Here is a 57,671-nt window from a genome sequence, read left to right on the forward strand (position 1 = left end):
TCAACTTTCACAATGGATAGCGGCCTTGCCCAATTACATCAAGCTTTATTTGCCTATATCTATCTGCGAAAGTTGAGTTTTTAACAACTACAGTTTAAATTGACGAATTGCATTTTTAACTTCATCGGCCAGGTCTAACAAACTTTGATTAAGTGCGGCAATTTCCTCGACAGAGGCTGACTGCTCCTCAATTGCGGCTGATACGGTTTCTGTCTGCTCGACCGACGCTTTTCCAATGCTTTCGATTTCCCGCACCGACAATAATGTTTGCTGGCTGGTAGCGGTTACATGCTGGATAAAGGATGAACCATTGGCAACCTCTGCGGCTGCTTGCTCAATAAGCCTGGCAATTTCATTAAATTTAATCCCTGCGTTATTGACGACATCCAGCCCGGTTTGGACTTCCAGCGCACCGGTATTCATGCTGTCTACAGCATGACGGGTTTCATTTTGGATTTTGCTAATTAAAAAAGCAATCTGCTTGGCTGAAATTTGGGATTGCTCGGCAAGGGCGTGGACCTCTGCCGCCACCACGGCAAAACCGCGGCCTTGTTCTCCGGCCCTGGCTGCTTCAATCGCGGCATTGAGAGCTAACAGGTTCGTTTGCTTGGCAAGACCGGAAATGACAGTAACAATCTGGCCGATTTCTTGGGAATGCTCGTCCAAATCATCAACTAGCTGCACAGAATTAGCTACCACTTGTTCAATTTTGTTCATTTGATTTATAGCTACAGCAACGGCCTCAGAACCGTCATTGGCAGAAAAGACTGCCTTTTGCGAAATATCTGTTGCCATATTCATATTCCGGCTCATTTGTTCAACAGTTGCCGCAACCTCCTCAATATTTAGGCGTGTTGACTGAACGGCTTGAAGCTGCTGATCAGAGCCGCGGGCTACGTTGGTAATAGCGGAGGCAATTTGGTTGGCTGCCTGAGCAGCCGCATCTGACGTAACCGAAGTCTGGTAAGTCCCTCTTGCCAATCCGTCGGCAAAAGTAGACACCCGTTCAATCAGTATCCGCAAATCTTCCGTCATTTTGTTAAACGCGCCAAAGATGTCGCTAATCTCACTTGTATCATTTAAGCTTAACCGGGCCGTCAAATCACCCGCGGCAACGCTCTGTACATGGTTCACAAGCAATTGCAAAGGTTTTACAATACGGGCGGCAAAGACAAAACTTAACAAAATGGCCGCCAGCAGGGCAATGACTGTCCCGCTCACAATCTTTTGTCTTGTCTCCTGCATTTTTGCATAAATATCCGCCGCGTCATATTCTGCCCCAAGTGCCCCAATCATAGTTCCGTCTTTATCCCTAATGGGAACATAAGCCGCTATCGATGCCCCCCATCGCTCATGCACAATCAGGTCGCTGGTTATTGTTTTTTGCACTTGATAAACCGCTGTCGCTTCGCGGTCAATCTCCTCAATATCTCCCGGAAGAGAAAAATCCTCGCTTTGGATATTTTCACTGTCAATAATATACATGAAAGTTTGGTCCGGCAGTTCGACAAGGCTATATACAAATTTTAAACCGGCCATTTCTTTGATTTCGTTCAGCCGTTCATAAATTCTAATAAATTCCGGCATTTGCAATACTTTGGCCTTATGCTCCTGACTGTCGGGATTTTTCATGATTTCAGCCTGTACTTTTTTAAAATCTTCGATATCAATAATGCTAACCGCTTTTTCCGCAGCAAATTTTGCCTTCATGCCAAATGTATCATTAATCATTTCCTGATAATCATGGGTAATAAAAAAACACAGTCCGACTATGCTGATAAGGATGATCAGCGGAAAAAATACCATCATTCTTGATTTAATGCTTCTTAACAAAATATTTCACCTCAGTGCTATATAATACCGGTCCAGAATTATATCGCAGCAGAAAAATTAGTGAGGCCAGCCATACCGCCAGCAGCCGGTGTGGGAAGCCCCTATAAGCAAGTCATATTGAATTCCAGGGCTCGTCCTTCTTTAAATACACACAACCGGTTTCTGCCACTGTTTTTAGCTTCATATAAAGCGGCATCACTCCTTTTGACAATATCTTCAAAACTCTGGTCTTCCGGTACTATACAGCTGACACCAATGCTAACCGTAACAAGTAACCGCTGCTCGGACTCAAACTGAATCACAGTGTTCCGTACAGCTTCCAAAGCTCTGTTGCCAATTTTTATCGCCTGGTCAATACCTGTTTGCGGCTGGACAACCATAAATTCTTCGCCACCGTAACGGGCCAGCATATCTGTCGTCCGGAACTGCTTTTTTAACGCATTGCCGATTTGGACTAGAACCAGGTCCCCTGCCTGATGACCATAATTGTCATTTATTCTTTTGAAACGATCAATATCAATCATTAAAATACTAAGCTCACTGCCCTCCAGCTTCGCCTTGGCAAACGCCGCGTCAAGAAACTGGTCAAGAGCCATCCGGTTATGAAGCTGAGTCAGAGAGTCTAAGCTGGCAAGTTTATGTAATTGTTTATTTACATTCTCAAGGTTGTTTGTCATCTCATTAAACGCTTCGGAAAACTCTCCCAGGAAATCTACCCTTTGGGAAAAATCACCTTTCGCAACTCTTTTTGCCTGCCAGGTTAAATGCCGCAAATTCGACTGCAATGCTTTCAAATTGCCCAGGATAAAACCTTTACCGTCAACAAAGTGCTGTAAATTCCCGTTGCGCAGGGCAAAACTTAACTCCCGCAAAGCCAGAATATAGGAATGTAATTTCTGGAAATCCGGATCTTCGGCCAGTTCTGGTTCAATATGTAAATCGGGCGGCAAGCGCGAGCTGCAAAGCAGCGTTAGCAGCAGTTGTATGAATTCCCTGTCAACGGCTCTTCCATGGTTTTCATCGATAGGTTCAATCATTCTGTTTCTTTGACGATGAACCGGCAGGTCCTGGCTCCTGTGCACCAGCAGTCAATCTCTTTAGCCCGCCATTTTTTCTCTGTAAACTGTTCAAATAAAGCCGAAATAAAACCTTCATCATAAATGCAGGTTTCATAATCTGTTTCCGGCAGGCCGGAGCAATCCAGGTCCTCGTCAATGGTCAACAACACCTTGCCTTGCTCCAGCAAATCTTCTTCTATTTTCAAAATGCCGATTTTTTTCTCTTTCAAGACCTGCTGTGTCTTGTTAATAAATTCGTCCAGGCTGGCAACCGGCTCAATATAATGGGTATAGAACTCAGTTCCGGCCAGTTTCCCGGCTGCGAAAAGGACCTCGTCCGTCACCGTCCTGCCGAATTTGTCCTCAAGCACATCCCGCAGGGTAAAGTGCATCAACCGGTACAATTCTAAATCAACCTGAGTTCCCAAATTGGGCCTGCCGTCTTCCACACCAAGCAAGTCCCAAGAAAATTTGTAGGTTTTCATGCTGCTTCCTTTTCCTTTCGCTAAAGCTATAGCTTCTTTCAAACTGCACCGCTGTGTTTACAACAAAGACTCGGGGTCTTTCATTGTTTTTTCTAGTTTTTCAATGCGGATATGCAGCATCTTCACTTCTTCCTCAATACTGCCTAGTACTTGCTGTACCATTTTTAGTATTTCGGACTGTATAGACTGTATATTTGCCTGGTTATCGGCCAATTGTTTCATTAACTCAATCAAAGCAGACCCATTTGCTCCCGGCTGTATGACAGGGCTTCCCATCCCGTTTACAGAACTGGTGGCAACCGGCTTCCCCTTTGCAATAGTCTCGGCAATCGCCTGTTTAATCTGTTCCATTGACAATCCGTTTTCCTCCAGCATTTTGAAATTGATCAAAAGCTCCGGCACACGCGGTGAAACCATGCTGCCCTGCATAATCGGACTGCTGGAGGGAATAAATTGAGAAAAGATCGACAAATACCGCTTAGCGTCAAAAGCAGACACCTCTGCTTTTTTCAACGCTTCCGATTTGTGCATCCAGTCCCTCATTATTTTTCCTTCTTTCTTTACATATGTTTGCCTGCCGGTTAGACCGGCATGCCGTCCGGTTGTTAAATTCCAGTTCATAATTTAAGCAACACACAATATGTTTCCAATTTTTAGTGTATCATCCACATGCCGTGATTTCAATTAGACCGGTATTATAAAAATGTACCGTTCTCCTTATATCAGCTGCCATATTTGTCCTAAAACTAACACAGACCAGTCACCCTTTCATTTCCATGTCCACCTTCAGCATCAGCCCCGACAGCTGCGGCATACTCCTCGCCAGCTTCGTCCGGCGCGCCGGGTGCAGGCACTGACTGACAACATTATCTTTCCACATAGCAATATATACCAGGGGCTAGGGTACAAAAAATAAGTCTTTCTGCCGCCGGGTATAAGCTGGACCGTTCCGTATTATACCAATAGCAAAATTGACGCCCCCCTATTTTTTTATTAGCATTTATTTATATAGTTATATAGCAAAATATTCAAGGAGGCATTCTTGCCATGCAAAACATCTTACAAGCATTTAATAATCTGAAACTATTTTATAAGCTGGGCCTGCTCATTGCTGTAGCCCTTATCATGCTGGCGGTTGTCGGCTGGACAAACTTTACCACCCTTAACAAGGCCAACACTACCCTCAATTATGTCAATTACGATCTTCTTGACTCGATTAACAATCTTGGTAAAATGCGGGTGCGGATCAGCAATATTAATAACGATTTGCTGGAAACCATGCTGACCACCGATCCCCGGAAGAATCAAGCTCTACTGCAAAGCATTCAGACCCACGTACGGGAAAATGATGATTTTCTCACCCAAATTAAAGCGCATGCCGATAAGATTCCCGGATCCAAGCCTTTTCTGGCATCTTTAGAAACCGCCAGGGTAGAATACCATGAAGTACGGGAGCAGGTACTCTCCCTGGCCGCTCAAAATAAAAATGCCGAAGCCTATGCTCTCTATGTGGAAAAAGTGGCTGACCGGACCAAGGCATTTTCCCAGGCGGGCCAAGATCTGGCCGAGCATTATTCGCAAGAAGCCGACAAAAACGCCATTAACAGCCAAGCCGAGTTTAATGAGACTATTTACCGTATAATTGCCAGCCTCGCTGTCGCCTTCCTGCTCCTTGTGGCTAGCGGTCTTGCCATTACCAGAGGTATTACCGTTCCTTTAGCCGGCATCATCGCTACCTGCCAGGACTTCGCCAGAGGTGATTTTCGCGACAAGCAGTCCGTGACCGCCCGCCGCGACGAAATCGGTCAATTGGCCGATACCCTGGCTGCTACACGCAGCAGTTTACAAATTCTTTTTCAACAAATCCACCAATCGGTTGAGCAGGTGTCTTCTTCTTCCGAAGAACTAACCGCCAGCGCCGACCAGGTTGCTCAAACGGCCAACAGTGTTGCCGCTTCGGTCATCGAAGTAGCCGGCGCCCTTCAGAACCAATTAACCGGTGCCACAGCTACGGCGGCAGCTATCGATCAAATGGCGGCCAATGCCGACCAAATTGCCGCCAATGCCCAGGCCGCCGCCGGCAGTTCGGCCCACAGCGTCCAACAGGCCGAACAGGGCAAGCTTTCCCTTAATCATTCGATCGAACAGATGGGAAAAATCGAGCAAACCACAACCGCCGTAGCCGATGTTGTCACCAAACTGGGAAACCGCTCCCGGGAAATCGGCCAAATTGTCGATACCATCTCCGGCATTGCCGGCCAGACCAACCTCCTGGCTCTGAACGCCGCCATTGAGGCCGCCCGGGCCGGTGAACAGGGACGAGGCTTTGCCGTCGTCGCGGAAGAAGTGAGAAAACTTGCAGAACAGTCCCAGGAAGCCGCCAAACAAATCGCCGGCCTGATCGGTGAAATCCAGACCGACACAGAAAAAGCCGTAACCGATATGCAGACCGGCACCGCTGAAGTCAGACAAGGAGTCGAAAGCGTCAATGCCTCCGGCCAGGCTTTTCAGATTATCCTCCAATCCATCGAGCAGGTTTCGGTACAAATTGGTGAGATTGCCCAAGCCGTTAGCCAGATGGCCGGTAATATTACCGAAGTGCGGCGCTCGTCCCAAGAATCGGAAACTCTTAGCCAACATGCCTCTTCCCAGTCTCAGGCCATCACAGCAGCCACCGAGCAGCAGCTTGCCTCCATGCAGGAAATTGCCGCCGCCAGCAACGCACTGGCCAAACTGGGCGAAACACTGCAAACCGAAGTCCAGAAGTTTCAGATCTAACCGGGTTCCGGTTTCTTGCCAGAAAATATAAAGCACCGCCTTCAGCAATGAAGGCGGTGTTATACTGTGTAAATATTTTACTGGTGAACTTACAAAGATGAGGAAGGATATTATGGATAAATATATTGCGAGACAGCCTATTTTCAACTCGCAGGAAAATGTATACGCTTATGAATTGCTGTTCCGTTCCAGCGCCGACGCTACCGCCTATACCGCTACTGATCCGGATGCAGCCACCTTCAGTGTTCTGTCAGATGCTTTTTTGCTGTTCGGAATTGACAAACTAACAGGCGGTAAGCCGGCTTTTATCAACTTTACCCGGAAGGGTCTGCAACAGATGCTGACAACTTATTCACCCGAACAGTCGGTCGTCATTGAAATCCTGGAGGATATTGAGCCGGACCGGGAAATCCTTGACATCTGCCGGCAACTGAAACAGCGCGGCTATGTCATCGCCCTTGATGATTTTGTCTTTGCCGATCAATACCGGGAACTCATCGAGCTGGCCGACATTATCAAAATTGACTTTCTTGCCACTCCGGTCCAGGAACGCCAGATGATAATACGCAGGCTCAGTCATTCCGGCATAAAATTCCTGGCGGAAAAGGTGGAAACCCGGATTGATTTTGAACAAGCGATCGCCTCAGGCTACAGCTATTTTCAAGGCTATTTTTTCAGCAAACCGGAAACCTTCACCGCAAAAAAACTCGTCAGCTTTGATACGCAGTATTTCCAGTTGCTGCATGAAGTTCGGAAGACAGATATTGATTTTGTCCGACTGGAAGAATTAATCAAAGGAGATGTCTCTTTATTTTACAAATTATTAAAATATATTAATTCGGTTTATTTTGGCCTGAGGCGTCCCATATCCTCAATCAGACAAGCTCTCGTTCTGTTGGGTCAGCACCAAATTGAATGCTGGCTGACTTTACTGATTCTCAGGGATATTGTTGCTGAGGATAAATCGGATAGAACAAACGAGCTAATGAATACATCAAACATACGGGCCAAATTCGGAGAACTGCTGGCACAAAAAATGAACCGGCCAGAACTGGCCGCCCAGGCTTTTATGACAGGCATGTTTTCACTGTTGGATTCTTTGCTAAACCGCTCGTTAACTTCTATTTTACAAGAACTGTCGATACATAACGACATCAAGCAGGCCCTGCAGGGTGCCGATACCCACCTGGGAAACATGTTAGCCCTCATAATCGCCTACGAACAAGACAACTGGCAAGCGGTCTCCCATTATGCCCAAATTTGTTCTGTTCCGGCAAAATGGCTGCCTGCCTTATATCTTGAAGCACTGGAATGGAGTGTGCGGTATTGCCGGCAAATTGATGAACAGCCTGAATAGCATAACAATTCAATTTATTCCCCTGATTGATTTGGCCGAAACCACTGTAGATTCTTAGACGGGTTCTTACTGTTGTCTATGATTAATCGGATATGTCTCATCAAATAAAAGCTTTTATCACATTAGAAATGAAAAAACAGAAATGAGGTTGTATGACTTGCTAAAATACTTTGGCTTACGAAAAAAACTGCTTGTTTTTTTATTGACTCCCATGATTTTAATCTTAACTGTAACTAATTATATCACCTATCAATCGGTCTATAGCACATTAGACAAAAAGACGCAGGAAATGATGCTGGCTTCCTCGCTGCGTGTGGCAAAAGACCTGGAAATGTGGACCAAGGAAAAAGAAGTGCTGGTACTTAACCAGACTGCATTGCTGGGACAAAAGCAATACACCGACAATGAAATTGTTAATTTTCTGACGGCTGCTCAAAATGTCAGTCCCGGCATTCGCAATGTCATACTCAGTCGTGAAAACGGCAGCATATTAGATGCGCAGGCGCAATACCATGCCGGCGGCATTGACCTTCGCCAATCGTCCTGGTATCAAAAAGCGCTGATAACAACAGGATGCGTGTATTCCGATATTTACAAAAACCCCATTGACCAAACGCCAACCATTGCAATTGCACAATCTGTTACAGTAAACGGGAATCCGATCGGAGTTCTCACCATTGAACTTGATTTAAGCTACATCAAAACAATTACTGCGCCTGTCAAAATCGGCGAAACAGGCTATGTGTTTATGCTTGACCGCAATGCTTACTATTTAGCACATCCCAAGTTTAAAATTACCGATCAGCTGCCCAATGCAGCAGAACTAATGCCTGTCTATCAGAAGGAAGAGGCAGGCGTTGCACGCATTGTCTTTGCTGGCATACCGCGTTTCAATGCCTACGCCACAGTGGGTCAGACGGGCTGGATTCTTGTCGGGACCGTCCCAGTCGATGAGGTTTTTCAAGATGCCACTGACATGAACCGTCGCAATTTGATTATTAGTGTGGTCGGCTTACTGCTATTAATCGGCATTATTTTCTTTGTTATAGAAGCAGTCGTTCGGTCGATTCGAACAATTGCCCATTCTGCTGAACAAATTGCAGCTGGAAATCTGCATATAAACAAAAGTTCAGGTGCCGCTAAATTACCACGCGATGAAATCGGGATGCTGGCTGAAAATTTCGATATCATGACCGCCAACTTACGGACTATTGTCAAGCAGGTCTCGGTAAATGCTGAAAAGATAGCGCAGTCTTCTGAACAGTTTACCGTCAGTTCAACTAGTTCATCCACTGCCTCTCAGCAGGTAGCATCCGCTCTGGCAGCCGTATCCAGCGGCGCAGAGCGCCAACTGACGGCAGTTGAGCAAACAGCAGGTGGCGTAAAGAAACTTTCCCACGATATGGATACACTGGCGGCAAGCTCCAGTGAAGCTGCCGGCCTTGCCGATAAAAGCGTAGCTGAAGCCAAAGTCGGCCAACAAGCAGTCCGGCAAGCAGTTGCTCAAATGGATCACATTCACCAGAGTTCGCGGCAAATCGAGACAGCAATCATCAAAGTAACAGCCAGTTCAGGCCAAATTACCCGCATTGTTGATATGATTGCCAACATTGCCGGTCAAACAAATTTACTTGCTCTCAATGCCGCAATTGAAGCAGCACGGGCTGGTGAGGTTGGTAAAGGCTTTGCCGTCGTTGCGGAGGAGGTACGTAAATTGGCGGAAGATTCTCAGGCGGCTGCAAAACAAATCACCACACTGATTAACGAAAACAAAGTGGATATTGACAATGCCGTATCTTCCATTGCCGAAGGAACAAAAAACGTCCAAACAGGAATCACCGTTGTCAATCAAGCCGGACAATCCTTTAATGAAATTGCCGAACAGGTCGCTTTAGCCTCTGTCCAAGTCCGGGAGATATCGACATCACTTAGCCGAATGGCTGCCGAAAGTCAGGAAGTTTCGGCCAAAGTACAAGAAATTAATGGAATCAGCACCGATGCGGTTCAACAAACACAAGCCGTTTTCCAATCTACCCAGGAGCAGTTGCTTGCAGCGCAAGAAATCACAGCTTCAAGCCGGTATCTGCTGGAAATGGCCCGCGAATTACAAAACTCCATACGCAAATTTAAACTATAAATAAACACATAGAGAAGCGTGTCCTGTTAAACGCTATAGCACATTTTGCGAGGAAGAACCTGATGTGAAATACAGTGTTGGTGTTGATCGTGATCTGGAGGATTTGATTCCAGAATTTCTGCAAAAGCGGCAGGAAGATATCAACGCTATTGTAACTGCCGCAGATAGTAAGGACCCTGAGGCATACGGGGTGATTGGCATATACTGAAAGGTTAGAAAGAGAGGGACGCTCAAATGGCCATCTTAATTGTTGACGATTCGATGTCAATCAGGATGTTACTTAAACACTTATTGGAAAAAAACGGATTTAGTGAGGTAATTATCGCGGAAACGGCATTTGCCGCTTTTGACTTATTGGGAATGGACCGGACGGCCTGTGCGCCCACGCACATTGATCTTATTCTCATGGATGTGATTATGCCGGATATGGATGGGATTGAAGCCTGCCGGCTGATAAAAAGCAATCGATGCTTAAAAGACATTCCGATTATTGTCATTACAGCCAGTGATATCACGGAGACGCTGGAAAGGGCATTTACCGCCGGGGCTATGGACTTTATCACCAAACCGGTCAAGCCGCTGGAACTCAAAGCAAGGGTGCTTTCGGCTTTGAAAATCAAATATGAAATCGATCAGCGTAAAGCGCGGGAGGCTGAATTGGTAAAGGTTCTGGAAGAACTGGAAAATGCCAATAGAGAATTAAGCCGCCTGTCTTCGCTGGACGGTTTAACCGGCATTGCGAACAGGCGGCATTTTGAACAAATCTACGATATGGAATGGCGGCAGGCGGCAAGAACAGGCAGCGAACTGTCGGTTCTGTTTCTGGATCTTGATTTTTTTAAATATTACAATGACACCTATGGACACCAGGAAGGCGACGATTGCTTGAAACAGGTGGCGGCAGCCGCAGGCGCGATTTTAAAACGACCGGGTGATTTATTGGCACGCTATGGCGGTGAAGAATTTGTTGTTATTTTGCCGGAGACTTCCCTTGCCGGGGCTGCCAAGGTCGCGGAAGCCATTCGGCAAGCTGTCGAACAGTGCAATATACCGCATAGCGCCTCGCCGATAGCTACGCATGTGACGGTGAGCGTAGGCGTGGCAGGCGGACGAGTAACACAGGGGGACAAGCCGTCCGACTTTATTGCCCGGGCCGATAAGGCGTTGTATGAAGCGAAACACAGCGGCCGCAACCGGGTCAAAGTGGCGGGCAGCTAGTTCTTGAAATACAATAAGAAAAACTGTTAAGGCTGAGTGCTTTGACAGTTTTCTTTTTGCATTTAAGTAGAAAATAGATTTCCGAATTCCTTAGTGCGTTCATTCTCTTAAAGTATAAGTTTGTATTACTTTCACTCAAATATATATTCAGACCATTTCACCGAGAATAAAAAAACCCCAGGAGGTTAATAACTACCCTATGCCAGAAAGGTGGAAAAAGTGATGTTTTGGTTTGGTGGAAAAAAGAAAAAAGATAATCAGCCCATTACCGCTAAAAAAAGTAAAAAAGCCAAGCTGACGGCTTGCTATGAAACCAATCTTACCTGCCTGAAGACAATTTTTCAGGATGACGATCCCATACAGTTTCGTGAGTTCAAAAGCAATAATAACAATAAAATACGGTTTTGCGTTATTTATTGCGATGGTCTGGCCGACTCTGCCATTATTGATGAACATATTATCAAACCGGTTATGCTTGACTATATCCCCGATGATACCAAAATTATCGATAGCCTGATAATGCAAGTCATCCAGACCGATAGCGCAAAAAAAGTCAGCTCTTTTCAGGAAATCATTAATGATGTTACGTATGGAGATACCCTGTTACTTGTGGAAGGATCTCACGAAGCCTTGCTGCTTAACACCAAAAGCTTTACGACGAGAGCAATCACCGAGCCGGAATCGGAAAAAATATTGACAGGACCACGGGAAGGGTTTACAGAAACCTTGACAACCAATTTATCCCTGATCCGGCGCAAACTAAGGACACAGCAAGTGAAAATGAAGTATTACAGCGCCGGTGAGCGAACACATACACAGCTTTGTATTGTCTATATGGATGACATAGTTAACAAAAATATTCTCCGTGAGCTGTATCGGCGCCTGGATGCCATCCACATTGACAGCGTGCTGGATGCCAACTATATTTCCGAACTGATAAGAGACAACACCTGGTCTCCCTTTCGGGCAGTCGGCTATACGGAACGTCCCGATGTAGTGGTGGGAAAATTGCTGGAAGGCCGGATTGCGCTGTTTGTTGACGGCTCTCCTGTGGTATTGACAATTCCCTATTTATTTATTGAAAATTTCCAAAACAGTGAGGATTATTACCTGAATTTTTACTATGCTTCGTTTTCCCGCAGCCTGCGAGTTGTCGGTTTTTTCTTAACGGTTTTGGTCCCGGCATTTTATATTGCCGTTGTCGCTTTTCATCGTGAAATGCTGCCGACATCTCTAATTGTCCACATTGCGACGGAGCGGCAGAATGTACCGTTTCCGGCTGCTTTGGAAGCATTCTTTATGCTGATTATATTTGATATTTTGCGGGAAACCGGCCTGCGCATGCCCACAAATATTGGACAGGCTCTGGGTATAGTCGGTGCGCTGGTTTTAGGTCAGGCTGCCGTCGAGGCTAAGCTGGTGGCAGCCCCAATGATCATTATTGTCGCCATCACCGGTATCACTAACCTGTTGATTCCGCAAATGAACGCACCAGTTTTAGTCGCCCGGTTCGGACTTTTGGCTTTCGCTTCCTCTCTGGGCTTTTTTGGAGTCACGCTGGGAGTCGCCATCTTGCTGATTCATATTCTAAACCTCCGTTCCTTCGGCATAGAACAGCTAACACCCGGCCGAAATCTTCAATACCAGGAAGTTAAAGACACGCTGATCCGCGCGCCCTGGTGGCAAATGCGCGACAGGCCTCTGTCAACAGCAAAAAATATCGTGCGCCAGGACAGCAAAGAGGGGAAATAGATGAAAATTCGCATCCTATTATCGGCGCTGCTTGTGCTTCTTTGCCTGCCACTCAGCGGCTGCTGGAACTACTGGGGCCTCGATGAGATGAGTATTGTTACCGGTATGGCCATTGACAAAGACGAAGAAACTGGTCTCTACCTTCTGACGCTCGAAATCGCGGATACCAGGAAAACATCCAAGGACAATGAGTTAAAGGTACAACACATTGAAGCCGAAGGCGACACCATCTTTAATGCGATACGAAACGCGAAGCGCCGGTTGAGCAACAAGCTTTATGGCGGTCACATGAAGCTTGTGATCATCAGTCGGCAACTGGCGGAACGGGAAGGTATCCTGCCCCTTCTGGAAAACCTGCTGCGTGATGGCGAACCGCGTGAAACCCTCAGTGTTGCCATCGCCCAGAGCAAAAGTGCCAAAGAAATCCTGCTATCCAAAACCATTGAAAGTGCTATCATTTCCTTTGATGTCAATCGATCAATTGAAGAGGACAGTGATACGACTGCCGCTACTCGGTATGTACCGTTATATAAGGCTTATAGCGCCATTAAAGCACCTGGCAATACGTTGGTGCTGCCGGCTTTGCATCAAGTGAAAAACAGTAACGAGCAAGTAATAGAAACCAATGGAATCGCCTTGTTCCGTTCAGACCGCTTAATCGGCTGGCTTTCTCCGGAAAAAACAATGTATTACCTCTTGTTTAAGGATGAAGTACACGGCGGCGCTATTTCCTGCCAATTGGATAAAGAGCAAGCAATAAACACTTCACTGGAAATCAAAAAATGCAGTGCAAAAACGGATTACCGCTTTCATGACGGGCAGCTTACAGTCATCCTTAAGGTAATGCTTTCCATGAACCTGATGGAATTGAACTTACCGCTGAATTTAAGGCAGGCACCGGAGCGAGCCTGGCTGGAGAAAAGAATAGCCGCAGTACTTACCGAACGAGTTTCCGGCTTATTCGTCGAGGCACAAACCATCATCGGCAGCGATATCTTTGGTCTGGGCAATCGCATCTACAAGGATAATCCGGCGCTATGGCGGGAAATTGAAGGCGACTGGGACAATATATTTAAAGAAGCAAAGCTCGTGGTGGAAACTAAGGTGGATTTAGTCAACGCCGGCGTTCTCAAAGGCTATTAGGACGGAGGTATGATATGGAACTGGCAGTTGTAGTAATTTTCTTCCTCCTTACCCTGCTTTTTGATTTTCGGCTTGTACTGAAGCGTGAAAATCCTAAAGAAATATATTTTTATGCCGCCGTCCTTTTGATAAGCATCCCCGTTCTCGTACTGCGCAGCCTCGGGATAAACCTTCCCGATCCCAGCGCATTTATTCAGGAAGCGGTAAAGCCATTTTTTACACTATGAACCTAGGAGAATACCTATATGCAAACAGAATCCATATCGGCGCGCAATATCAGCTGCCTGCTTATTTTATCAATCCTGTGCGGCACAGTGATCAGCGGCTCAACAACTGTCGGGCAGGATTTTTTAATCGCAGTCTTCTTTGCAGGCATGCTCTTCCTGCCACTTATTTATATCTATAGCCGGATTTGCAGCCTGTTTCCGGGAAAAAATCTGTATGATATCATCCAGGTGTTGTTTGGCAAAAAACTAAGCTTTATGCTTATCCTGCTCATGTCCTGCTATGCGCTGATTGTCAGCGCGCTGGTGCTGCGTAATTTTGTGGAGTTCACGGTAGTCATTGCTTTGCAGAATACGCCACGAATACCGCTCATGATTGTACTGGCCGTTGTTGCTGCCTATCTTGCCCAGAGCGGCCCGCGGATATTGGGCAGGTGGTCGCTCATTATCTGTGTGCTCATTATCGGCAATGTTGTTTTTACTATTTTGCTTGCACTTGACACCATCAGTATTGCCAATCTCCAGCCAATGCTGAATCACAGCCCACAGGACATCGCAGCCAATGCCTTTATCTTTGGCTCAATCGCCTTCGGCGAAACAGTACTGGCGATGACTATTTTCGGCAGTCTGAAACGGGGGGAAAGTCCTTACAAGGCGTATTTCGCAGGGATCATCGGCGGCATTTTCGTTCTAATTTTCATTCTTATGCGCAATCTTTTAATTTTGGGGCCGGAAATGATACAAATCGTAAAATTTGCTTCCTACATGGCGGCTCGCATCATTCATTTCGGCAGTTTTTTTGAACGGATTGAAAGCCTGATTTCCTTTAATCTGATTCTTTTAGGGTTAACCAAAATTGCGCTGTGCTTAACCGCCACTTCTTTGGGTATCGCCAAGCTGTTAAAGATCGAAAATTTCACGAAATTGTCGTTGCCGGTATGTCATCTGGTTCTGGCACTCTGCTCCCTTATCTTTAAAAACATGTTTGAAATGTTTGATTTTGCAAAGATTTACGGCTTCCTGGCCGTCCCTTTTCAACTTTTGATTCCACTGGTTATTTGGTTAACAGCAGAAATTAAAATACGAAAAAAACAGTCCGTCTAAACGCACGGCAACGCTTATTATAAAAAACCTTCATAAGTAATGATTTTTTCTCCAACACCAGAAGGCCGCGAATCATTCGCGGCCTTCTGGTTGTTCGCCTGCTTGTCCGGGAAACAGGACTACCATAATTATCTATGATTAATTTTGAGCGTGTCTTTTTATATCAGCCGCTCAATTGTAATATCCTGTAGCGGGTGGTAAAGTTAAATCAAATAATTATTGTTTAAAAATAATTATTTGATAACGGTCTTTATCAGAAATTCTGATGGATGTCCGGACGCCATCAGAAAAACAAGATTGAGAAGGAAAAGGTGATCAAAATTAAAGCGTTAACGAACGGCAAGTCGGCCCATAAACCCCGTCTGCTCGCCGCAGTGATTGCCTTCAGTCTTTGCAGTGGCTGGGCCAATAGCCCGGCTCATGCCGCCACTACTACCGTGCCCGAGAGCGAGACCGCAACAGGTGCCGTTTTGAGTTCGTACGACGTGCAATATGTGTACGGCACTGCCAATGGCACCGTGGCCAACCAATTTAGCGGTCAGATAGTTTACAACGCCGGTACGGCCAACAACACTACGCTCTACGATAGTGCCAAGCAATACGTTTTGTATAACGACAGCAGGGCCAACAACACCATACTGAACGGTAGTTCCATTCAAGGCGTTTACAATAGTGCCGTTGCCAATGACACCCAGCTGAACGGTACTGCGCAGCAAGTAATTTACAACACCGGAACAGTCAACACCACCATACTTAACGATAGTTCCAAGCAGATATTTTACGGTAACGGTACAGCCAACACCACCACCCTGAACGATGGTTCCTATCAGTGGGTTTACAATAGCAGCATTGTCAATGACACTCAAGTGAACCATAATGCGTATCAAGTGCTCAACGACACCAGCACAGCCAATAGGACCACATTGAACGGTAGTTCCATTCAGGATGTTTACAATAGCAGCGTTGTCAATGACACCCTGCTTAACAATCAGGCAAAGCAATATGTTCACGGTAACGGCACGGCCGATAGAACCACACTGAACGGCAGTTCCGTTCAAGTTGTTTACAATAGCAGCGTTGCCAATGACACCCGGCTTAACAATCAGGCAAAACAATATGTTTACGACCTCGGTACGGCAAATAACACTACGCTCTACGGTAGCACTATGCAGTTGATTGACGACAGTGGCATAGCCAGCGGCACAGAACTCAACGATAACGCCACACAGGTGGTATATGGCAACGGCACGGCCAATAGCGCGGTGCTCAACAACAGCGCCTTGCAGGAAGTGTACGGCAACGGTATTGCCAATAACACCATACTTAATAGCAACACTGCGCAGGCAGTATTCCAAACAGGTACGGCCCATGACACGGTGCTCCGTGACGGCTCTTTGCAACAGGTTTACGGTGACGGTAAAGTTTACCGGACCGAGGTCAACGATCAGGCCGCCATGGTGGTGGAGAGCGGCGCTACCGCCTATGACACCACCGTGAACAGCGGCAGCCTCTACCTCAGGCAGAATGCTGTACTTACAAATGATAATGCCGCCTTTGGCGCGGCGATAAAAATCAACAGCGGCGGCACGCTGTCCGTCGTAGAAAATGGCGCGGGCGTCGACGGCAACGTCACTATGCAGGGCGGAACCATCGCCTTTATGCGTCAGGGCGCCAGTTACGCTAACGCCTTGACCGGCCTGACCCTCAATGCCGTTGACGGCTACAAGACGCTCACAGTCAATGGCGGCCTGAACGGTGGCGGGCAGCTGGCCATGAGCGCCAATATCACCGCCGGCACCAGCGACCGCCTGATCGTAACCGGCAATGTCAGCGGCAGCTACCAGGTGGGCTTTACCAGCGACGCCACCGCGGCGGCCGACGGCAGCGAAACCGTCCAGGACGTCATTCAACCAGGCGGCGGAACCGGAGTGTTCAACGGCAGAGTCGAATACGGCGGCTATCTGTATGAACTTAAGCAGGACGAGAACGGGTACTGGGACCTGGCCGGCTCGGGTAAAATCTCTTCCAGCGGCTCGGCCTCATTCAGCACCTTCAGTGCCGGCTATCTTCTGAGCTACGCCGAAACCACCACGTTGTACCAGCGGCTGGGCGACCTGCGCCGGGGCGAAGCATCCGACGCCCCCTGGGCGCGGGTGTATGGCGGCCGCTTCTCCAGCGGGTCCGATGCCCAGGTGAGCGGGTACGGCATGTCCTATCGCGGCATCCAGGCCGGCCTGGACCGTAAACAGGATACCAGCCGGGGCGCCGTCTACACCGGCGGCATGCTCGGCTACACCTCGGCCAGCCAGAGCTACGACGCCGGCAGCGGCTCGACCGGTTCCACGACACTGGGTTTTTACCGGACCTTTATTGACCCGAAAGGACACTACATCGACCTGGTAATCAAATACGGCTGGATGAAGAGCGGCTACAAAGTGCTTGATACCGCTTCAGTCTGGGTCGAAGGCGACATGAGTACCTGCGGACCGGTACTCTCGCTGGAAGTGGGAAATCGGCTGTATCAGGACAAGGCCAGTAAAGAGGGCTGGTATCTGGAGCCCCAGGCCCAGCTCAGCCTTGGACGGCAGAGCGGCGGGAGCTTCATCGCCTCCAACGGCCTGTCTGTGGATGTCGACAGTTATACCTCTGTCCTTGGCCGCCTGGGGATTATAGTAGGCCATGAAGTCAAAAAAGGCGACCAGCCGGTGAACGCCTATGGCAAGATCTCCTATGTAAAAGAATTTGAGGGAGATATCGGCTTTTCCCTAAATGGCAGCCCGGTGAAAGAAAAGCTGGGAGACTCCTGGTGGAGCTATGGCGCCGGAGTTACCGCCCAACTCGGCAATGACAGCAATCTCTATCTGGATGCAACGCGGACCAGCGGCGGCAAGTTCAAGCAGTCCTGGTAGCTCAACGTGGGCTTGCGCGGACAATTTGGTTAGCAAGATGCATCGCTGCGGCAGTAGCTCAGATCAGCTTAGGCAGCAACAAAGAATATTGGAAGACACAATACGGCTGTTCCCGGACTGATTGTCGGGAACAGCCGTATTCCGATACCGGCGAATCAATATGGCCGGAGCAGGTGCAATTTCTACCGGCATTAAAGTGGAGACAATTCGAACGCTGATATAAGTTCGACGGTGCATTTCTATAACAGGAGTCTAATTGAGACACCAAATAATCGATGATATGCTGATAAAAGGGAAAAGATTACCATTGCCCGGTTACATAGGTATTCGGATGCTTTGAAACGGGTATGAACGTCGCTACGCTAAGTGAGATGGGAGCATCAGACTATGGATATTTTTCGCATCACCCAAAACATTGAAATTATTGAGGAAGATAAGGAAACCGGGAAAAGAGAGTTTTATTTCAGCCGGATTGAGGATGTATTGGAGGAATCCCTCTTTATTACACCTCCATTCCGGAAAGGGTTTTATCTTCCCCCAAGACACGGAAGAAAAATTGTGGCGAGGCTGCCGGCCGATACTTGCTCTTATCTTTTTGAAGCCGTTTTGTTGGCGCATCATTCTTCATCTTCATCACCTCCTCTGTGGGAGATCTCGCTGCCAAACACTATTAAGCGGGTTCAAATGAGAGAATTTGTAAGACTAAGCATTGCTGTAGAAATAAAAATGGAATTAACGGATGCAGCCGGCTCAGAACAGAGCATAGTTGCCGTGTCAAAAAATATCAGCGCCGGCGGGGTGCAGGTTATCTTGGCGAAACCGCTGCCAGTGAAAACAAAACTTAATATGACATTTTCTTTTTGGCCAGAAGAACAGTTTCAGGCGGAAGGAGAGATTGTCCGGATTATCCCGCCGGAGCAAGAGGGCGACAAGTACAGCGCCGGGATAAGATTCAGTAAAATTAATGAAAAAACCAGGCAGCAGATTATTAAATTTATTTTTCAGGAACAAGTGGAGCAGCGAAAGAAAAGGAACTCTTTGAATAGCGCCACTTAATTCAAAAATTCCGACTCAAAGAACAAACGCCTTACCATCTGCGAAAACACGACAATATTTAAAAATACTGGGCAGTCCCGTGAAAGCCGGGACTGCCCAGTATGGTATCAAATCAACTTAATTGCACAACAGTTAAAGAGCGATTCATATAACCTAGAACAGGAAAATCCGTACTAATACTTGCTCCTACTTCATCTCCTGCTGATAAAGCGGCTTGAACGACAAACGTTGAACTACTTCTATTAGCTATTTTGAAAAAGGTAGTAGTATCGCCAAAAATTGGCACACCATTAACAGTAATAATAGCATTTAGATATGGTTGATCCGGATCTGGATCAGTAGTGGCTTCAGCGTTAATAGATATTGTTATTTGATAAATTCCGCTTTCTCCCACCACTAATTCATTACCCGACAGACTAACTGTGATAGTAGTTGATAAAGGTCCAGCCACACTAAATGGTACGGACTCGAATGTTGCCCCTGGCGTCTCTACACTACTTCCTCTTAGAGATCCAAAAGCTAAAACGACTTCTCCCGTATCACCTGTTGCTCCAGTGGCGCCTGTCGGCCCGGTATCTCCTGTTGCTCCAGTTGCACCAGTCGGCCCGGTATCTCCTGTTGCTCCTGTTGCGCCGGTTGGCCCAGTATCACCCGTTGCTCCAGTGGCGCCTGTTGGCCCGGTATCTCCTGTTACTCCAGTTGCACCTGTCGGCCCGGTATCTCCTGTTACTCCAGTTGCACCTGTCGGCCCGGTATCTCCTGTTGCTCCTGTGGCACCTGTCGGCCCGGTATCTCCTGTTGCTCCTGTGGCTCCAGTGGCGCCGGTTACCCCAGTATCACCGGTGGCTCCCGTAGCGCCGGTTACCCCAGTATCACCGGTGGCTCCCGTAGCACCTGTTGCCCCAGTATCACCGGTGGCTCCCGTAGCACCTGTTGGACCGGTAGGAGTAATATCTTCAATTGTCACAATTGCAGAGCCTTCAGTCACAGTAATATCCAGTGTCGTGGATTGGAAGATTAAATTCTCACCAAACCCTACAATGGCTGTCCCCACAGGGCCAATCACGTTAAAGAGAGTTTCTCCGGTATCAAAAGTTCCCGTAGGCCCAGTAGGTCCGGTCGCTCCGTCGGCTCCTGTAGCACCTGTCGGACCGGTCGCTCCGTCAGCTCCGGTAGCACCTGTCGGGCCAGTCGCTCCGTTGGCTCCAGTGGGTCCTGTCAGGCCGGTTGCTCCGGAGGCTCCGGTAGCACCTGTCGGGCCAGTCGCTCCGTTGGCTCCAGTGGGTCCTGTCGGGCCGGTTGCTCCGTCGGCTCCGGCAGCACCTGTCGGGCCGGTCGCTCCATCAGCTCCGGTAGCACCTGTTGGGCCAGTCGCTCCGTCAGCTCCGGTAGCACCTGTCGGGCCGGTCGCTCCGTCAGCTCCGGTAGCACCTGTCGGGCCGGTCGCTCCGTCGGCTCCGGTAGCACCTGTCGGGCCGGTTGCTCCGTCAGCTCCAGTGGGCCCTGTCGGGCCGGTTACTCCTGTTGCTCCTGTCGGTCCAGTTGGTCCTGTTACTCCCGTGGGGCCGGTAGGACCGGTCGATAAGTTGGAACCTAAACAGTTGTTAATTATAACCGTAGGTTCACAACAGCAGTCTTGCTCGTGAGGATAATGGTGATGCCCGCGATAACTGATATCTTCTACTTTATCGCTATGGTATTTTCTGTCCATACGCTAACCTCCAATATAATACTACATACAAAAAATCACTTTACATCATTATATGTAGCATTACATAACCGTGCTTTAATAATAATGAGCGCTAAAACTTAATATGTTTAGATTAGCGTGGGCAGGATCATCCTACCATCTCACAGAATCGTATTCTCTTTCTCTATAACGTTACTGTGGATGGGGGACGGCACATTACCATCACCCATCCACACCATTCACTGTTATCCTCTATCGCTGTAGTAACAATATAAATGACATACGCAATACGATATAGTCCGGCCACAGTAGTCTCACAGCTCAGTATTTGCTCCATTAACTGTAACAACCGATAATATTTGTTGGTCCGGTAAAGGAATAATTGTAGGCGTAATCAAATTAATGGGTATATTATCATTTTGGTTATTTGCTGCAAATGCAATAGCCAGGTTTATGATGGTACCGGTGCTACCGTTGGGACCTGCTGGGCTGGTTGTTTTAGGAAGAAAAATCAGGTGCCCAACCTCATTACGCTCAGATTAGCACTTGTACCTGCGCCAAACAAAACGCTCCCGCCGGTAACGCTTGACAATGCCAAGGTCAGCACATCGCCTGCGGCCAGGGTTACAATAGCACTGAGCGTTACCGTCTCAAAAGCAGAGGTTAATACGATAGTGCTAATCAAAGACGGCTGCGAAAACAGCCCATTGATTTGTACGCCGGCAAGCACACCGAAATCACCACTGGTGGACTGTAGCTGAATAAAATATTCCACACGGTAATCTCCAGCAATGTCAATGGTGATACTGTCAGTCCCTAACGTCACGTTGGTGTTTGCCATACTTTCTGGCAGTACAACGCCTTCCTCACCGTCTGCAGGAATGGTAATAATTTGAGTGCTGTCATTGTACAAACCACCATAAGCCAGTATCGCTTCGGGGCCGGTAGCTCCAGTTTCTCCAGTTGCTCCGGTATCACCGGTCGGGCCTGTCGAACCAGTAGCACCGGTTTCTCCAGTTGCTCCCGTAGCGCCAGTAGGACCTGTAGGGCCTGTAACACCGGTTTCTCCGGTTGCTCCGGTATCGCCTGTCGGACCGGTAGGTCCAGTAGCACCGGTTTCTCCGGTTGCTCCGGTATCGCCTGTAGGGCCGGTAGGTCCAGTAGCACCGGTTTCTCCGGTTGCTCCGGTATCGCCTGTAGGGCCGGTAGGTCCAGTAGCACCGGTTTCTCCGGTTGCTCCGGTATCGCCTGTCGGACCGGTAGGTCCAGTAGCACCGGTTTCTCCGGTTGCTCCGGTATCGCCTGTAGGGCCGGTAGGTCCAGTAGCACCGGTTTCTCCGGTTGCTCCGGTATCGCCTGTAGGGCCGGTAGGTCCAGTAGCACCGGTTTCTCCGGTTGCTCCGGTATCGCCTGTCGGGCCGGTAGGTCCAGTAGCACCGGGTTCTCCGGTTGCTCCGGTATCGCCTGTCGGGCCGGTAGGGCCAATAGCACCGGGTTCTCCGGTTGCTCCGGTATCGCCTGTCGGGCCGGTAGGTCCAGTAGCACCGGTTGCTCCGGTATCACCGGTCGCGCCTGTAGGACCTGTAGGGCCAGTTTCTCCAGTTGCTCCTGTAGCGCCGGTCGGGCCTGTAGGGCCGGTAGGAGTAATATCTTCAATTGTCACAATTGCAGAGCCTTCAGTCACAGTAATATCCAGTGTCGTGGATTGGAAGATTAAATTCTCACCAAACCCTACAGTGGCTGTCCCTACAGGGCCAATCACGTTAAAGAGAGTTTCTCCGGTATCAAAAGTTCCCGTAGGCCCAGTAGGCCCAGTAGGTCCAGTCGCTCCTGTCGGTCCGGTTACTCCCGTTGTTCCTGTAGCGCCTGTCGGCCCAGTTGGTCCTGTTGCTCCTGTAGCGCCTGTCGGCCCAGTTGGTCCTGTTACTCCTGTAGCGCCTGTCGGCCCAGTTGGTCCTGTTACTCCCGTAGTGCCTGTCGGTCCGGTTACTCCTGTTGCTCCTGTAGCACCTGTCGGCCCAGTTGGTCCTGTTACTCCCGTAGCTCCTGTTGGTCCCGTGGGGCCGGTAGGACCTGTCGACAAGTTGGAACCTAAACAGTTGTTAATTATAATCGTGGGTTCACAACAGCAGTCTTGCTCGTGAGGATAATGGCAGCATTCCTTTTGGGGAGGCTTGTGGCAATACTCCTCTTCATGACCGCAGCTACCATGTGACAAGGGACCTGGCGTTTCAAATTGCACGCAATGGTGATGGTGGTGCTGATAAACTTTTCTTACCATTCGACGGCTGATATCTTCAGCTTTATCTCTATGATATTTTCTGTCCATATGCTAACCTCCACATAATACTACATACAAAAAACACTCTATCCCATTATATGCAGTATTACATAAATGTGCTTTCGTAATGAACGCAAAAAACAAAAATGGCGCCGTTAGAAAAACGACGCCATGCTGTTTAATTTATTGTATCTTACAATAGCCCTTTCTAACTTTGTCCGTTAAAGTTGGACAGTCTATTTTTTATGAAGCATTTTGCAACACCCTTTTCTGTTTTTGGTTTGCAAATAATACTCCTAGATTTTTTCATTGTATACCTGTCGAAACTTGAGCGCCATTCCCAGTGCCAACCTGATCTCAAAGTCATCCAGCGAGACCCCCAGCACCGCTTCAATCCGCTGTTTGCGAAACAGAATAGTCTGACGATGTACGTAAAGCTTTTTGGCCACCAGCTTTAGATTATTCGTTTGCAGGATCTTCTCCAGCGTACCGAGCAGTTCGGTTCCCTGGCTTCGGTCATATTCCTCCAGTTTGCCCAGCATCCGCTCAACAAAGTCCAGTACATGGCTTTTATCCCGTATGGCCGGAAAAAATTGAAAGACCCCAATATCCAGATAATGATGCACTACCTGATCCATCCCTAGCTTGCGGCCCAGTTCCACCGCCGTACGGGCCTGTCCGTACACTTTGGCAAACTGCCAGAACGTGCCGGAGTGAAACTCAGCAATCCCGATGCTAAACCTGGCCTCCGGCGCATACTGACCCACCACTTCCAGCCAATACCTGGCCTGCTCCAGTTCCCGGGCCTGGTCCATCTTTCCGTCCGTCCCTACCGGAACAAGGATGGCAATCCCGCCCTTGCTCTCCCAGACAATGACGCCCGGTTCGCCGGCTAGGCCCGCCATCAGCGCTTCAAGGACCGGCTGAAGTTCCTCTCGCCGTTCCTGCCAGTCGTCGATCGGCTTGCCCGCCCAGGTTTTCAGAGCCAGCAAATAACAGGAAAAGTCCTGCGCCAGATTGAGCTTTACCTGCCATGCCTGGTCGAGAAGTTCCTGCGATGGCGTAATTTTCCCTTCGGCCAAATCATTTAGCAGGTCCCGCTGCCGCCGCTTTTCATAAGTTAACTCCAGCAGTTTTTTCGTTTGGTTCTGGTCTGTAATATCCGTCCAATAGCAGGCGGCAGTCGCCTTTCCCTCCCACCGGTAACTCAAGGGCGCAATCCGCACATCAAATATCCGCTGTCCCCGGGCAAGTTCCAACATACACTCCTCAAACCGCAGCATACCCTGTTCGGTTACATAGCCGATTCCCCACAGGAGCCGGTGCGCTAATTCGTCCGGCAATAATCCGGCAAGGTTTTGTCCGGTCCAGGCTGTCTCCGCGTCTGCAACCAGCAGTTGATTATTATCAAACACCTCCACTACCGTTCCCGCCGTATCCACGATCATTCCGGCTCCCGGCATAGCCCGGGAAAACTCCCGCAGCCTCAGCTCCGCCTCCCGTTTGGCCTCTTCCATCGCCCGCTGCCGGGTGATATCAGTGACTGTGCCATAAATTTCATATGGGCGGCCACTGGAATCGGTCCGTACTTCGCCGCTGACCCATACCAGCCGCTTGGTCCCGTCAGGCAGCGTTAGCGGCACTTCGAGCCCCAGCTTGTCCTGTCCGGATAGCCAATCAAGGTCTTCCCAACATTTAAGCTGGGCCGCACTCTCTGGTTCAAGCCGCGTCCAGAAAACATTCCGGCCCTCTGCCTCCAGTTCCTTCCGGTTCGTGCCATACAGTGCCAGCAGCCCGTCCGAGCAACGGAACCTTCCGTCCTGCAGGATGAGATGCCAGCTGCCCGTACCACCGATTTTTTCCGCCTCCAGCAGTTGCCGCTTCATCTCCTGCTCTCCGGTCACATCCATAGCCGCCACAACGACCTTTTTCACCTGGCCGTCCACCGATAAAACCGGCTGATACTTGCCGTAGGTCCAGAAATCACCGACCACCTCCGCCGGCCGGTACATATCGATAAATTCCATTGTTTTACCTGTCAAGCATTCGGCAAACAGTTGCTTGTGTTTCTCCTCCAAACCGGCCGGCACAACCTCGAAGAAGTAGTATTCCCGCGCACGGTCCTGGTCGATGCCGCGATTATCAGCAAAACGCTGGTTAATCAATAAAAACCGTCCCTCACTGTCCACGCAGCCAAGCATGCAAGGCGCGACGTCCCAGATCACCTGCAGAAACCGTTCGTTGTCGGCTAGTTGGTGAAATAGATCTGCCAGATTTTTCTGCTGGCCGAGGCTGCGACTGATCCCGATCTCTTCGAACCCGCCGTCAGCCCGACGGAAAAAACAAAGAGCCATTTCCGTCCACACAGTCGTTCCGTCCTTGTGCGGCTGTTCAACAATATCAAGCAGATGGACATCCCCGGTGGTGGCAGAGGGAATTCGCTCCAGCCAGCCTGGCAGTTTCTGCAAAACCTGCCGGTAAGATGCCGGCGTCAACATCTCTTCCATTGGACGGCCGATAAGCTCCTCCGGTTCGTATCCCCGCACCTGTTTGATTGACGGACTGACATAGGTCACTGTCATCGTCTCCAAGTCGAGCCGCCAGATGACATGGTTCATCAGCCCCGTCAGCATCTGGAGGTACGCCTTCTGTCGAATTTCTTCATCTACATCCTCTGTCATCGTGCCACTGTCATTGCCAGTCGCATCGGCATACTGATTCATCACGCCCCACCTGCCTTTTACCTAACTAAATTATATATATCACCGTTTTATTGATTAGATAATAATAGCAACCCGGCTGCCTGCTGCCTGGTATAATCTGTACCGCTCCGAATTATATCCACGGCAGAATTGACGCTTCTCCCATTTTCTTATTAGCATTATATTATGTATTGCAGAACATTCTTTGATAATACTCGCCAAATATCCTCATCAATCCTAAAAAAAAATCGAGGCGTTTACATTTATATAAACAAGCGCAAGGAGGTTTATGGAATAGTTTATGAGTTCAACCAGCTTGCTTGCTTTTTTGGAAAATCTGTCCCGTCAGCGTCATCTAACCGCCATCAGGCAGGGCATGGTAGCAAGCATGCCCCTTGTCCTGCTTGGTTCCCTGACCATCATGTTCATCAGTCTGCCTTTTGCAGCCTATCAGGAGTTTTTATCCCGCCATCTTGGCACAAATGCCGACCTGTTTGCCAATCGCATCATCGAAGGTACCTATAATATCCTGTCCCTCGTGTTTGTCATTGCTATCAGCTATTTCCTGGCCAAAGAACATCCTGTGCTTTGCCGGAAACAGTTCAACCCTTTTCTGATTTCCCTGTTATCCCTCTCCTGCTTCATTGTCTGGATGCAACCGGTGATGAAGGGCGCGGCGGGTTCTATGCCTACCCCCAGTTACGGCATCATCAGCACCTTTCCCGCCATCGTCACTGCCGTAGTCACGACCGAACTGTTTGCCTGGCTGGCCTGCCGGCCAGCGCTCATCATCAAGTATACCCCAAACAGCGTCGACCCCATACTGACTCAGATTACACGCATTTTGCCGGCGCTCACGCTGACCATTCTGATTTTCGCTGCGGCCAAGATGGCTTCAGACACCGTCGTATTTACCCATTTGAGCGCACCCTTCTACGCCTGGCTTCGCCAGTTGTTTGGCACTGTGGAAAACCAGCTTGCCCAGCTTTTGCTCTTTACCTTGCTCTCCCATTTGCTCTGGTTATGCGGCTTGCACGGCATCAACATCCTGCACGCCATCTTAGACCGCATTGATCTTGTCGACGTCTATACGATAGCCCATACGACTTTGGGCAACGTCAGCACTGCGGCACCGGCCCTGAACAAAACCTTTCTGGAAACTTTCGCCTATCTTGGCGGTTCCGGTTCGTCTCTGTGCCTCATCCTTGCCTTCTTTCTCGCCTCACGCCGGGCCAAGACCGATCCTCTAATCAAATTCGCCCTGCTTCCCGGCCTTTTTAACATTAATGAGGTTCTGATCTTTGGCCTGCCCATCCTGTTTAACCCCGTCTATTTCCTGCCATTTCTTCTCGTCCCTGTTATCAGCATATTACTGGCCTATTTTGCGATTATTAGCGGGCTGGTCCCTCCCATCACCCAGCCTGTCGGCTGGACCACTCCACCGATTTTGAATGCCTATCTCGCTACCGGTTCCATAGCAGGCGTCATCCTGCAGCTCTTGACCCTGACTATAGGGACCGTTATGTATTTCCCCTTTGTCCGCCTGCACGAAAAGAGCCGTCAGGCCGCTCTTTGGCAGGCTTTTTCTGATTTCCTGGAGGAAATTGAGACCAGACCGGTCCACCTCACCAAACCGTATCTCGACCGGCAGGATGCGGTCGGTGCTCTGGCCCGCCGTTTGTATGCCGATCTCAAAGAGGATCTGGCCGGGGACAGGCTCTGCCTTGAATACCAGCCCCAGGTCAATGCCGCTGGCCGCGTAATCGGCATCGAAGCCCTGCTGCGCTGGCCCCATCAGCACTATGGCCGGATTGCGCCACCGATTACGATCACCATCGCGGAAGAAAGCGGGCTCATCCTCGATCTCGGCCGCTGGGTACTCCGGGAAGCCTGTCGGCAGCAGAAAGAATGGGAAAATGCTGGCAATTCCGGTCAGCGGATAGCAGTCAATGTTTCGGCCCTCCAGCTCGAATGTGAAACCCTGGACCGGGATATAGCCGACGCCCTCAGCGCCGCCGGCCTCTCGGCTAGTCAGTTGGAGATTGAAATCACCGAGACTGCAGCCTTAAAAAACCCTGCCGCCACCAACGCCATTTTGCACAATATACGCCAAACCGGCGTGCGTATTGCCATTGATGATTTCGGAGCCGGCCATACCTCGCTCCTCTATCTCAAAAACTATCCCATCGACATCCTCAAAATTGACCGCATCCTCAGCCAGGATGTCCTGACCGACAAGAACAGCCAGGAAATCATTGCCTCCATCACCAGTTTGTGTGCTTCCCTCCATATTGAAACCATCACAGAATTTGTTGAGACCGAACTGCAGCGGCAAAAACTGGCCCAGCTCGGCTGTGGAATCTACCAGGGCTATCTCTATAGTCCCGCTCTGCCGGCCAACCAAGCTGCCGCGTATATCCGGCAGCAGAACCAAGGTATCAGCAATACCGGCTAAGCGGTATCAGCAAATCCAGGAGGTAATGATGAAAGCGTATTGTTTGCTCTTTTTCTCTATTGCTATTTCCGCTCTCCTACTCATACCCCAGAGCGTCCGGGCCAACGATTTCACCCTTACCGGACTGATTGACGCCAGATTCAATGTGAAACAGGCAGACGGTCATAAGATTCCGTCCGGCAGCACCTATCGCAACGGCTTTAGCTATAACCTGGAATTATATCCACAAATTAAGCTGCAGGACAACTGGACAGTGACGGCTGTTATCGCGCATGCGAAAAACGCTACCGGCAAAACCGAAGACCCCTTTGACCTGTACCGTGTAGCCGTCAACGGTCAGATCAAAATGACGGACGTGACGGTCGGCTCATTCAAATATTGGCCGATGAATGGACTGCTCCATGGCGATGCCCGTCTGGACGGCATAAAGCTGATATTGGGCCACAAACTGCGCACCACAGCCGTGATAGCCAAAGACAAGGGCTGGCGGCACAGCAATCAACACTACCGGGCCCTTCATTTTACGACCAAATTGTCTTCCGGAATTAACCTGCGGGGCGGTTTTTTTACACAGGATCAAACGGCCGGCACTAAAAAGCTGGGTGCAGTCGGCCTGGATCTTCCCTGTAATGACCTGCTCACGCTGACCGTAGATTATGCCTTCGCCCCTGCCTCCGGTCCTGGCAACAAATCCTATATTGCCGGGTTTAATTATCGCGGCGGAAAGACCCCGCTGGCTAAAAAAGGGCAGGCAGGCGCCTGGCTGCACTGGCTTCAGGCAACGCCTAATGCCACTATCAACGCTGATACGGACATCCCGGATATGGACGGCTGGCATAACAACAACGGCAACCGCGGCATTGCTGCCGGAGTGGCCTGCATGCTGGCTGACAATATCAAATGGAGTGCAAAATATATGAATTATACCGACATCGTTAGCGACCAAAAAAGCCAGGTTTACCGAACGCAGGTTGAATTATTCTTCTAGCTTTGCCCCGGTGCTAAACTGTCGCTGCTTATCTCGACACCTGGCCGCACCCGCCCGAATGAAAACCGAATGCAGGTTTTTCTGATGACTAACTCGATCTAAGACTCCCGCTTCTCCAAGCGGGAGTAAGGGCGACTAAGTCCCTGGATAAGTACGACTAAGCTCAGATGGAGGTAAAATTCCACCTGAAGCAGTCTTACTTTATATCAGCCTTTCCAGCCGGGCCAGCTTTGGCATAAAGCTAGTGCTCATCATGCCAAAGCCGTTGGAAGTCACCTCGCTGGCCCTGTTCTGTCTGTACCTCCCTCTATATCATTTGAGCATTTTGGGGATTTTGCTTCAGGATTTATCTGATTACAAAATCTTATTTTTATTGTATAGTAATGATTTCTATTTACAATTGATCATCTGATATAAAACGAAGCCTCGAAAATTATATCACTGGTATAACCTGGACAAGTTCACAATGATATTAGCTGCCCAATTATTTAGCCCAACTGTACTCACGTAATACCTTAGCCTTCTGCGCCAAAATGCCTATTGCCAGACTTATACTTTAGCAGTGGAGCGCAAAAACCACCTGCTCCACTGGCTAAAATGAAAAATTAAAAGCCTTAGAACCTATTGGTTCAAGGCTTTTTCACTTTATCAATGCTCCAACCCCAAATACGCTGTCTGCTACATGCCCTACCACTGTTTATCAAATAAGAGAATTGTATTTTTTTGTCGATATTTGACATTGTTAGGCATTCCCTCCAATGATATAGTAAGTATCTCCAATAGTCGATCCGGCCTATCATTACCTTCCCTGATCTGATAATCCCCTGTAATGAAAAGAATAGTCTCCTCCTGTTTAGACAGACTACTAAGATAATCTAGATCAATTATAGGGGGAAATAAAATGCCAACACTATATGAAACCTCGAGATTACTTGCTTCTCAATCCTACCAGCAATGGGTATCGACAGAGCTTTTTTCCTTCGGTTGGTTCTTTACATTGGGTGTACTGGCCATTATTTATGTCATCTGGCTGAAGTTAGTTGATACTAACAGGTTAAGCCAGCTTTTACTAATGGGTTATAGGTTTTGTAATAGGAGAACTTGTCTTAATTGAATTATTCGGAGTAACCGAATACAAAATTCGGCCCATACCGTTTATTCCACCCTTGTTTATCGTAAGCATAACTAAAGCTCCGGTATTATTTATGCTTGCCCAACAGTATTCTACTTCATGGAAAATTTATGCATTGTGGGCAGCTGCCGGATCGGCAGTTCTTTCTTTTGTACTTTTCCCGTTATATTCTCTGATTGGTATTTTTCAATTACATAACTGGAATTACTTTTATCAGTTTATATATATGTTTACTGATGGATTAGTTGCCAGAGGACTTCTGCTTTTAATTCTTAGCCTCGAACAAGGTTACTCCTTTAGGAATGGGTTAAATCAGGTTTTTGGGGGTCTACAGCCGGCGGCTGCCAAACCTCTTGCTATGGAAAAAAATGAGAAAACAGACACTGAACAATAAAACCACGAAATTTTTACGGCCATCCCGCCCCTATTTCAAGAACCAGGATCTATGTTTATTATTTCAAATATAATCCTTTTAATTTTTATTACAATAGAAACCGACTCTGCGAGATAGCTGGGTTTTAAAACAGGTCAAATACCGATGTGAAAGGGCTGCTTAATCGACAGCATGCCCGAATATGTTTAGCCACGCTCAAGGGAAGCATATATAATAGTTTCCACAGCCGTGAAGCTTTACTCATAAGGCTTCACGGGCTGTGTTTTTTCAGCCAAACTGTGCACTCCACGTGCATCGTCTGCACAAACATATCCACCGGCGGCGTTTACTAATTCCCTTACGGAAATAGGAACGCCGTTTTTCCTGCCCTTATGTTCTGATGTTACAAGCAGAAGCAGAAAAATCCTTGTATTGGGAAAATACGTTAAAACATATTGACATTTATCTATATAACAGCATACAATAATACATAGATAAACATCTATGCGAGGTGATTCTATGGAAGATATCTATGTTTGCAATGTCGGGCTTTTCAAAGCACTAGCAGATACTAATCGTTTGATGATTGTTGATATGCTTTCCTGCGGGGAGTTATGCGCCTGTAAAATTTTAGAAAAATTCAACATCACACAGCCGACTTTATCCCATCATATGAAAATCCTTTGTGACTCTGGCTTGGTAAAAGGGCGTAAAGAGGGAAAATGGACTTACTATTCGTTAGATGAAAAAATGGTTGAGGATTTCAAAGCATTTTTAAGCAATATCACCAGTAGCAAGGCAGATTGTATCTGTAATAGTGAGGGAGTCTGTAACTGGAAATGAATTCAAGGAGAGATGTTGTCATGAAAAAAATGGCTATCTATGAACCTGCTATGTGTTGTGAAACCGGCATTTGCGGTGTTAGTGTCGATCCTGAGCTAATCCGTATATCAACCGTATTGAATGCCCTTAAAAAGAATGGTGTGGAAGTAAAACGGCATAACCTGAGCAATGCGCCTATGGAGTTTGTCAATAACAAAGTAATCAATCAATATATCAATGAAAAAGGCCCGGAGGGATTACCGGCAGTCCTACTTGATAACGAAATTATCATAACAGGCCGCTACCCTGCCAATGATGAATTCATTAAACTGCTTGGCATCCCCGAAAGCTATCTGAGTGAGCCGAAAACTGCCAATAAAGGTGGTTGCTGCGGCTCTGATGGGAAATGCTGTTAAGAAGTAAAAAGATGAAACCATTAGGGGGGCAAGAGTGTGCAAGCATTTAATCCGCGTGAGATACCATTAACAAAATATTTGTTTTACACCGGTAAAGGCGGTGTTGGCAAAACCTCTGTCGCCTGTGCTACAGCGGTGACACTTGCCGACAACGGTAAAAAGGTCTTACTAATCAGCACCGACCCAGCCTCCAACTTGCAGGATGTATTTACAACAGAGCTTGACAGTAAGGGTAAACCAATTAAGGAAGTGCCCAACCTGGTTGTCGCAAATCTTGACCCCATCCAAGCAGCGGCAGAATACCGTGAAAGTGTTGTCGCGCCTTATCGCGGCAAACTGCCGGATTCGGTTATCGCCAATATGGAAGAACAATTATCCGGCTCCTGTACGGTGGAGATTGCCGCTTTCAATGAATTTTCTAATTTCATCACAAACGGAACTACGGAAAAGGAATACGACTATATTATATTTGATACCGCTCCCACCGGGCATACCTTGAGAATGCTGCAACTACCCTCTGCCTGGAGTAATTTCATCAGTGAAAGTACACATGGAGCATCCTGTTTAGGGCAGCTTGCCGGTTTGGAAGACAAAAAGGATATGTATAAAAAAGCAGTGAAAACACTGGCTGACGGCAACAAAACCACCTTGCTGCTGGTATCCCGCCCCGAAGTCACGCCGCTTAAAGAAGCAGAGCGGGCATCCAACGAATTGGCGCAGTTAGGTGTTAATAATCAAGTCTTAATTATTAACGGTGAGCTTAGAGAGCATGATGACACCATTTCCGAAAAGCTATATCAGAAGCAGCAAGCCGCACTAGCGGGATTGCCTGACGGCCTTAAAACCATCACAGGGTATTCCATACCACTGCGCGCCTACAATATCACAGGTATAGAGAATATCCGCGCCTTTTTAACACAAGACCATGCTGTTGTTAAAAATGAGAGTGTGAATGCACAATCTATCCCCCGCTTGCAAGCTGTTGTTGATGAATTGGCAGCAACAGGCAAAAAGGTGATTTTCACAATGGGCAAGGGCGGCGTAGGCAAAACAACGGTTGCCGCAGCCATTGCCTTAGGCTTATCTGCCAAGGGGAAAAAAGTACATCTTACTACCACAGACCCTGCGGCCCACCTTAAATTTGTGCTTGATGAAAATAGTGGTGTCACTATGAGCTATATTGATGAACAGGAAGAGCTTCGGAAATATCAGCAAGAAGTGTTAGATAAGGCTCGGGAAACCATGTCTGAAGATGATGTTGCCTATGTAGAGGAAGATTTACGTTCTCCCTGCACCCAGGAGATAGCCGTTTTCCGGGCGTTTGCGCAAATTGTCGAAAAGTCCGAAGAACAGGTTGTTGTCATTGATACTGCCCCGACAGGCCATACGCTGCTACTCTTGGACGCAACGCAAAGCTATCACAAGGAAGTAAAACGGACACAGGGAGAAATCCCCGAATCAGTGAAAAACCTGCTGCCCCGCCTGAGGAACGCAGCAGAAACTGAGGTTATTATTACTGCCCTTGCCGAAGCAACCCCTGTATATGAGGCCATGCGGCTGGAAGAAGATTTGAAACGTGCCGGTATTCACAGCAAATGGTGGGTTATTAATGCATCGCTGTATCATTCAGGTACCACCAATGCCTTGCTGAGAGCCAAGGCCAGTAATGAAATCGAGTGGATCAACAAGGTTGACAGTCATACAAACGGCAGCTTTGCCCTAATTGGCTGGAGTGCGGATGAATTGCAAGGCGAAAAGCTGCACGCTTTGTAGATGGTAAACAGGTGAATTCTTGCAAGCTATGGGGGGAATAGGGATGAAGCGGCCAGACATGGTAAGCGGTATTAGGCAGACGAAGGAGAGGGTACACGCATGGATTAGCCAAGACGGCCATATTCAATTACCAATATCGCTGGCGGCGGAACAAGCGGCTCTGGTAGTCAGAACTGCCGATGGCTATAGGATTAGTTTATTGCGTCCAGATGTAAAAAAAGTGTATTTGGAGGTTACGACCAAATGCAACTTTTCCTGTATTACTTGTATCCGCAATTCCTGGCAGGATGAACTGACCCATATGAGCTGGGAAACCTTCAAAAACATAGTAAATAGCTTAAAAGAGTTGCCGGAGCTGACGACGGTTCACTTTGGCGGTTTTGGTGAGCCGTTAATGCATCCGCAGATTTTTGATATGCTGCAGGCAGTAAAAGAGCTTGGCCTAAAGGTCGAGATGATCACAAACGGTTCGTATTTGCGGGAAGAAATTCTCCAGCAGCTTATCGAACTAAAGCTGGATATTCTGTACACTTCATTAGACAGCTCTGACGAGGAAGAATATAATGAAATCCGGCCGGGAGCCAATTTTAATAGTGTTTATCATAATATCGTCAGATTACAGGAGTTAAAAAAAGAACAAAAGCTTACTAAACCGGAATTAGGTATTGAGTTTGTGGCAATGAAAAAGAATTTTGCCAGATTGCCGAATTTGATCCGGCTGGCTTGGGAACTGGATGCCCGCCAGGTTATAGTCACCAATTTATTGCCTTATCATGAATCCATGAAAGATGAAATTATTTACGATATTGATGATACCGGGTGCCTGTTCGGTCATAACTCGTTGTTGATGTCGGTTAAAGCACAGATGGCAAATATGAAATTACGGACAGAACGGGACTGCAAGTTTATTCAGGACAAAGCCTTATGCATCAACCATCAAGGATTTATTAGTCCCTGCTATGCTTTAATGCACACCTATCATTGTTATATCTATGGACGAAAAAAACAAATGTATCCGTATTACCTGGGGAATGTAAATGAAAAAAGCCTGGCTGCTGTATGGATGGAGCCAGACTATGTCCAGTTTAGGCAGAAGGTCTGCGATTACGATTTTCCGTCCTGTACAGATTGCAGATTGCTTGACGGCTGCAATTATACGGAAAGCAACGAAATGGATTGCTGGGGCAATCATATTTCATGTGCCGAGTGCCTCTGGTCCCGACAAATAATTGCTTGTCCTTGACTTAGTACTACATTCATTTTATAGAGGCTATCGTTGCGTTGAGAGACAGACAATGATAAAAGTCGGTTCATCGTGGTATAGAAATGAGTGATGAAACGTTAAGGGGGATTAGTAAAAATGACAAATGCTCAAAAAAGATTATCTTTTTTAGACCAATACCTAACACTATGGATTTTCCTAGCTATGGCTATGGGCGTTGGAATTGGTTACATCTTCCCGGGAATGGCTAACTGGTTGGATTCCTTGTCAATAGGTACAACGTCCATTCCGATTGCGATTGGTCTAATTGTGATGATGTATCCACCTTTAGCAAAGGTCAAGTATGAGGAAATTGGGAAAGTATTTAGTAATGGTAAGGTTGTATTGCTGTCATTGGTGCAAAACTGGATAATCGGTCCGGTTTTGATGTTTGCACTAGCCATAATCTTTTTAGCAGATAAGCCGGACTATATGGTCGGGTTAATACTTATTGGTTTGGCTCGGTGCATAGCGATGGTAATACTATGGAATTCACTAGCCGAAGGCGACAACGAATACGCGGCTGCACTAGTAGCTCTCAATTCAATTTTTCAGCTTGTATTATATTCAGTGTTTGCCTATTTTTTCATTACTGTACTCCCTGGATGGATTGGTTTTACGGGAATGCAGATAGATGTATCTATGAAAGATGTTGCTATGAGTGTGGCAATATATCTGGGGATACCCTTTGTGGCCGGATATTTGACAAGACGCATCTTATTGCCGGTAAATGGACGTGAGTGGTACGAAAAGACTTTTATCCCTAAAATTAGTCCGTTAGCATTAATTTCTTTATTATTTACCATCGTGATTATGTTTTCCCTAAAAGGCAGCTATATTATTAAACTACCTATGGATGTAGTACGCATTGCTATTCCATTAATTATTTATTTTGCTGTTATGTTTTTAGTTTCTTTTTTCTTAAGTCACCGTGCTGGTGTAAACTATGAGCAGACAACTACACTAGCATTTACTGCGGCCAGCAATAATTTTGAACTGGCAATTGCAGTAGCCGTAGCCATTTTCGGTATAAATTCCGGTCAGGCGTTTGCCGCAGTTATCGGGCCGCTGATTGAGGTGCCGGTAATGATTGGTTTAGTTAATGTCGCGCTTCGTTTCCGGAAATATTTTACAGGCCATAATCAACTAATAAATAACAGATAAAGCAGTGCCTATTAGTTTTACCCATTATTGATTAAGGGAACGGTAAGACTCCCCATTGGCATAAGGGTGATACCAGGCTGTGATGATCCAAGTTTAGTGAAAGCAATTTTTAACGCTTCCTCCAAGTCCTTAGCTGGAGTGAAGAGTAACAGCTTGGCAAGCTCCGGTTCCATGGAAGAAACTAAAATAAATTCGGCTTTTTTCATCAGCCGGGTGACGGCATACGCTTTATGTGCTCCTATCTGGAAATCGGCTTTGACGGCAGCTGCTACCTGCTCTGGTGTTACATATTTCTGCATAGTTTTTTCGTATGCTGCTGATCCGGAACCCTCCGCACATTCACCAAGGATAATCACCACACCGCCCTCACGTACCGCACACCAGGTATTATCCATAGTCTTCTGCAATTGATACACGTTGATATCTTTAGGGTAGCCGCCGCAGGAAGCGATAACCAGATCAGCTTCTTTCCTAACCGGAACTCCATACACTTCATTCACAAACCGGCCCGCAACGGCCTTGCCCCAATAGGATTACGGATTGCCGCTTTGACTGACTCCACAGGGTCAGGCAAACTCGGATACTCTTTAATACAAAGTTCATCGATTATTAAATCTGCATCCAGGGTGAAGTGGACTTTCGTCTTACCATACTTATAAGCATATTCCCTGTGCATAATCATTGCCCTCCTGTTTTCATAATTGGTGCCCTGTTCAACTTACCGCCCATTTTTAAAAATATAAATATTAACAAACCCGTTTTCAGACCACTAGGCCGGAAAGCGGGTTTTTATCTGCCTTTTACTGTCTGGGAGAGGTTAAGGAAACAGGGTTTAGACGTATTAAAATAATTTAATGAACAGGTCCTCTTAAGTTGAGCATTACTACCCCGATGACAATTAACAAGATACCTATACCGCTGTATAGATTGATGGATTCTTGCCAAATCAAGATAGCCACTAATGCAGTCAAAACCGTTCCTAATCCAGCCCAGATTGCATAGACGATATTTAATGGAATAACAGTCATAGCTTGAGCAACTGCATAAAATGAAGCACTCATTCCTACTATAAAAGCAAGACTAGGGTAGAGCTTAGTAAAACCTTCCGAATATTTAAGCATAGATGTTGAAAACACTTCTAGTGCAATAGCTATGCCTAAGAAAACATACCCGTTCATTTTATCTCTCCTTAAGTCAAAATTAAATGTTTGCGCCTATCTGTTAAAAAATTGCTGTTAAGTGCAAGTTTATAGTTTTATCGCTAACATTATGTTAGCGTATAATTATAATTACATATTATTATAACATACTCCTTTCTTATAGGCAGATGGTTTCCCGTTACTGCTTGCATATATTCTCCTGTATGTGATATGATCAAATAGGATTAGAGACATGGTAGCATCCATATGGAGTTACACATTCTAGTCTATTGACGGCTAAAACTGCATAGCCTTTGGAGCTCTGCTTGGATTCGAACGAACCGAGACGGAGGGTTCAGAAAGCTCATGATAATGTCGGTAATTGACCGTCCTTGTTTTGTTTTCTATGCCTTTCGGCTTCGGCCGAAAGGCTTTTAATTTTTATAAGGAAACTGTATGGAGGGAAAACTAATTGGCTCCTTCCAGGAAAGCTATGGCAGCAGTAAAAAACTTTATTAATAAATAATTATACAAGAAAGGAATTGTTACATATGCAACTTTTTGAAACAAGAGCTGAACTTCGCGCATTTCTGAAAGAGGTACGCCAGCGTCAACAAACGGTTGGGCTTGTACCTACTATGGGAGCCTTACACGAAGGTCACCTTTCCTTAATGCGTACGGCCGCAGCAGAAAATGATAATGTGGTGGCCACTATTTTTGTGAATCCAACGCAATTTGGCCCCAATGAAGATTTTTCCAAATATCCCCGTAGCTTGGAGGAAGATGCCCGATTAGCGGCGGCGGCAGGGGTAACTGCCCTATTCCATCCACCGCTAGAAGAGATTTATCACACAGGCAATGCTACCTGGGTAGAGGTTGTTGGAGGGTTAACAGAAAATCTGTGTGGGCGAACGCGCCCCGGACATTTTCGCGGTGTTACGACAGTGGTCAGCCGCTTGTTTAATATCGTTCAGCCGGACAGGGCCTACTTTGGACAAAAAGATGCTCAACAAGTACAAGTTCTCAAACGAATGACAGAAGACCTTTGCTTCGATATCCAAATCAGGGTATTGCCCATCATTCGCGAGAGCGACGGACTGGCTCTGAGTTCACGTAATGCATACTTGTCCGTGGATGAACGACAGGCAGCGTTGGTTTTATCCCGCAGTCTCGAACAAGCCAGACATCTTATTGAGGCCGGTGAGCGCGACACTAAAACTATTGTTGAAACTGTTACTGCTTTTATTCAGCAAGAACCGTTGGCTGTTATCGACTATGTTGAGTTAGTCCATCCCGATGATCTCAGGCCCCGTGAGCGGTTAGAAAAAGCAGGGCTTCTGGCATTGGCAGTTCGCATTGGACAAACCCGCCTGATTGACAATGCTATGCTGGAGGTGGCGACATGTTCTTAACCATGTTTAAATCCAAGATACATCGCGCAACAGTGACAGAAGCTAACCTAAACTATATGGGCAGTATCACTATCGATGAAAATTTGTTAGAAGCTGCCGATATTTTGCCAGGCGAAAAAGTACAAGTCGTGAACAATAATAATGGCAACCGTCTGGAAACCTATGTTATTGCCGGCAAAGCGGGGAGCGGCATCATCTGCTTGAATGGGGCTGCCGCCCGGCTGGTACAGCCGGGAGATACTGTCATCATTATCACTTATGCCATGATGACGAGGGAAATGGCCGTCACTTACCAGCCGCGTGTCGTCATGGTAGACGATAAAAACCGCATCATTAGACTCCGTGGAACGGAGCAGCATGGGGAAACTGCCTAAACTGATGTTTCGGTGCGGCAGCGGAAAATGTTCCCCTATTAAATGATTCCATAATTCTCCACCGCCCGCGAATCCAGGCGCTACCTGGCTTTACGGGCGGTGTTTTCTTTTGATGCGTAGGCAGAGGTTTACGGCACTAACCAGCTCCGCAAGTAAACCGCAGAATCGCAACGTACATAGTGCACCGGAGGGATTTTGCAAAACATTGCAGAATATAAGAGCAAGAAAATGGAATATCACACTAGGGGGGCCTCTAATGAATTCCCAAAAAATTTCGAGAATACCAAAAATAGGGTTAACTGTCGAAAAAATCCTGGAGAGCACCACCGACGCCTTTTATGCGGTAGATGCCGACTGGCGCTTGGCGTATATCAACCACAGGATGGAAAAATGGTGGCAACGTCCTCGGGAAGAGCTTCTGGGAACCGTGCTCTGGGACCTTTTTCCGGAGCCTGAGACCGTAGGCTGGAAAATGCATCACCGAGCTGCCTGCGAACGCATTGCGGTCCATTGGAAAGCATACTCTCCCAACCTGAAAGTTTGGGTTGACGCCCACGCTTATCCCACATCAGACGGCGGCATCGCCGTCTTTTTCCAGGATATCACCGAACGTACGCAGGCGGAAGCAGAACGGGATCAGCTGCTCTCTCAGATTGCGGAGGAGAAGGATTGGCTAAGAGCTATCCTGGGCAGTATTGACGACGAGGTGTGGATTGCCGACATGGCGGGTAAAGTGACATTTTTGAACCCAACTGCCCAAAAGGCGCTTGGTCTGCAGTCCAACGGCATGCCGATAGCAGAAATTGTGAATGTACTGGAGATTTTAGAGCCTGACGGAACACCCCGTCTGCGGGTAAACACGCCTTTGCTCCGGGCGCTCAAAGGCGAGACCGTCAACGGCGAAGAAATCATACGGCATTTGAATTCAGGCGAACTGAGGTACCGCAGGTTTAACTGTGCGCCAATAAAGGATCGCCTCGGCAATATCACCGGGGCTGTCGCAATATGCAGGGACATCACCGAAGAAAAGCGAACCGGGCAAAAGCTGAAGGACTGCGACGAACGGCAGCTATTCCTTTTAAAATTGAGTGACACACTGCGTCCATTATCTGCTCCGATTGAAATCCATGGCGCCGTTACCCGCACAGCCATGGACTACTTTGGCGCAGATAGATGCTACTACTGTGAGATCGAGGATGATAACGCAGTCATCCGGCAGGATGCTGCCTGCGGCGCTCTGCCGTCGATTGCCGGTGTATATCCCCTTAGCAACCTCCCTATCCATAAATCCCTTATAGCTGCCGGTCAGCCTTTTACTGTCCGTGACGTGCATACATCAGAGCTAGTGGATGAGAGTCTCAGGCAGCTCTGTATTCAATTGAAAGTAAATTCCTATCTTAATGTACCGGTGGTAAAGGGCGGGAAACCTGTTGGAATTCTTTGCGTTACACAATGCAGCCCCCGTACCTGGACAGACCCGGAAGTGGAATTGGCTATGGAAATCGCCGAGCGCGCCTGGGCTGCGGTCGAAAGAGTGAGGGCTGAGGAGGCGCTGCGGGATAGTAAAAGAAAATACCGCGATCTTTTTGACTCAATCGATGAAGGGTTCTGCATCATTGAGGTCTTGTTTGACGATAATAATCGCCCGCTTGATTACCGCTTCCTTGAAGTAAACCAGGCTTTCGAACGGCAAACAGGGCTTTTAGACGCTGCAGGTCGTTGCATGCGGGAGATAGTTCCAGACAATGAACAATACTGGTTCGACATTTATGGGCGCATTGCCCTCACCGGTGAATCTACCCGTTTTCAGGAGTCGTCTGTAGCCCTTGGCCGTTTCTACGACATCTACGCCTTCCGGGTCGGGAAGCCTGAACAGCGGCAAGTGGCTATCCTGTTCAACGACATCACCGTGCGCAAACAGATGGAGGAACTTCTGCTACGTCAGTCTGAAGACCGCTTTCAGCAGATATTCCAGAAAAGCCCTGATATAATTACTATTGTCCGTATAAAGGATGGCCAATATATTGATGTCAATCAGGCGTTTGTCGATATTCTTGGATACAGCCGCGAAGAGGTCGTTGGCCGGACACCTGCAGAATTAAATATTGTGGCAGATGATAAGAATTGTATTGCCAACGTATATGAACCTTCCTGCCAAAAGAGCAAGCTGCAAAACTTCCCGGTGAATTACCGGGCAAAATCCGGTGCAGTCATCAACATGTTATGCTCAACAGATCTCATCAAGCTCGGCGTCGAAGAATGCAGACTAATGATACTAAAGGATATTACCAAAGACAAGCAATTGGAAGCCGAGCTACACCGCCTTGACCGGCTGAACACCGTCGGCGAGATGGCTGCCGCCATCGGTCACGAGGTGAGAAATCCTATGACCACGGTGCGCGGCTACCTGCAAATGATGCTCAAGAAAGAATACGCCACATACCGCGAGCAATTAACTACCATGATAGAAGAACTCGACCGGGCCAATACCATTATCAGCGATTTCCTGTCCCTGGCTAAGAACAAGACTGCCGAGATGAAAAAAAACAATCTAAATGCCGTCATTAGCGCGCTGGTGCCGCTGCTGCAGGCGGAAGCCCTTCATACCGGCCACCAGCTTACTATCAATGCGGGTAACGTTCCGGATTTTGTCATGGATGCGAAGGAAATCCGGCAACTGCTTCTCAACCTAACCCGCAACGCCTTCGAAGCCATGAAGCCCGGCTGTGAGCTGACCATTACAACCAGCTTCGCGAACGGAAAAGTGGTGCTCTCGGTCCGCGACAGAGGCAAAGGCATACCACAATCAGTGCTGAACAAGCTGGGTACCCCCTTCCTGACTACCAAGGATAACGGCACCGGTTTGGGGCTTGCGGTCTGCTACCGTATCGTCGAGCGGCACGGTGCGAAGATCGATGTGGAGACTTCGCCGGCAGGAACGACTTTTATCATCAGTTTTCCGACTGAAAATATCCAATAAAGCACTTATAGGATTTCTACATACCCTTCTGTTCCATGCACACGAATCCGCTCTCCATCTTTTATCAGCTTGGTAGCATTTTCTACTCCGACAACTGCCGGTAAGCCATATTCACGGGCGATTACTGCTCCGTGGGTCATCAGTCCACCAACTTCGGTGACTAGTCCTTTTATGGATACAAACAAGGGTGTCCAGCTGGGGTCAGTAAAAACGGTAACCAATATATCTCCATCTTCCAGTTCAGCATCTTCCAGACTTGGGATGACCCGTGCCCGTCCTTCTATCACTCCGGCAGAAACAGGCAGCCCGATAATAGCTTGGGCGGGGAGATTTTCTCGTTTGTACTTACCTGTGATGATTTCGCCATCAGACGTAATAACACGTGGGGGAGTTAGTTTTTCATATACCTTGTACTCGTCTTTTCGCTGGCTGATGATCAGATAGTCCAGTTTATTGGTGCGTACGGTTTCGCGAAGTTCCTCCAAAGTAAGATAGCAGATATCTTCTTTGTCCTGAATAACGCCTGCTTGCACCAGCTGTTCGGCTTCTTTCAGTAAGGCCTGCTTATAAACGAAATAGCGATTAATCATTCCGTACTTTGGATATTCCCTAAACCCGCTGAAGTTCCGGATCAGGTCGATCATTCGTTTTGTTTCTTCGGCTTTTTGTTCACCATCCGGTAATTGCTTCAATCGGTCTAATAACTCCTGTTCTTTTTTCAAAGCTTCTTGTCGCCCTTGCTCAAATTTCCGCTTGCTGGCATTAGGCTCAAAGTTTTTGATATTGCTGAGAATCATGGGGACAAGTATAGTTGGCTTTTCACTCCAGCGAGTTTTCGTAATATCGATTTCCCCGACACATCGCATTCCGTATTTATTGAGATAAGCATAAATGGCGTCTTGGGTTGCCTGACCACCATCAAATTTAACTATTTCCTCCAAAAAGTCATCTTCTGTTATATGTTGCAAATACTCGATTATTTCCGGATAAGGACGAATCACATCTGCAACATCTAATAGTTCCAGACCCATTTCCGAAGTAATATTGTTTGGTACAGATTGAGAAAGTGTGTCGGCTGCGTTTTTTTCACCTAACCACTTCAGCATGGTTTCATTGATCCATGCTGAAGCCTCCATAGCAGCTATAATCACGGTCAAACTTTGTGAGTCAAATAAAATCTTCTTTAACTGCGGGATATCTTCCAGGATAAAGTCAAATAAATCTGAGCCTGATTTTGTTTGAATATTTCGTTTTAGCTCTGCTATCGATGCTTGACTACGCTTAATCAAATCAGAAACAATGGTCGGATCGTATTCGCTTTGTGCAAAAGAACCCGAAGACGGCATATCTTGCTTGTTGTTACCGGAACTTTGGTCTTTGTTATCAGCCGGTGATGATTTTATGAAATCTCCCCGCTCAATTATGGTCATGAGTGCGTCTTTTATGAGCGGATCGGAGTGTCCCATAGCCTCTAATAAAATGTCTCTGCTATCGGATGAAGCCAGATTATCTGTGACATCAACAAACAACCTTCCACCAGCTTTACGCATGGGTGCTTGAGTCGTTAACAGAAAAAAAGATAATCCCAATGGCTTCATGGGATCGATCATCATTTGTTGATGACCGACAGATACATAGACGTGATTTTCCTGGGTCTTCGCTTCAGGGATGGGGTATAAAGTGGTGATTGGCCGACTCTGGACAATATAAAAGCTATCATCAGCCAGACACCATTCAATGTCCTGGGGATGGCCGAAATGTTCCTCGATCTTTCTGCCCATGCGCGTGAGGCTCAAAATCTGCTCATCTGTCAGTACTTGGTTATTCTGCCGTTCAGGCGGGGTCTCCTGCACTTGCGTACCGCCAGCTTTTAAGGCATAAACAGCCAGCTTCTTGACGGATATCTTTTTATCGATAACCTTGCCGTTACACACTTTATAGATATCGGCATTCACCAGGCCGGAGACCAAGGCCTCGCCAAGGCCGAAGCCGGCATCAATGGATAACACCTTCCTATTCGAAGTGAGGGGATCGGCAGTAAACAAAATGCCTGCCGCCTGTGGGAAAACCATTTTCTGAACAACCACAGACAGGTGGACTTTACGGTGGTCGAAGCCGTTTTGAAGGCGGTAAGTTACTGCCCTTTCGGTAAACAGCGATGCCCAGCACTTGCTGATATGCTTTAGGATTGCCTCCTTGCCGATAATGTTCAAATACGTATCCTGCTGGCCGGCAAAGGAGGCTGTCGGTAAATCCTCTGCCGTGGCGCTGGATCGTACTGCATAGGCATCTTTTTCACCAAGTCTGGAGAGAAAGCCAGTGATGTCTTCACTAATATCTTTAGGGATGGCTATCGCTTCGATGATTTGGCGAATCCTGACGCTGATTTCAGCGATTCTCTGTCTGTCGTCTGCCTCTAGAAGGGACAATTGACCCAGCAATAGGTTAAACTCAGGCGATTGGTCAATTATTCTTTTATACGCTTCGGTAGTAACGCAAAAACCATCCGGTACCCGTATCCCCTCAATCCTTGATAGCTCCCCCAGGTTAGCGCCCTTGCCACCGATTGCCATAAGCTTTGTTTTATCAATCTCCTGCAAACCAAGCACATACGAATTCGTACAGATTCCCCCTTCGCTGTTTGTTATCAAAACCAATCAGGCAGCCGCATTTACCAGGCGATAAACGCTTGCAGTCTCTATGAGAGTTATTGTTGCAGACCTGCCAATTCTAGTTTCTGCGCCTTTAATTCACCAACAACTTTTTAACTGTAACAATATCATTACCGGAAACCAATAACTCAAGATTATTAAATATCTTTTGCTCATCCCAATTCCACCATTGAAGCTTTAACAACAGTTCAATCATTTCGTCGCTAAATCTCTTTTTTATCAATCGGGCCGGGTTGCCGCCGACGATCGCATAAGGTTCTACATTTTTTGTTACGGTCGCATTGGCGGCAATAATTGCGCCGTCACCAATCTTAACTCCCGGCATAATCGTAACCTTCTGCCCAATCCATACATCATTGCCGACCACTGTATCCCCTTTAAACGGCAGCTGCTCCACGGCAGGTGCGGCCTTCTCCCAGCCGCCGCCGAAGATATTGAACGGATAGGTTGTAATACCGTCCATACGATGGTTCGCTCCATTCATAATAAAGGTTACACCTTCAGCAACAGCACAGAATTTCCCAATGATTAGTTTATCCCCAAGAAACTCATAATGATGCTGGATACATTCGTAGAAATTCTCGGGAGAGTTTTTGTTGTCACTGTAATACGTATAATCGCCAATCTCCACATTTGGCTTAGCTGGCAGGTTCTTGATATAGCAAACTGTTTTAATATTTTCGTTGGGATATAGCTTGGTTTTATCTGGCGCTATCGGCATATTGGCACTTCCTTTCAATTCGTCTATCTCTTTACGCCGCAAAGGGCACCCTGGTTATCCATCAAGCAGTAAGCCCTTGAATAGAGGGCATGTCTTTTGCTTTAATCAGTAATGCCATTATAATCCTCCTGTTAAATCGCAGTTTTGTCGCTTACCGCAGGAATATCCTGCGATTTGAACAGGATTATGAAAAGATATAGTACAACCTGTTACCTCCTAGTATTCTTCATCTTATTCTTGTGTAATCATTTTCTTAACATCATACACATGCTTATAGTTATCCAGGCAATAAAAAATGCAGGCCACAAGTCCGCAATGCGGGCTTTGGTCTGCATAATCAACGAGAAAAAGACGATCATTCACTTTTTCCTTTATGTCCGCCCACATAATCTGCCCGTTCAAGGAAGGTTCCACCAGCCATCGACCCAGCATAAAAGATCGTTTTTTTGCCAAATCGCTGCCGAAGTTCATCTATTACTCTATCTATAGCATGGTTCTTTTCTGCTCCTGCAAAAAACAGTTCCAACTGCTCATGTCCTTGTGAAACGATTTTCCCAGCAGTAATATTTACCGATCGTACCGGTTCACCCTGCCACCGCTCACAAAACTCCTGGCGTGCCGCTTCACTAATGATATCTGTTGAGTGTTCCGGGCGAATCAGCTTAATTCGCGCAGTAAAACCTGACCTGAAATTCCGATCCGAATACCCTATTCCCAAATATATCTCCTGGCATTTTTCCTGGTGCTTACGCAGCCTGGCGCATACGTCTCCCACCATTTCCTTGATGATCATTAGAATTTCTGCTTTTACATAATAATCCCGCATTAATATCTGGTTTTTACTATAGGATTTACTTTTCGGCCGTTCCTTCTGGCTAATGATGCTGGCATCCAAGCCCCATGCGTGGTAATATAACTGCAACCCCATTACGCCTAGAGTTTTCTGCAGCCACACCGGATCGGCGTGAGCCAGCCCCTCAATCGTATAAATGCCCATTTGCTTAAGTTTCTTATCATATCCTCTGGATATGCCCCAAAACGCAGTCAGCGGCTGTATTTTCCATACTGTTTGCGGCACCATTTCATACGTCCATTTTGCCATCCACGGCGGACGCTTTTTAGCTTCATTATCCAGGGCCAGCTTTGCCAAAAGCGGATTATCGCCAATGCCTATCGTCACAATAAGACCTAACTCGTCCTTTACCGTCTTTAAGATGGCCTCCGCAATCGCTTCCGCCGGTCCAAACAAATTTAGCGATGCGGTAACATCCAATATAGACTCATCAATGCTATAAACGTGCAGATCTTCATCTGTTACAAAGCGGCGGAATATATTCTGTATCGCCTGGTTCATATTGATATACAGCGCCATATTTGGCTCTACTACCATTATCGGCGAATGCTTGGGAATTTCAAAGAGTCGATTTCCGGTCTTGATATTATATTCCAATTTAACCCTCGGACTGCTGGCCAGTACAATCGCACCGGCTCTCCTTACATCCGATACTACAGCAATATAGGCTTCCAGTGGGTCAAGCCTCCGTCGCACCGCCTCTACGGACGCAAAGAATGACTTTGCGTCAATGCACAATACGCTCCTGCGGGGAAAACGAGAAAAATCAACGAGCCCCATCGCTTTTGTCTTCTTTCTCTTTCATCTGCTCGTTGTGCTCAGACAGGAGCATTCCCGCCCACTTCACCATACACCGGTCGACGTAAACTATCCGAGCCATCTGCCGGTAAATAGGGATACTCAGTAAATCGATAGTATGATCGCTCATCACAGCCACCTCCATTTACATAATACCAGAACATATGTTCTGTGTAAATGTTGATGGAGGTGTTAATTTTTGCTAAATTGAATGGACATAAAGCCAGTTAAGATGATTTCAGCCCGGAAGCCATTGCCTCATAGAAAATACCAAAAGAGTAAATACTTAAAAGAAACGTTCTTACACTAAGAGGGCACCTTGGACGATACCACACTGATATTGGCAAGATTACAATTTGGCCTTACGCTGACATACCATTTCTGGTTTGTGGGGCTTACCCTCGGGTTATCCATCTTAGTAGCCTTGATGGAGACATTTTATGTTCGCCTGGGAGAGCAAAATTACAAGTTAATGGCAAAATTCTGGGGCAAGTTGTTTTTGGTCAACTATGCTGTCGGCATCGAAACCGGCCTTGTCAACGAGTTTCAGTTCGGTATGAACTGGTCAGAATACTCCCGGTTTGTCGGCAGCGTATTTGGGCCGCCTTTAGCGTTTGAAGCCTTAACCGCGTTCTTCGTGGAATCGGTGGCAATTGGAATATGGGTGTACGGCTGGAACAAAGTTTCCCGGCGTGTCCACCTTAGCCTCATCTGGGTGGTGGCGGTAGCTGCCAACTATTCGGCGTTCTGGATTCTGTCAGCCAATTCCTTCATGCAGCATCCTGTGGGCTACGTATTTAACAACGGACGCCTGGAACTGAACGATCTGGCAGCGTTTATAACAAATCCGTATCTCTTCTATCAATATTCCCACACCGTTCTATCCGGCCTAGTGCTGGCCGGATATTTTGTTATGGCTGTCAGCGCATACTACCTGCTGCGCAGGGAGCATCTGGACTTATTCCTGCGATCTTTTAAAATAGGTCTGGTATGCGCCATGATATCTACTGTTTCAGTTGTTGGTACCGGTCATTTTTATAATCAGTATCTTGCGCATACCCAGCCCATGAAGATGGCGGCCTCGGAGGCTCTGTGGGAAACCATCGAGCCAGCCCCATTCATTTTCTTCGCACTGATCGATGAGCAGAATCGAAGAAATACTTATCAATTAGCGCTGCCGTCGGGACTCTCCGCCTTGGCCTATAATAGTTTAAACGCTCCCGTGACAGGGATGAATGACCTGCAGGCCGAGTTTGTAGAAAGGTACGGTCCAGGATACTATATACCGGCGGTGACGCTTTTATTCTGGAGTTTCCGGGGCATGGTCGCTATCGGCTTCTGGCTGGTTTTTCTTACCGCTCTCAATGCATGGTATTGCCGAAAGCAGCAGCTCGAATGCAGTCCGGGTTTGTTAAAAGCTACGATGTGGAGCCTCCCTCTGCCGTACCTGGCTAGCACCATGGGCTGGATAATGGCTGAGATGGGCAGGCAGCCTTGGCTTGTCTACGGGTTGCAGTTGACGCAGCAAGGCGTCTCTAAGGTCGTGTCTTCGGCAAGTATATGGACCTCTTTACTAGCATACGCGGTGGTATACGCCGGCGTCGCTTTAGCAGCCCTTTATATTGCTCGTAAAATTATCCTTAAAGGCCCTGGCAACGCCCAGGAATAAAACAGGTGAATCAATGGATTTAAACACGGTATGTTTTATCATGTTCAGTTTTTTGCTTTTGGGTTATCTGTTATTGGAGGGCTTTGATTACGGCGTTGGCATGCTTCACCCTTTCCTTGGCAAGTCGGAAAGTGAGAAACGAGCAATACTCCAAACCATAGCTCCCGTATGGGAAGGAAATGAAGTCTGGCTAATTGCCGCCGGCGCAGTACTGTTCGCCGGCTTTCCTGACGTTTATGCCACTTTATTCTCCGGGTTATATCTTGCGTTGCTGCTTATCCTCGTGACGTTGATTCTGCGTGGCGTAGCCTTTGAATTTCGTAATCAGGATAACAACCCGGCGTGGCGGAAGTTTTGGGATTGGAGCATATTTCTCGGCAGTATAATACCCGCCTTGCTCTGGGGAATCGCCCTTGCCAACCTGCTGTACGGATTACCCATAGACGGTGAAAAGCAGTATGTGGGTACTTTCGGCGATTTACTAAGCATATATTCACTGACCGGTGGCCTATTTTTCACCCTCCTGTTCCTGCTCCATGGAACAGTTTTCCTCACCCTGCGATTGGATCATCGCTTTACGCCGCAGGTCAGAAAAATCGGTCTCACTACCAGTAAGTACGCAATACTTTTGTCTGCAGGATTCATCCTCCTGTCATTTCTGCGTACCGACCTGACAGCAAAACTTGTTCCTGCCGTGGCCTTGGCCGCACTATTCTTAGCGTTACTTTTTTGCTGCCGGTACTTAAAGGATCACCAATATGTACTCAGTTTTATTTTTAGTACCACTGCAATTATTTCCACTGTTGCTGCCATCTTCACCGGCTTGTTTCCCAGGTTGATTGTGTCCAGCCTGAACCCTGATTGGAGCCTCACTGTTTATAACTCGGCTTCTAACCCTTTAACCTTAAAAATCATGGCTGTCACAATGGCAATCGTGTTACCGGCTGTGCTTGCATTCGAGATTTGGAAATATCACATTTTCAGAGAAAGGGTAAATATCAACAACGCTGCTATTGAGTCACATAAGCTATTATGGGAACAATTGCATTGGCAATTACAGCAATTAATAACGCATTCACGTAATCTTATTACTATTATCAATAAAGGAAAGAAAACCTTAGATAGTAGTGTGAATAGCCTTGACAAAGTTCCGGAAACAGCAACAGCAAATGAGCTGCAGAAATTCCGGGAGTTAATATGCTACGGTCGTCAAGTGGCACAGCTAGTCGCCAAGATGATAAATAGATTGAGAAACTAAGGGATACTTACTCTTGACCGCAGTTTCATTAAACCTCTCGAACCAGTTTTTCTACATCATCGATTAATTTTTTCAGGCATGTACATGCCTGTTCTTCTTCGTGTCCAGCTAACGAGAATAAATTTTCTATCCTCCGCCCATACTCAGGCGGTTTGACCTGAAATCCGTCAATCATGCGGACAGCTTTTTTCTCATTGATACAGTACTCACCGTTGAGTGCGAACAGTACCTGGTTAAGACAGGAAACCGAACGGACCAGATGCGCTGCTACATAATACGCATCATGCTTATTTTTGTTCTTATCAGCAAACATATGAGAAAATCCGGCTTCAAACATAAAAAAGCGAATTATTGCCTCCCTCATGTTCTGTGGGTAAGGCTGGGTTTTATTCTGCATCCCCATAATAGGGGTCAGAGTATTGCGAACCGATTGTAATATGGGTTCTATTTGATCCATTTTCATTTACCTCCCAAACAAGCTTCTCAAAGCCTTAAGGACTATGAGAAGCTTGTCAATTACTGTTTATTAAGGCTATTATATAATTTAAAATTGAACCTACACCGCCAGATAGCGAATATATACATAAACAGTCGCTATAAGTACAGATAGTAACATTATCGGAAAACCTATGAAAAAAAATCGCATAAACGAAATATGGACTCCCTCTTGTGCAGCTAATCCTACCACGATTAGGTTTGCGCTGGCACCAATTAAACTGCCGTTTCCACCAAAACAAGCCCCTAATGCTAAACTCCACCACAAAGGTTCTAAGTTCGCAATTCCCATTAACCCCATGTCCTGAATCATTGGTATCATTGTAGCAACAAATGGGATATTATCCACAAATGCGGAGGCAATTGCACTTAACCACAAAATCAAGATAGCCGTAACCTTAATATCCCCACCGGTAAACGCGATGGCACTTCGAGCCAAACTACTGATAATCCCTGTTTCGATAAGACCAGAGACTACTACAAAAAGACCTACAAAAAAGAAAATTGTAGTCCATTCTACTCGGCTAAAAGCATGCTCAAGGTCATGATCGGTTTTACTTGTAAGCAATAACAAGATAAAGGCTCCCCCCAGTGCTACTGTTGCCGACTCCAAGTGAAGAAGCTGGTGTAGAAAGAAGCCGAGGATAGTTAGGCCTAACACTATTAAACTCTGCTTTAGAAGAACTTTGTCTTTTAATTCCTTTTTTTCATCCAAACTCATAAGTCCTGATTTTAACGCCTCTGTAGTCTTAAGCTGCTTACGATATATTAAGAGTAAAATAATCAGGGTTATAATTAAAGTTACCGCTGAAATGAACGCCAAATTATTAATAAACGACATAAATGAAAGCTCCTTTACCGCACTGCCGATCATAATGTTCGGAGGATCTCCAATTAGAGTAGCCGTACCACCAATGTTAGATGCGATAATCTCGGTAATGAGATAAGGTTCAGGATTGACTTTTAACTGCCTAGTGATGCTAAGGGTTACTGGAACCATCAGCAATACAGTTGTGACATTATCAAGAAGTGCAGAAGATACAGCGGTAATGATAGCCAATAAAAAAAGAATTTTTAAGGGGTCTCCCTTTGCTTTTTTTGCAGCTACGATGGCTATATATTTGAATAATCCCGTTTCACCTGTTATGGCAACAATAATCATCATACCAGTCAATAAGCCTAATGTATTAAAATCGATATGATGAAGTGCAGTTTCCTGACTAACAACCCCCAAGGCCAACATGATTATGCCACCGATCATTGCTACAATAGTGCGGTGTACTTTCTCAGAAATAATAAATGCATAAGTCAATAAAAATACACTAATTGCCAAGATTGCTTGTTTTTCCATAATTCATCCTCCTGTCTCATTGTTATCATCCCCCAAAAAAACAAAAAGGAACCCGTTGTGAACAGGCTCCTCCAAAAATCCAAGGGATATTCAATTTCCTAATATATACTATATCGTAAGGTACGATGAATAGCACATCAAAATAAGCATTTAATCATGGATGCTTATTCCTCTCAAAACACATAAAGGCTCCTCCAAGCACTCCTACCAATGCCATGAATAGCGCTCACCTCTGTTATTATTTTCCAGAAAAAACAATAAAGAGCCTGTTGTTGAACAGACTCCTCCTAGAACCCCAATCAATATTTACTTTTAGATAATTATATCATATCTCACAATAGAAACGCAAGCCTCTTTGCCGGCGTCATGACCTACAAGCTACTACACCCTCGTTCCGGCTCACGATAGCCAAGCAAGGCTGTATAATAAATCACTTAGATAACAACCCTCATAATACTCTTACAACTGTAGTTGTCATAACAATCACAGTTGTAAGAGTAACCTATTTTATACTACCATATACGAGGCAGCCCGTTAGCTTGATAGTCATAATCTTTAGCCTGCAACAAGCGAACTGTTTTGCAATGATAATATTCCAGCAGAGACTAGAGACGTTTGGCGACTTTACTCCAAGCTTCTTTGTCGAGAAAACTACCATGAGCATTGCTTTCCATCTCTTTAAATAGACTTAAAGGCATACTAAAAGAGAGCAAATCGGCATCAATAACAGGACGAGCGGAAATATCAATCATTCCTACTATTGCATTAGGTTTCTCTTGGGCCGCTTCACTCCAAGGTAATAAGCAGGTTGAGTGGCAGCCTGCCGCAAACGGAATTTTGACGCTACTTTCTGATCGGCCATAATTAGCCAAGACCACCATGGCAGATAACTGATCGGGATTCACATAAAATACAATAACCTCTGGTTTTTCCTTATCTTCGTCTACTTCTGCCAGCGGCTTAAATACCACATACTGCTCAGGTATATCAGTTATCGGCAGGTGATCTACAAAGCTTTGAGCCATTGCCGGTGTCTTTTTATAGGCCTCGCCAGGCGGGTATCCCTCCCCACTTCCGGTAGAAAGAAAATTAGTAATACCGCCTGGAAAGCCACTGTAGAGATTTCCCAACCCTAGTCCAACTCCACCACCTAGACATCCAAAAGTTTTACGGCTAAATACAACTGTCCTGCCTTTAGTCGCTGCTGTAAGCATTGCCGCTACACAACCCCATTTTTGCTCGGCAAATTCGAGTGCTTTTTCAGGCTTTTCATTGGTAAATAAAACAGCTACAGGCGAGTAACGAAGCTTTAGCCTACTTGCCAGTTCACTTTTCATAGTCTGTTTTCCTCCTAACATTATGCATACTTTTTCGCAGGGCTGTCCTGACCTTCTAAGAATTATTTCTCCCTTCCTCCCTTTTTATTCGAACCGTTTTGCACAGTGCATCCTATCATCCCCTTTCTATTTAGCTGCAACTTCAAATAACACAAAACAGCATATTAAAATTCATACATTATAATGAATATACTATTTACAGTTATAGTTGTCATGACAACTATAACTGTAAAAAAAACCTATTTAATATTATAGTAAATTTGATTTAACATATTTTTCAATTCTGTCACTTTATGTTCATCGATTCCTGTTGTTGCTTTATCTAATAGTTCTTTAGCCCTGGGAATTAATTGTTCCCTCACTGCCCACCCTTTGTCAGTCAGAAATATTTGAAAAGCCCTTTTATCTACAGGATGAGGTTTTCGGACAATCAATTCTTTCATTTGTAATTTCTCTAAAATGCGATTTGTATTGGGTTTATCTTTGTCGATTCTGTCTGACAACTCTTTAGGGGTAACACCTTCTTGTTCCCATAAACAATTAAGTATGGCCCATTGCTCTGGTGTAACATCGTATTCTTTGAGTCGTTGCAGCAATTCATTTTTGAGTTTTGCATTCGTCTTATTTAAGATAAACCCCAAGGAGTCATTCAATTTAAATTCCATTTATACCACCATCATGATTGTTGTGACAACTATATTATACTTATTTAACAATTTTTAGTCAACATGTACCTAATTTCCATCTATGAGAGCTGATGATGCGCTACAGCTTGTCCGCGCTATACTGCCGCACCGGCACGCCTTGGACACGTTGTTGTTGACATGCCGCTTTTATTCTTCCTTGCCGGTAAAAAAGGTATCAATCATTTTCTCTGCCAGACGTTTCGAAGCATTGGCCTGAGCAACCAGCATCAAGATGATTAAAAGAAGCTCAGCCGCATTCCGGTTAGTTGTTTCTATAGCAGCTGTTTTGCTCTCTATATATTTGACTTTTTCCTCAAAAGTATCGTAGAATTCTGCGAACTGTTCCTTTCTTAACTCCAGGAAGGTTATGTATATCTCTTGGAGAGGAATAACATCATCATCAGGGGTATTAATATCGTTCAAAATAGGGGCAAAGATTTTTTTGATATCACTAATTGAAAGAATGCTTTTTAATTGGGAAATCAATATTAGAAGCATAATATGCTGTCTTCCATATTTTCGATTTTGAGGCGGTATCAACAGTTGATCTTTGGTATAATTGTTGATCATGGTTTTTGTTAGACCCTTGTCAGCTGACTCTCTTTTTAGCCAATAAAGCCTATTGTTAAGAAACTCTAATAGCTGGTCCATATAAAGATTTATATCAGGGATATCGTCCACCTGAATATCTTCGGTCAGGCCAAGACTTTCGATGATCGTTTGTATGGTTGCCTTGTTATATTCCATGATTATATCCATTCCTTTCGCTCCGTTCCAGGCACAAAACAGAATAAAATCCCTATTTGTTTTGGGGAACCAGTCTGTAGATACACACCGGGTGTTAGACGGCCCCTAATTAAAAATATATTCCATATAACCTTCTCTATGACACGAATAAAGCGATTAACTGCTATTATGCAAAATGATATGCAGTAGTTTCTTGTTTTAGAAACTACTGCATATCATTTTGTTTACTATGTTACCCGGTATGTCGCACGTTGGTTTTGTATATACAATGTTTCGTGTTTTATTATCCATTATATATATATTAGTTAAACAAAAAAACGAAACGAAAAAGAGAGTAATTTAAAGATAACATGTGTTTTTGGCGAAATACAGTCACTTTGGCTAGTTACTGTGAATACTATATCACGACAGGACGAATTATCAATGCTAGCGCAAACTTAGCGGAAATTTAAATTGAAAGGGAGAGAACATCTTTGGTTAAAGTGGGATTTATCATTTGTCCGCACTGTAGCGACATGACTTGGGAAACAAAAGAGTTTGCAGCAGTAAAAACAGGAGCGGGTGCATTTAGAAATTTAGGCCCGGCTGCAGTAGTTGGCTGTATTGCCTGCGCTGGGTGTCCAGGCAAGCAAGTAGTAAATAGAGCTAAATTATTGATAAAATGTGGCGCCGATATAATTGCGATGTCCTCTTGCATGAGCAGTACTGCCGCTGATAAAAATGCCTGTCCTTATTATGAGCATATCCTGGAAGAACTGTCTAAAAAGTTAAGAACGACGATTGTTATTGACTGCCGTAATGGCGTTGGCGCTTAACCTGTCAGTAAACACACAGATTTCATAAATGGAGGTATCTACGTGAGTATAGAGGAAATAGTCTTATTAATTGCCGTAACTGCCGGTTTGATAGGGGCAACGATTTATCGCAGCAACAAAATGCTTGGGAAACTAAAAATCACGAATACGGATAGCAAGAAAAAAGAGTCGAACCGCTGAAGTGATCCTAACAAAAAAGTTAAACAAAGTCTTTATCGGTTTGGCAAAATACATGGCGAATAAATCACCCGGCGTCCAGAGTGCCAAATCCCCAACCGTGTAACCGGTCTGCACATCCCATTCTTTCTTATTCTGTCTCCTATTTCAAGTGACTATATTCTTCATCACTGACCGCTTCCAGCCATTCATTGGCGGTCTCATCTCCCGGCACTTCCACTGCAAGATGGGCAAACCAGCTATCTTTGGCCGCGCCATGCCAGTGTTTGACACCGACAGGGATGTTTACTACATCTCCGGACCCTAGTTCCTGCGCCGGCTTCCCCCACTCCTGATACCAGCCTCTGCCGGCAGTGCAAAGCAAAATCTGTCCGCCGCCTTTTGCAGCTCGATGAATATGCCAATTGTTGCGACAGCCCGGCTCAAAGGTCACATTGCCAATCACAACATCGCTTGTGGACAGCATATTCAAATAACTCTGTCCAACAAAATACCGGGCATACGCTTCATTCTTTTCCCCCATAGGAAATACGCTCAACTCTGCTGTTTTCATCTTATTGAGTTCTCCTCCTGCTCTTGCGTGTTCTGTACTATAATCGGCATGTAATTTCACCGCCTTATGGTGATAGGATAGCACTTAGAGTTAGCACCAAGTCAAGCATTTTATAGAAATTTTGCCGTAAAATGAAAAGGTAACTTCGTGATGGGCCCTATTGGTAGGCGTTGTATGGCTCGGGGGAAAATGGCGCTGGAACCATCTGGCAGGGCTTTTGGTAGCAGGCATCGGGATGGCAATTATCGCTTCTCAACAGGGCGGTGAGATGACGACAGCCGGATTTTGGCTGGTTACAGCCGCCGCTGCTTGCTGGGGTGTGGGCAATGTCATTATCGCCGGACTACTCAAGGTGTACCGGCTTTTCCTATGCTGTCGCTGATTGTTTGGATAGGTTTTTTAGCTATTCTTCCGTTAGCGGTATTGTCGTTGCTGCTGGAAGGCTACGATTCCTGGCTGTCAGCCTGGCAGGCACCTACCTGGACAGGCATTGGCTCGCTTATTTATTTGGCTTTGATGGCTAATTTGTTGGGTATGGACTATGGGGAAAACTGCTTTCCTGGAATATAGGCAAAAAGTCTGAAATCTCCTGTTGATGCCGATGCCAGTTCCTCATTGTTCAAAGCCTATGAAGTTAGGTGCCACCTGCTTCATAGGCTTTATTCCCCTCTTACCTGGCCGCATTACGAGCAGTTTGGTTATGTCGGTGAATAAATGCCTCCATGATAGCAGTAATAGGTCTTGGCTTTCATTGCAAGTAATTTCTCCATTGATTCTGCGGCCTGTTCAATATCCAATGTAAATTGAGGGTTTGCGATAACAGGCAAGCCATTCTCTAAAGCAATGGCATCACCGGTTATAACAATCGAAGCTTCTTCCATGAACAGCGAAATATGTCCGGGCGTATGCCCTGGGGTTGCAATAACTTGGCAACCTCCGCACCAATTCAAGTACTCCCCATCATGTAACATTCTGTCTACATGAACCGGCTCAACCCTGCGAAGCATCTCACAAAATGCCTTTCCAAACGCCTGCTGGTCGGGTGGAAGGGTCATTTGCATTTCTTCTGCCTGACAAAGCCGCAGCGGTTTTTCCTGTGCGGAAATAAAGGGTGCTTCCTCCGCTGAACTGTATATTTGCAGTTTGGGATTCACTCTTTTCAATGCGGCAGCCGCTCCTATATGGTCGTGGTCATGATGGGTCAGGACAAGTCCTGTCAGTTGCTGTAGCGAAATTCCATGTAACAGCAATTCCTTATCAAGCATGGGGGACGAACCAATGAATCCGCCATCAACCAATATAATATTCTGCTGATCCCACAGCAGAGTGGGGTGTATCGTGTTTTGAGTATCGCCAAATGGCATAGTTATGGTCAGCGGCAGAATTTTGTATCGCATTTTACGGATTTTCTTTGCCATAAATAGTCTCAATCTCCTTTCGATAACGCCACAACCTTACTGAAAGGCCTTCATCCGTCTTATCGTCAGCATGTGCTGCGATGTTGTACGTATAAGTATTTGTGC

General features: G+C 46.5%; 49 protein-coding genes and 1 pseudogene. 29 read left to right on the top strand and 21 right to left on the bottom strand.

Going from position 1 to position 57,671, the window contains the following annotated elements:
- Positions 1 to 87 precede the first annotated feature (87 nt).
- The 4 genes from GT1_RS16355 to GT1_RS16370 all read right to left on the bottom strand — a co-directional run bounded on the left by GT1_RS16355 (position 88) and on the right by GT1_RS16370 (position 3,997).
- Entirely contained in the window at positions 88 to 1,833 is a 1,746-nt protein-coding gene (locus GT1_RS16355; RefSeq protein WP_223226307.1) for a methyl-accepting chemotaxis protein, read from the bottom strand.
- Between the two features lie 101 nt (positions 1,834 to 1,934).
- Complete coding sequence (locus tag GT1_RS16360) at positions 1,935 to 2,870, bottom strand: GGDEF domain-containing protein (protein ID WP_188399608.1); 936 nt, start codon at positions 2,868 to 2,870, stop codon at positions 1,935 to 1,937.
- Positions 2,867 to 3,376, bottom strand: a complete 510-nt coding sequence (locus GT1_RS16365) for a V4R domain-containing protein (RefSeq protein ID WP_188399609.1) — start codon at positions 3,374 to 3,376, stop codon at positions 2,867 to 2,869. Before GT1_RS16365 ends, GT1_RS16360 begins: the two co-directional genes overlap by 4 nt.
- Positions 3,377 to 3,433: 57 nt before the next feature.
- A complete protein-coding gene (locus GT1_RS16370; RefSeq protein ID WP_188399610.1) occupies positions 3,434 to 3,997 on the bottom strand; it encodes a hypothetical protein in 564 nt (187 codons plus the stop codon).
- A gap of 426 nt (positions 3,998 to 4,423) precedes the next feature.
- Here GT1_RS16370 and GT1_RS16375 point away from each other — a divergent pair, with 426 nt between their 5' ends.
- The 9 genes from GT1_RS16375 to GT1_RS16415 all read left to right on the top strand — a co-directional run bounded on the left by GT1_RS16375 (position 4,424) and on the right by GT1_RS16415 (position 15,089).
- Positions 4,424 to 6,154 (top strand): methyl-accepting chemotaxis protein, encoded by a 1,731-nt coding sequence (locus GT1_RS16375; RefSeq protein ID WP_188399611.1) that lies wholly within the window; start codon positions 4,424 to 4,426, stop codon positions 6,152 to 6,154.
- Between the two features lie 112 nt (positions 6,155 to 6,266).
- Complete coding sequence (locus tag GT1_RS16380) at positions 6,267 to 7,511, top strand: EAL and HDOD domain-containing protein (protein ID WP_188399612.1); 1,245 nt, start codon at positions 6,267 to 6,269, stop codon at positions 7,509 to 7,511.
- Positions 7,512 to 7,722: 211 nt separating this feature from the next.
- On the top strand, positions 7,723 to 9,648 hold the full coding sequence (locus GT1_RS16385) for a methyl-accepting chemotaxis protein (protein WP_188399613.1): 1,926 nt from the start codon (positions 7,723 to 7,725) through the stop codon (positions 9,646 to 9,648).
- A gap of 64 nt (positions 9,649 to 9,712) precedes the next feature.
- A complete protein-coding gene (locus GT1_RS16390) occupies positions 9,713 to 9,856 on the top strand; it encodes a hypothetical protein (RefSeq protein WP_188399614.1) in 144 nt (47 codons plus the stop codon).
- A 26-nt stretch (positions 9,857 to 9,882) separates the two neighbouring features.
- A complete protein-coding gene (locus GT1_RS16395) occupies positions 9,883 to 10,866 on the top strand; it encodes a diguanylate cyclase domain-containing protein (RefSeq protein ID WP_188399615.1) in 984 nt (327 codons plus the stop codon).
- 210 nt (positions 10,867 to 11,076) lie between these two features.
- Positions 11,077 to 12,618, top strand: a complete 1,542-nt coding sequence (locus GT1_RS16400; RefSeq protein ID WP_223226308.1) for a spore germination protein — start codon at positions 11,077 to 11,079, stop codon at positions 12,616 to 12,618.
- Positions 12,619 to 13,761 carry a Ger(x)C family spore germination protein gene (locus tag GT1_RS16405; protein WP_188399617.1) on the top strand — a complete coding sequence of 381 codons (1,143 nt, stop codon included), beginning with the start codon at positions 12,619 to 12,621 and terminating at the stop codon, positions 13,759 to 13,761. It abuts the gene before it with no gap.
- A gap of 14 nt (positions 13,762 to 13,775) precedes the next feature.
- Positions 13,776 to 13,988, top strand: a complete 213-nt coding sequence (locus GT1_RS16410; RefSeq protein ID WP_188399618.1) for a hypothetical protein — start codon at positions 13,776 to 13,778, stop codon at positions 13,986 to 13,988.
- A gap of 18 nt (positions 13,989 to 14,006) precedes the next feature.
- Positions 14,007 to 15,089 carry an endospore germination permease gene (locus tag GT1_RS16415; RefSeq protein ID WP_188399619.1) on the top strand — a complete coding sequence of 361 codons (1,083 nt, stop codon included), beginning with the start codon at positions 14,007 to 14,009 and terminating at the stop codon, positions 15,087 to 15,089.
- Between the two features lie 329 nt (positions 15,090 to 15,418).
- Here the strand turns inward: GT1_RS16415 and GT1_RS16420 are convergent, their stop codons facing one another.
- Entirely contained in the window at positions 15,419 to 16,459 is a 1,041-nt protein-coding gene (locus GT1_RS16420) for a hypothetical protein (RefSeq protein ID WP_188399620.1), read from the bottom strand.
- Between the two features lie 288 nt (positions 16,460 to 16,747).
- Here GT1_RS16420 and GT1_RS16425 point away from each other — a divergent pair, with 288 nt between their 5' ends.
- The 3 genes and pseudogenes from GT1_RS16425 to GT1_RS22340 all read left to right on the top strand — a co-directional run bounded on the left by GT1_RS16425 (position 16,748) and on the right by GT1_RS22340 (position 19,054).
- The gene (locus GT1_RS16425) at positions 16,748 to 17,998 is read left to right on the top strand and encodes an autotransporter outer membrane beta-barrel domain-containing protein (RefSeq protein WP_255430458.1); all 1,251 of its coding nucleotides are present in this window, start codon (positions 16,748 to 16,750) and stop codon (positions 17,996 to 17,998) included.
- Between the two features lie 387 nt (positions 17,999 to 18,385).
- Positions 18,386 to 18,598 (top strand): annotated as a pseudogene (locus tag GT1_RS22790) (flagellar brake protein); the annotation flags it as partial.
- An 84-nt stretch (positions 18,599 to 18,682) separates the two neighbouring features.
- The gene (locus GT1_RS22340; protein WP_223226322.1) at positions 18,683 to 19,054 is read left to right on the top strand and encodes a flagellar brake protein; all 372 of its coding nucleotides are present in this window, start codon (positions 18,683 to 18,685) and stop codon (positions 19,052 to 19,054) included.
- A 112-nt stretch (positions 19,055 to 19,166) separates the two neighbouring features.
- On the opposite strand, the gene GT1_RS16435 is transcribed toward GT1_RS22340, so the two are convergent.
- The 3 genes from GT1_RS16435 to GT1_RS16445 all read right to left on the bottom strand — a co-directional run bounded on the left by GT1_RS16435 (position 19,167) and on the right by GT1_RS16445 (position 25,748).
- Positions 19,167 to 20,765 carry a hypothetical protein gene (locus GT1_RS16435; protein WP_223226309.1) on the bottom strand — a complete coding sequence of 533 codons (1,599 nt, stop codon included), beginning with the start codon at positions 20,763 to 20,765 and terminating at the stop codon, positions 19,167 to 19,169.
- Positions 20,766 to 21,255: 490 nt separating this feature from the next.
- Complete coding sequence (locus tag GT1_RS16440) at positions 21,256 to 23,073, bottom strand: hypothetical protein (RefSeq protein ID WP_223226310.1); 1,818 nt, start codon at positions 23,071 to 23,073, stop codon at positions 21,256 to 21,258.
- A gap of 248 nt (positions 23,074 to 23,321) precedes the next feature.
- Positions 23,322 to 25,748 (bottom strand): PAS domain-containing protein, encoded by a 2,427-nt coding sequence (locus GT1_RS16445; RefSeq protein WP_188399623.1) that lies wholly within the window; start codon positions 25,746 to 25,748, stop codon positions 23,322 to 23,324.
- A 280-nt stretch (positions 25,749 to 26,028) separates the two neighbouring features.
- Between GT1_RS16445 and GT1_RS16450 the strand changes: the two genes are divergently transcribed.
- The 8 genes from GT1_RS16450 to arsB all read left to right on the top strand — a co-directional run bounded on the left by GT1_RS16450 (position 26,029) and on the right by arsB (position 36,111).
- Positions 26,029 to 28,182, top strand: coding sequence for an EAL domain-containing protein (locus GT1_RS16450; protein WP_188399624.1), 2,154 nt, complete (start codon positions 26,029 to 26,031; stop codon positions 28,180 to 28,182).
- A gap of 25 nt (positions 28,183 to 28,207) precedes the next feature.
- Positions 28,208 to 29,170, top strand: a complete 963-nt coding sequence (locus GT1_RS16455; RefSeq protein ID WP_188399625.1) for a hypothetical protein — start codon at positions 28,208 to 28,210, stop codon at positions 29,168 to 29,170.
- Positions 29,171 to 30,375: 1,205 nt separating this feature from the next.
- Positions 30,376 to 30,696, top strand: coding sequence for a hypothetical protein (locus GT1_RS16460; RefSeq protein ID WP_223226311.1), 321 nt, complete (start codon positions 30,376 to 30,378; stop codon positions 30,694 to 30,696).
- 498 nt (positions 30,697 to 31,194) lie between these two features.
- Positions 31,195 to 31,518, top strand: coding sequence for a helix-turn-helix transcriptional regulator (locus tag GT1_RS16465; RefSeq protein WP_188399627.1), 324 nt, complete (start codon positions 31,195 to 31,197; stop codon positions 31,516 to 31,518).
- Positions 31,515 to 31,913, top strand: coding sequence for an arsenite efflux transporter metallochaperone ArsD (gene arsD, locus GT1_RS16470; RefSeq protein ID WP_223226312.1), 399 nt, complete (start codon positions 31,515 to 31,517; stop codon positions 31,911 to 31,913). Before GT1_RS16465 ends, arsD begins: the two co-directional genes overlap by 4 nt.
- Positions 31,914 to 31,949: 36 nt before the next feature.
- Positions 31,950 to 33,686 (top strand): arsenical pump-driving ATPase, encoded by a 1,737-nt coding sequence (gene arsA, locus GT1_RS16475; RefSeq protein WP_188399629.1) that lies wholly within the window; start codon positions 31,950 to 31,952, stop codon positions 33,684 to 33,686.
- A 43-nt stretch (positions 33,687 to 33,729) separates the two neighbouring features.
- Positions 33,730 to 34,929: a tungsten cofactor oxidoreductase radical SAM maturase gene (locus GT1_RS16480; protein WP_223226313.1), complete on the top strand. Its 1,200-nt coding sequence runs from the start codon at positions 33,730 to 33,732 to the stop codon at positions 34,927 to 34,929.
- A gap of 117 nt (positions 34,930 to 35,046) precedes the next feature.
- Complete coding sequence (gene arsB, locus GT1_RS16485) at positions 35,047 to 36,111, top strand: ACR3 family arsenite efflux transporter (protein WP_188399630.1); 1,065 nt, start codon at positions 35,047 to 35,049, stop codon at positions 36,109 to 36,111.
- Positions 36,112 to 36,128: 17 nt separating this feature from the next.
- On the opposite strand, the gene GT1_RS16490 is transcribed toward arsB, so the two are convergent.
- The 3 genes from GT1_RS16490 to GT1_RS16500 form a co-directional block, all read right to left on the bottom strand.
- On the bottom strand, positions 36,129 to 36,611 hold the full coding sequence (locus GT1_RS16490; RefSeq protein ID WP_188399631.1) for a hypothetical protein: 483 nt from the start codon (positions 36,609 to 36,611) through the stop codon (positions 36,129 to 36,131).
- Positions 36,608 to 36,787 carry a hypothetical protein gene (locus GT1_RS16495; RefSeq protein WP_188399632.1) on the bottom strand — a complete coding sequence of 60 codons (180 nt, stop codon included), beginning with the start codon at positions 36,785 to 36,787 and terminating at the stop codon, positions 36,608 to 36,610. Before GT1_RS16495 ends, GT1_RS16490 begins: the two co-directional genes overlap by 4 nt.
- A 175-nt stretch (positions 36,788 to 36,962) precedes the next feature.
- On the bottom strand, positions 36,963 to 37,289 hold the full coding sequence (locus GT1_RS16500) for a multidrug efflux SMR transporter (RefSeq protein ID WP_188399633.1): 327 nt from the start codon (positions 37,287 to 37,289) through the stop codon (positions 36,963 to 36,965).
- A 512-nt stretch (positions 37,290 to 37,801) separates the two neighbouring features.
- Here GT1_RS16500 and panC point away from each other — a divergent pair.
- From panC to GT1_RS16515, 3 genes are all read left to right on the top strand, one after another.
- Complete coding sequence (gene panC / locus GT1_RS16505; protein ID WP_075756769.1) at positions 37,802 to 38,662, top strand: pantoate--beta-alanine ligase; 861 nt, start codon at positions 37,802 to 37,804, stop codon at positions 38,660 to 38,662.
- The gene (panD, locus tag GT1_RS16510) at positions 38,653 to 39,036 is read left to right on the top strand and encodes an aspartate 1-decarboxylase (protein WP_188399634.1); all 384 of its coding nucleotides are present in this window, start codon (positions 38,653 to 38,655) and stop codon (positions 39,034 to 39,036) included. Before panC ends, panD begins: the two co-directional genes overlap by 10 nt.
- A gap of 256 nt (positions 39,037 to 39,292) precedes the next feature.
- Complete coding sequence (locus GT1_RS16515; protein WP_188399635.1) at positions 39,293 to 42,016, top strand: PAS domain S-box protein; 2,724 nt, start codon at positions 39,293 to 39,295, stop codon at positions 42,014 to 42,016.
- 5 nt (positions 42,017 to 42,021) lie between these two features.
- Here the strand turns inward: GT1_RS16515 and ppsA are convergent, their stop codons facing one another.
- The 3 genes from ppsA to GT1_RS16530 all read right to left on the bottom strand — a co-directional run bounded on the left by ppsA (position 42,022) and on the right by GT1_RS16530 (position 47,042).
- Complete coding sequence (ppsA, locus tag GT1_RS16520; protein WP_223226314.1) at positions 42,022 to 44,625, bottom strand: phosphoenolpyruvate synthase; 2,604 nt, start codon at positions 44,623 to 44,625, stop codon at positions 42,022 to 42,024.
- 136 nt (positions 44,626 to 44,761) lie between these two features.
- On the bottom strand, positions 44,762 to 45,409 hold the full coding sequence (locus GT1_RS16525) for a Vat family streptogramin A O-acetyltransferase (RefSeq protein ID WP_188399636.1): 648 nt from the start codon (positions 45,407 to 45,409) through the stop codon (positions 44,762 to 44,764).
- Between the two features lie 355 nt (positions 45,410 to 45,764).
- Positions 45,765 to 47,042, bottom strand: coding sequence for a Y-family DNA polymerase (locus tag GT1_RS16530; RefSeq protein WP_188399637.1), 1,278 nt, complete (start codon positions 47,040 to 47,042; stop codon positions 45,765 to 45,767).
- Between the two features lie 337 nt (positions 47,043 to 47,379).
- Here GT1_RS16530 and GT1_RS16535 point away from each other — a divergent pair, with 337 nt between their 5' ends.
- Complete coding sequence (locus tag GT1_RS16535; protein ID WP_188399638.1) at positions 47,380 to 48,729, top strand: cytochrome ubiquinol oxidase subunit I; 1,350 nt, start codon at positions 47,380 to 47,382, stop codon at positions 48,727 to 48,729.
- Between the two features lie 13 nt (positions 48,730 to 48,742).
- A complete protein-coding gene (cydB, locus tag GT1_RS16540) occupies positions 48,743 to 49,987 on the top strand; it encodes a cytochrome d ubiquinol oxidase subunit II (RefSeq protein WP_188399639.1) in 1,245 nt (414 codons plus the stop codon).
- Positions 49,988 to 50,015: 28 nt separating this feature from the next.
- Here cydB and GT1_RS16545 read toward each other — a convergent pair whose 3' ends face one another.
- The 5 genes from GT1_RS16545 to GT1_RS16565 form a co-directional block, all read right to left on the bottom strand.
- A complete protein-coding gene (locus GT1_RS16545) occupies positions 50,016 to 50,444 on the bottom strand; it encodes a hypothetical protein (protein ID WP_188399640.1) in 429 nt (142 codons plus the stop codon).
- 99 nt (positions 50,445 to 50,543) lie between these two features.
- Positions 50,544 to 51,833 carry an ArsB/NhaD family transporter gene (locus GT1_RS16550; RefSeq protein WP_188399641.1) on the bottom strand — a complete coding sequence of 430 codons (1,290 nt, stop codon included), beginning with the start codon at positions 51,831 to 51,833 and terminating at the stop codon, positions 50,544 to 50,546.
- Between the two features lie 605 nt (positions 51,834 to 52,438).
- Positions 52,439 to 53,170, bottom strand: coding sequence for a DUF169 domain-containing protein (locus tag GT1_RS16555; RefSeq protein ID WP_188399642.1), 732 nt, complete (start codon positions 53,168 to 53,170; stop codon positions 52,439 to 52,441).
- Between the two features lie 239 nt (positions 53,171 to 53,409).
- Positions 53,410 to 53,835, bottom strand: coding sequence for a MarR family winged helix-turn-helix transcriptional regulator (locus GT1_RS16560; RefSeq protein WP_075756759.1), 426 nt, complete (start codon positions 53,833 to 53,835; stop codon positions 53,410 to 53,412).
- Positions 53,836 to 54,003: 168 nt separating this feature from the next.
- Complete coding sequence (locus tag GT1_RS16565; protein WP_223226315.1) at positions 54,004 to 54,615, bottom strand: DUF1836 domain-containing protein; 612 nt, start codon at positions 54,613 to 54,615, stop codon at positions 54,004 to 54,006.
- Between the two features lie 470 nt (positions 54,616 to 55,085).
- Here GT1_RS16565 and GT1_RS16570 point away from each other — a divergent pair, with 470 nt between their 5' ends.
- Together GT1_RS16570 and GT1_RS16575 are read left to right on the top strand one after the other, a co-directional pair.
- The gene (locus GT1_RS16570) at positions 55,086 to 55,418 is read left to right on the top strand and encodes a CGGC domain-containing protein (RefSeq protein ID WP_223226323.1); all 333 of its coding nucleotides are present in this window, start codon (positions 55,086 to 55,088) and stop codon (positions 55,416 to 55,418) included.
- Between the two features lie 42 nt (positions 55,419 to 55,460).
- Positions 55,461 to 55,598, top strand: coding sequence for a hypothetical protein (locus GT1_RS16575; protein ID WP_188399644.1), 138 nt, complete (start codon positions 55,461 to 55,463; stop codon positions 55,596 to 55,598).
- 139 nt (positions 55,599 to 55,737) lie between these two features.
- Here GT1_RS16575 and GT1_RS16580 read toward each other — a convergent pair whose 3' ends face one another.
- Positions 55,738 to 56,148: a cupin domain-containing protein gene (locus GT1_RS16580; protein WP_188399645.1), complete on the bottom strand. Its 411-nt coding sequence runs from the start codon at positions 56,146 to 56,148 to the stop codon at positions 55,738 to 55,740.
- A gap of 160 nt (positions 56,149 to 56,308) precedes the next feature.
- On the opposite strand from GT1_RS16580, the gene GT1_RS16585 reads away from it, so the two are divergent.
- Positions 56,309 to 56,530 carry a hypothetical protein gene (locus tag GT1_RS16585; RefSeq protein WP_188399646.1) on the top strand — a complete coding sequence of 74 codons (222 nt, stop codon included), beginning with the start codon at positions 56,309 to 56,311 and terminating at the stop codon, positions 56,528 to 56,530.
- Complete coding sequence (locus GT1_RS16590) at positions 56,518 to 56,718, top strand: hypothetical protein (RefSeq protein WP_188399647.1); 201 nt, start codon at positions 56,518 to 56,520, stop codon at positions 56,716 to 56,718. The genes GT1_RS16585 and GT1_RS16590 overlap by 13 nt, the downstream gene beginning before the upstream one ends.
- A 128-nt stretch (positions 56,719 to 56,846) precedes the next feature.
- Here GT1_RS16590 and GT1_RS16595 read toward each other — a convergent pair whose 3' ends face one another.
- Positions 56,847 to 57,566, bottom strand: a complete 720-nt coding sequence (locus tag GT1_RS16595; RefSeq protein ID WP_223226316.1) for an MBL fold metallo-hydrolase — start codon at positions 57,564 to 57,566, stop codon at positions 56,847 to 56,849.
- Between the last annotated feature and the right edge of the window lie 105 nt (positions 57,567 to 57,671).

The organism is Sporomusa sp. GT1 (assembly GCF_014634905.1).
Classification (GTDB): Bacteria; Bacillota; Negativicutes; order Sporomusales; family Sporomusaceae; genus Sporomusa; species Sporomusa sphaeroides.

Coding starts and splice junctions, on each gene's coding strand:
- GT1_RS16465 (WP_188399627.1), top strand. CDS start 31,195: ATGGAAGATATCTATGTTTGCAATGTCGGGCTTTTCAAAGCACTAGCA.
- GT1_RS16425 (WP_255430458.1), top strand. CDS start 16,748: ATGCGTCAGGGCGCCAGTTACGCTAACGCCTTGACCGGCCTGACCCTC.
- GT1_RS16395 (WP_188399615.1), top strand. CDS start 9,883: ATGGCCATCTTAATTGTTGACGATTCGATGTCAATCAGGATGTTACTT.
- GT1_RS16360 (WP_188399608.1), bottom strand. CDS start 2,870: ATGATTGAACCTATCGATGAAAACCATGGAAGAGCCGTTGACAGGGAA.
- GT1_RS16545 (WP_188399640.1), bottom strand. CDS start 50,444: ATGGATCAAATAGAACCCATATTACAATCGGTTCGCAATACTCTGACC.
- GT1_RS16560 (WP_075756759.1), bottom strand. CDS start 53,835: ATGGAATTTAAATTGAATGACTCCTTGGGGTTTATCTTAAATAAGACG.
- GT1_RS16450 (WP_188399624.1), top strand. CDS start 26,029: ATGAGTTCAACCAGCTTGCTTGCTTTTTTGGAAAATCTGTCCCGTCAG.
- cydB (WP_188399639.1), top strand. CDS start 48,743: ATGGATTTAAACACGGTATGTTTTATCATGTTCAGTTTTTTGCTTTTG.
- panD (WP_188399634.1), top strand. CDS start 38,653: ATGTTCTTAACCATGTTTAAATCCAAGATACATCGCGCAACAGTGACA.
- GT1_RS16530 (WP_188399637.1), bottom strand. CDS start 47,042: ATGGGGCTCGTTGATTTTTCTCGTTTTCCCCGCAGGAGCGTATTGTGC.
- arsD (WP_223226312.1), top strand. CDS start 31,515: ATGAATTCAAGGAGAGATGTTGTCATGAAAAAAATGGCTATCTATGAA.
- GT1_RS16365 (WP_188399609.1), bottom strand. CDS start 3,376: ATGAAAACCTACAAATTTTCTTGGGACTTGCTTGGTGTGGAAGACGGC.
- GT1_RS16500 (WP_188399633.1), bottom strand. CDS start 37,289: ATGAACGGGTATGTTTTCTTAGGCATAGCTATTGCACTAGAAGTGTTT.
- GT1_RS16565 (WP_223226315.1), bottom strand. CDS start 54,615: ATGGATATAATCATGGAATATAACAAGGCAACCATACAAACGATCATC.
- arsB (WP_188399630.1), top strand. CDS start 35,047: ATGACAAATGCTCAAAAAAGATTATCTTTTTTAGACCAATACCTAACA.
- GT1_RS16440 (WP_223226310.1), bottom strand. CDS start 23,073: ATGGACAGAAAATATCATAGAGATAAAGCTGAAGATATCAGCCGTCGA.
- GT1_RS16555 (WP_188399642.1), bottom strand. CDS start 53,170: ATGAAAAGTGAACTGGCAAGTAGGCTAAAGCTTCGTTACTCGCCTGTA.
- panC (WP_075756769.1), top strand. CDS start 37,802: ATGCAACTTTTTGAAACAAGAGCTGAACTTCGCGCATTTCTGAAAGAG.
- GT1_RS16375 (WP_188399611.1), top strand. CDS start 4,424: ATGCAAAACATCTTACAAGCATTTAATAATCTGAAACTATTTTATAAG.
- GT1_RS16405 (WP_188399617.1), top strand. CDS start 12,619: ATGAAAATTCGCATCCTATTATCGGCGCTGCTTGTGCTTCTTTGCCTG.
- GT1_RS16415 (WP_188399619.1), top strand. CDS start 14,007: ATGCAAACAGAATCCATATCGGCGCGCAATATCAGCTGCCTGCTTATT.
- GT1_RS16595 (WP_223226316.1), bottom strand. CDS start 57,566: ATGGCAAAGAAAATCCGTAAAATGCGATACAAAATTCTGCCGCTGACC.
- GT1_RS16455 (WP_188399625.1), top strand. CDS start 28,208: ATGATGAAAGCGTATTGTTTGCTCTTTTTCTCTATTGCTATTTCCGCT.
- GT1_RS22340 (WP_223226322.1), top strand. CDS start 18,683: ATGAGAGAATTTGTAAGACTAAGCATTGCTGTAGAAATAAAAATGGAA.
- GT1_RS16445 (WP_188399623.1), bottom strand. CDS start 25,748: ATGAATCAGTATGCCGATGCGACTGGCAATGACAGTGGCACGATGACA.
- GT1_RS16550 (WP_188399641.1), bottom strand. CDS start 51,833: ATGGAAAAACAAGCAATCTTGGCAATTAGTGTATTTTTATTGACTTAT.
- GT1_RS16370 (WP_188399610.1), bottom strand. CDS start 3,997: ATGAACTGGAATTTAACAACCGGACGGCATGCCGGTCTAACCGGCAGG.
- GT1_RS16460 (WP_223226311.1), top strand. CDS start 30,376: ATGCTTGCCCAACAGTATTCTACTTCATGGAAAATTTATGCATTGTGG.
- GT1_RS16385 (WP_188399613.1), top strand. CDS start 7,723: ATGATTTTAATCTTAACTGTAACTAATTATATCACCTATCAATCGGTC.
- GT1_RS16480 (WP_223226313.1), top strand. CDS start 33,730: ATGAAGCGGCCAGACATGGTAAGCGGTATTAGGCAGACGAAGGAGAGG.
- GT1_RS16525 (WP_188399636.1), bottom strand. CDS start 45,409: ATGCCGATAGCGCCAGATAAAACCAAGCTATATCCCAACGAAAATATT.
- GT1_RS16515 (WP_188399635.1), top strand. CDS start 39,293: ATGAATTCCCAAAAAATTTCGAGAATACCAAAAATAGGGTTAACTGTC.
- GT1_RS16380 (WP_188399612.1), top strand. CDS start 6,267: ATGGATAAATATATTGCGAGACAGCCTATTTTCAACTCGCAGGAAAAT.
- GT1_RS16435 (WP_223226309.1), bottom strand. CDS start 20,765: ATGGACAGAAAATACCATAGCGATAAAGTAGAAGATATCAGTTATCGC.
- GT1_RS16410 (WP_188399618.1), top strand. CDS start 13,776: ATGGAACTGGCAGTTGTAGTAATTTTCTTCCTCCTTACCCTGCTTTTT.
- GT1_RS16495 (WP_188399632.1), bottom strand. CDS start 36,787: ATGCACAGGGAATATGCTTATAAGTATGGTAAGACGAAAGTCCACTTC.
- GT1_RS16420 (WP_188399620.1), bottom strand. CDS start 16,459: ATGGGCCGTACCTGTTTGGAATACTGCCTGCGCAGTGTTGCTATTAAG.
- GT1_RS16590 (WP_188399647.1), top strand. CDS start 56,518: ATGCTGTCGCTGATTGTTTGGATAGGTTTTTTAGCTATTCTTCCGTTA.
- GT1_RS16580 (WP_188399645.1), bottom strand. CDS start 56,148: ATGAAAACAGCAGAGTTGAGCGTATTTCCTATGGGGGAAAAGAATGAA.